This is a genomic window from Bradyrhizobium yuanmingense (genome assembly GCF_025200905.1).
Taxonomy (GTDB): Bacteria; Pseudomonadota; Alphaproteobacteria; order Rhizobiales; family Xanthobacteraceae; genus Bradyrhizobium; species Bradyrhizobium yuanmingense.
The window spans coordinates 1-57,671 of sequence record NZ_CP104173.1 but is presented as its reverse complement, the minus strand read 5'-3'; the positions used below and the strand labels follow the sequence as shown (position 1 = coordinate 57,671).

General features: G+C 60.6%; 43 protein-coding genes, 1 tRNA gene and 2 pseudogenes (1 of these 46 running past the window's edge). 20 read left to right on the top strand and 26 right to left on the bottom strand.

Annotation, left to right across the window (positions count from 1 at the left end; translation table 11 throughout):
- The 4 genes from N2605_RS00230 to N2605_RS00215 form a co-directional block, all read left to right on the top strand.
- A protein-coding gene (locus N2605_RS00230; protein ID WP_260345514.1) for a hypothetical protein crosses the window boundary here: on the top strand, window positions 1-727 show its 3' portion. 302 nt of this gene lie to the left of the window's left edge; only the last 727 of its 1,029 coding nucleotides appear in the window; its start codon lies off the left edge, out of view; it ends in the stop codon at window positions 725-727.
- A complete protein-coding gene (locus N2605_RS00225; protein ID WP_260345513.1) occupies window positions 724-2,799 on the top strand; it encodes a DNA cytosine methyltransferase in 2,076 nt (691 codons plus the stop codon). Before N2605_RS00230 ends, N2605_RS00225 begins: the two co-directional genes overlap by 4 nt.
- Window positions 2,796-3,488 (top strand): methyltransferase domain-containing protein, encoded by a 693-nt coding sequence (locus N2605_RS00220; RefSeq protein WP_260345512.1) that lies wholly within the window; start codon window positions 2,796-2,798, stop codon window positions 3,486-3,488. The genes N2605_RS00225 and N2605_RS00220 overlap by 4 nt, the downstream gene beginning before the upstream one ends.
- Window positions 3,489-3,611: 123 nt before the next feature.
- Complete coding sequence (locus N2605_RS00215; protein WP_260345511.1) at window positions 3,612-4,016, top strand: hypothetical protein; 405 nt, start codon at window positions 3,612-3,614, stop codon at window positions 4,014-4,016.
- Window positions 4,017-4,142: 126 nt separating this feature from the next.
- Here N2605_RS00215 and N2605_RS00210 read toward each other — a convergent pair whose 3' ends face one another.
- Window positions 4,143-4,841, bottom strand: coding sequence for a hypothetical protein (locus N2605_RS00210; RefSeq protein WP_260345510.1), 699 nt, complete (start codon window positions 4,839-4,841; stop codon window positions 4,143-4,145).
- Between the two features lie 652 nt (window positions 4,842-5,493).
- Between N2605_RS00210 and N2605_RS00205 the strand changes: the two genes are divergently transcribed.
- Entirely contained in the window at window positions 5,494-6,957 is a 1,464-nt protein-coding gene (locus N2605_RS00205; protein WP_260345509.1) for a hypothetical protein, read from the top strand.
- A gap of 47 nt (window positions 6,958-7,004) precedes the next feature.
- Here the strand turns inward: N2605_RS00205 and N2605_RS00200 are convergent, their stop codons facing one another.
- Window positions 7,005-7,589 (bottom strand): tyrosine-type recombinase/integrase, encoded by a 585-nt coding sequence (locus tag N2605_RS00200; protein ID WP_260345508.1) that lies wholly within the window; start codon window positions 7,587-7,589, stop codon window positions 7,005-7,007.
- Between the two features lie 296 nt (window positions 7,590-7,885).
- Between N2605_RS00200 and N2605_RS00195 the strand changes: the two genes are divergently transcribed.
- The 5 genes from N2605_RS00195 to N2605_RS00175 all read left to right on the top strand — a co-directional run bounded on the left by N2605_RS00195 (window position 7,886) and on the right by N2605_RS00175 (window position 13,056).
- Complete coding sequence (locus N2605_RS00195; RefSeq protein WP_260345507.1) at window positions 7,886-8,791, top strand: hypothetical protein; 906 nt, start codon at window positions 7,886-7,888, stop codon at window positions 8,789-8,791.
- Window positions 8,792-8,859: 68 nt separating this feature from the next.
- A complete protein-coding gene (locus N2605_RS00190) occupies window positions 8,860-9,870 on the top strand; it encodes a CHAT domain-containing protein (protein WP_260345506.1) in 1,011 nt (336 codons plus the stop codon).
- Between the two features lie 1,392 nt (window positions 9,871-11,262).
- Window positions 11,263-11,529, top strand: coding sequence for a hypothetical protein (locus N2605_RS00185; protein ID WP_260345505.1), 267 nt, complete (start codon window positions 11,263-11,265; stop codon window positions 11,527-11,529).
- A 35-nt stretch (window positions 11,530-11,564) separates the two neighbouring features.
- Window positions 11,565-11,891: a hypothetical protein gene (locus N2605_RS00180; protein WP_260345504.1), complete on the top strand. Its 327-nt coding sequence runs from the start codon at window positions 11,565-11,567 to the stop codon at window positions 11,889-11,891.
- A 241-nt stretch (window positions 11,892-12,132) separates the two neighbouring features.
- Window positions 12,133-13,056: a hypothetical protein gene (locus N2605_RS00175; RefSeq protein ID WP_260345503.1), complete on the top strand. Its 924-nt coding sequence runs from the start codon at window positions 12,133-12,135 to the stop codon at window positions 13,054-13,056.
- Between the two features lie 390 nt (window positions 13,057-13,446).
- Here N2605_RS00175 and N2605_RS00170 read toward each other — a convergent pair.
- The 11 genes and pseudogenes from N2605_RS00170 to N2605_RS00120 form a co-directional block, all read right to left on the bottom strand.
- Window positions 13,447-13,635: pseudogene (locus N2605_RS00170) on the bottom strand (transposase domain-containing protein); the annotation flags it as partial.
- Window positions 13,636-13,650: 15 nt separating this feature from the next.
- A complete protein-coding gene (gene tnpC, locus N2605_RS00165; protein ID WP_260347495.1) occupies window positions 13,651-15,129 on the bottom strand; it encodes an IS66 family transposase in 1,479 nt (492 codons plus the stop codon).
- 122 nt (window positions 15,130-15,251) lie between these two features.
- Window positions 15,252-15,607 (bottom strand): annotated as a pseudogene (gene tnpB / locus N2605_RS00160) (IS66 family insertion sequence element accessory protein TnpB).
- Window positions 15,604-16,056 (bottom strand): IS66-like element accessory protein TnpA, encoded by a 453-nt coding sequence (gene tnpA, locus N2605_RS00155; protein WP_260343607.1) that lies wholly within the window; start codon window positions 16,054-16,056, stop codon window positions 15,604-15,606. The pseudogene tnpB and the gene tnpA overlap by 4 nt, the downstream one beginning before the upstream one ends.
- Before the next feature lie 1,677 nt (window positions 16,057-17,733).
- Window positions 17,734-19,491 carry a hypothetical protein gene (locus N2605_RS00150; protein ID WP_260345502.1) on the bottom strand — a complete coding sequence of 586 codons (1,758 nt, stop codon included), beginning with the start codon at window positions 19,489-19,491 and terminating at the stop codon, window positions 17,734-17,736.
- 530 nt (window positions 19,492-20,021) lie between these two features.
- Window positions 20,022-21,170 carry a hypothetical protein gene (locus tag N2605_RS00145; protein WP_260345500.1) on the bottom strand — a complete coding sequence of 383 codons (1,149 nt, stop codon included), beginning with the start codon at window positions 21,168-21,170 and terminating at the stop codon, window positions 20,022-20,024.
- 20 nt (window positions 21,171-21,190) lie between these two features.
- The gene (locus N2605_RS00140) at window positions 21,191-23,986 is read right to left on the bottom strand and encodes a DEAD/DEAH box helicase (RefSeq protein WP_260345499.1); all 2,796 of its coding nucleotides are present in this window, start codon (window positions 23,984-23,986) and stop codon (window positions 21,191-21,193) included.
- 9 nt (window positions 23,987-23,995) lie between these two features.
- Window positions 23,996-24,463: a hypothetical protein gene (locus N2605_RS00135; RefSeq protein WP_260345498.1), complete on the bottom strand. Its 468-nt coding sequence runs from the start codon at window positions 24,461-24,463 to the stop codon at window positions 23,996-23,998.
- Window positions 24,464-24,507: 44 nt separating this feature from the next.
- Window positions 24,508-27,729, bottom strand: coding sequence for a DUF1156 domain-containing protein (locus tag N2605_RS00130; protein WP_260345497.1), 3,222 nt, complete (start codon window positions 27,727-27,729; stop codon window positions 24,508-24,510).
- Window positions 27,730-27,741: 12 nt separating this feature from the next.
- Window positions 27,742-28,731 carry a hypothetical protein gene (locus N2605_RS00125; protein WP_260345496.1) on the bottom strand — a complete coding sequence of 330 codons (990 nt, stop codon included), beginning with the start codon at window positions 28,729-28,731 and terminating at the stop codon, window positions 27,742-27,744.
- On the bottom strand, window positions 28,731-31,463 hold the full coding sequence (locus N2605_RS00120) for a nucleoporin FG repeat-containing protein (RefSeq protein WP_260345495.1): 2,733 nt from the start codon (window positions 31,461-31,463) through the stop codon (window positions 28,731-28,733). The genes N2605_RS00125 and N2605_RS00120 overlap by 1 nt, the downstream gene beginning before the upstream one ends.
- A gap of 440 nt (window positions 31,464-31,903) precedes the next feature.
- On the opposite strand from N2605_RS00120, the gene N2605_RS00115 reads away from it, so the two are divergent.
- Window positions 31,904-32,332 (top strand): DUF6641 family protein, encoded by a 429-nt coding sequence (locus N2605_RS00115; RefSeq protein ID WP_260345494.1) that lies wholly within the window; start codon window positions 31,904-31,906, stop codon window positions 32,330-32,332.
- 503 nt (window positions 32,333-32,835) lie between these two features.
- Here the strand turns inward: N2605_RS00115 and N2605_RS00110 are convergent.
- Complete coding sequence (locus tag N2605_RS00110) at window positions 32,836-33,075, bottom strand: helix-turn-helix domain-containing protein (RefSeq protein ID WP_260345492.1); 240 nt, start codon at window positions 33,073-33,075, stop codon at window positions 32,836-32,838.
- A 99-nt stretch (window positions 33,076-33,174) separates the two neighbouring features.
- On the opposite strand from N2605_RS00110, the gene N2605_RS00105 reads away from it, so the two are divergent.
- Window positions 33,175-33,633 (top strand): hypothetical protein, encoded by a 459-nt coding sequence (locus N2605_RS00105; protein ID WP_260345491.1) that lies wholly within the window; start codon window positions 33,175-33,177, stop codon window positions 33,631-33,633.
- A 134-nt stretch (window positions 33,634-33,767) separates the two neighbouring features.
- Here N2605_RS00105 and N2605_RS00100 read toward each other — a convergent pair.
- A tRNA-Ser gene (locus N2605_RS00100) sits at window positions 33,768-33,857 on the bottom strand.
- A 194-nt stretch (window positions 33,858-34,051) separates the two neighbouring features.
- Between N2605_RS00100 and N2605_RS00095 the strand changes: the two genes are divergently transcribed.
- Window positions 34,052-34,393, top strand: coding sequence for a hypothetical protein (locus N2605_RS00095; protein ID WP_036016053.1), 342 nt, complete (start codon window positions 34,052-34,054; stop codon window positions 34,391-34,393).
- Window positions 34,394-34,630: 237 nt separating this feature from the next.
- Here the strand turns inward: N2605_RS00095 and N2605_RS00090 are convergent, their stop codons facing one another.
- The 3 genes from N2605_RS00090 to N2605_RS00080 form a co-directional block, all read right to left on the bottom strand.
- On the bottom strand, window positions 34,631-36,094 hold the full coding sequence (locus N2605_RS00090; RefSeq protein ID WP_036016051.1) for a trehalose-6-phosphate synthase: 1,464 nt from the start codon (window positions 36,092-36,094) through the stop codon (window positions 34,631-34,633).
- 242 nt (window positions 36,095-36,336) lie between these two features.
- The gene (gene otsB / locus N2605_RS00085) at window positions 36,337-37,158 is read right to left on the bottom strand and encodes a trehalose-phosphatase (RefSeq protein ID WP_036016048.1); all 822 of its coding nucleotides are present in this window, start codon (window positions 37,156-37,158) and stop codon (window positions 36,337-36,339) included.
- A 4-nt stretch (window positions 37,159-37,162) separates the two neighbouring features.
- The gene (locus N2605_RS00080; RefSeq protein ID WP_260345490.1) at window positions 37,163-38,650 is read right to left on the bottom strand and encodes an MFS transporter; all 1,488 of its coding nucleotides are present in this window, start codon (window positions 38,648-38,650) and stop codon (window positions 37,163-37,165) included.
- 182 nt (window positions 38,651-38,832) lie between these two features.
- Between N2605_RS00080 and N2605_RS00075 the strand changes: the two genes are divergently transcribed.
- Entirely contained in the window at window positions 38,833-39,213 is a 381-nt protein-coding gene (locus N2605_RS00075) for a DUF3175 domain-containing protein (protein ID WP_128265462.1), read from the top strand.
- An 83-nt stretch (window positions 39,214-39,296) separates the two neighbouring features.
- Here the strand turns inward: N2605_RS00075 and N2605_RS00070 are convergent, their stop codons facing one another.
- Both N2605_RS00070 and N2605_RS00065 read right to left on the bottom strand, forming a co-directional pair.
- Entirely contained in the window at window positions 39,297-41,345 is a 2,049-nt protein-coding gene (locus N2605_RS00070) for a methyl-accepting chemotaxis protein (protein WP_260345489.1), read from the bottom strand.
- 158 nt (window positions 41,346-41,503) lie between these two features.
- The gene (locus tag N2605_RS00065; RefSeq protein ID WP_260345488.1) at window positions 41,504-43,543 is read right to left on the bottom strand and encodes a methyl-accepting chemotaxis protein; all 2,040 of its coding nucleotides are present in this window, start codon (window positions 43,541-43,543) and stop codon (window positions 41,504-41,506) included.
- Between the two features lie 205 nt (window positions 43,544-43,748).
- On the opposite strand from N2605_RS00065, the gene N2605_RS00060 reads away from it, so the two are divergent.
- Both N2605_RS00060 and N2605_RS00055 read left to right on the top strand, forming a co-directional pair.
- Window positions 43,749-44,915 carry an FIST N-terminal domain-containing protein gene (locus N2605_RS00060; RefSeq protein WP_260345487.1) on the top strand — a complete coding sequence of 389 codons (1,167 nt, stop codon included), beginning with the start codon at window positions 43,749-43,751 and terminating at the stop codon, window positions 44,913-44,915.
- Window positions 44,916-44,920: 5 nt separating this feature from the next.
- Window positions 44,921-46,276: a hybrid sensor histidine kinase/response regulator gene (locus N2605_RS00055; protein WP_260347541.1), complete on the top strand. Its 1,356-nt coding sequence runs from the start codon at window positions 44,921-44,923 to the stop codon at window positions 46,274-46,276.
- 102 nt (window positions 46,277-46,378) lie between these two features.
- On the opposite strand, the gene N2605_RS00050 is transcribed toward N2605_RS00055, so the two are convergent.
- Window positions 46,379-46,894 (bottom strand): MarR family winged helix-turn-helix transcriptional regulator, encoded by a 516-nt coding sequence (locus N2605_RS00050; protein WP_260345486.1) that lies wholly within the window; start codon window positions 46,892-46,894, stop codon window positions 46,379-46,381.
- Between the two features lie 148 nt (window positions 46,895-47,042).
- Here N2605_RS00050 and N2605_RS00045 point away from each other — a divergent pair, with 148 nt between their 5' ends.
- Window positions 47,043-47,720, top strand: a complete 678-nt coding sequence (locus N2605_RS00045) for a VOC family protein (protein ID WP_260345485.1) — start codon at window positions 47,043-47,045, stop codon at window positions 47,718-47,720.
- Between the two features lie 36 nt (window positions 47,721-47,756).
- Here N2605_RS00045 and N2605_RS00040 read toward each other — a convergent pair whose 3' ends face one another.
- From N2605_RS00040 to N2605_RS00020, 5 genes are all read right to left on the bottom strand, one after another.
- On the bottom strand, window positions 47,757-48,458 hold the full coding sequence (locus N2605_RS00040) for a response regulator (protein WP_050996263.1): 702 nt from the start codon (window positions 48,456-48,458) through the stop codon (window positions 47,757-47,759).
- 115 nt (window positions 48,459-48,573) lie between these two features.
- Window positions 48,574-49,266: a response regulator gene (locus tag N2605_RS00035; RefSeq protein ID WP_036016149.1), complete on the bottom strand. Its 693-nt coding sequence runs from the start codon at window positions 49,264-49,266 to the stop codon at window positions 48,574-48,576.
- A 153-nt stretch (window positions 49,267-49,419) separates the two neighbouring features.
- Window positions 49,420-50,616 (bottom strand): c-type cytochrome, encoded by a 1,197-nt coding sequence (locus tag N2605_RS00030; RefSeq protein WP_260345484.1) that lies wholly within the window; start codon window positions 50,614-50,616, stop codon window positions 49,420-49,422.
- A gap of 143 nt (window positions 50,617-50,759) precedes the next feature.
- Window positions 50,760-52,475, bottom strand: coding sequence for a PQQ-dependent methanol/ethanol family dehydrogenase (locus tag N2605_RS00025; protein ID WP_260345483.1), 1,716 nt, complete (start codon window positions 52,473-52,475; stop codon window positions 50,760-50,762).
- A 249-nt stretch (window positions 52,476-52,724) separates the two neighbouring features.
- Window positions 52,725-53,174 (bottom strand): SRPBCC family protein, encoded by a 450-nt coding sequence (locus N2605_RS00020; protein WP_036031382.1) that lies wholly within the window; start codon window positions 53,172-53,174, stop codon window positions 52,725-52,727.
- A 562-nt stretch (window positions 53,175-53,736) separates the two neighbouring features.
- On the opposite strand from N2605_RS00020, the gene N2605_RS00015 reads away from it, so the two are divergent.
- The 3 genes from N2605_RS00015 to N2605_RS00005 all read left to right on the top strand — a co-directional run bounded on the left by N2605_RS00015 (window position 53,737) and on the right by N2605_RS00005 (window position 57,463).
- Window positions 53,737-54,222, top strand: coding sequence for a (2Fe-2S)-binding protein (locus N2605_RS00015; protein WP_036016131.1), 486 nt, complete (start codon window positions 53,737-53,739; stop codon window positions 54,220-54,222).
- Between the two features lie 84 nt (window positions 54,223-54,306).
- The gene (locus N2605_RS00010) at window positions 54,307-56,649 is read left to right on the top strand and encodes a xanthine dehydrogenase family protein molybdopterin-binding subunit (protein WP_036016129.1); all 2,343 of its coding nucleotides are present in this window, start codon (window positions 54,307-54,309) and stop codon (window positions 56,647-56,649) included.
- Between the two features lie 13 nt (window positions 56,650-56,662).
- Entirely contained in the window at window positions 56,663-57,463 is an 801-nt protein-coding gene (locus N2605_RS00005; RefSeq protein ID WP_036031377.1) for an FAD binding domain-containing protein, read from the top strand.
- Window positions 57,464-57,671: the final 208 nt, after the last annotated feature.

Here is a 57,671-nt window from a genome sequence, read left to right as displayed (position 1 = left end):
TAAGGCCAACGGAAAGCTGGCGATGTTGGCGAAGATCGGACGTCTTGCGCAGACGCTCCTGCAGGAGTCGCTCCTGCCTCTTCTGCCGGCTCACTACTCTATCATCTATCAGATTTGTCTCTTGATCGAAGAGGTAGGCTTCGACCGAGCGGTAGAAGAGCTGTCGAAGCACTCCGAAGCGACCCGCGACGACGTAATTAAAGCGCGCGCGGCCTTGAAGCCGCCGCAAGATACTGCACACGGGTCCCAGCCACCCGCGCAGAACGACGGCTCGGCTCAGCTGTTCGCGCTACGCCTGACGTCACAGGACGCGCGTTTCTTCGCCAATGAGTATGGCCGCGTGGACGCATTGGACGAGTGCCTGCGGCGTCCGCCTCCGGCCGACGACGCCGGTTTCGTTGCGATCGTCCCCATCCTCTTGATGGGGACCATCGAACTAACGCTGATGCCTCTGCTGGGGTTCGGCGCCCCTCAGGGGCTCTTCTTTGAGAGCCCGGTACATCAGCCCGAAATCACGGACCGCGAAGTCATCGTGGTCGCCAAGCGTGGGAAATTCCGGCCCCGCCACCTTTCGGCCTTTCCGTCGGCCAAGAACGTTCTGGTCCTCGCCGAATCCTTTTTCCCGAGCTGTGTGGTGAAGGTTCAGTTGTTCGCCGAAGCGAGGGCTGACGGCTGGTTAAGCCTCATCGGTGACGAGAACTGGGCGGAAAGGCCGACCGTCCGATGAGTGACGATCTTCGAACTATTCTCCGCCAACAAGTTCTCGCGCGGAGTTCCTGCAGTCGTGTCGCCCTACTGCTTTCTGGTGGGGCGGATAGCGTTGTTGTCGGTTATGTTTGTCAGGAGGTTGGCAAGGAAGTAGTCGCCTACACCTATGAACTCGACGGTATCCCGTCGGTTGAGCGGCCAGCGGCAGAAGCGATAGCCCGCCACATGGGCTGGCCGCTTCGGGTCGTTCGCGTGCCGACCGCGGGATTGAGAGCGGCCTTCCTGCGGCTAGCGATCCAACACGGTTGCTCGAAGAAGACCCAGTTCGAGGTCACATACCCGATCGCTCACGTCATCCCCGAAGTGGCAGAATGCGATATCTTCACGGGCTGGAACTTTGACGATCACTTGGGCAACACGCGGGAAGACAATATGGAGATGGCCCGGCTCAAGCGAGTCGGGCTCTCCCGCGCCGAACTGCAGGTGCATTTCGACGCCTTGCGTGAGGCAAAGTATGCGAAGTCGGACGCCCTGCACTCGCCCGACACGTTCTGGTTCGCTACTCGGATTGCTTCGGCACTCGGGAAACGGCTGATCGACCCGTCCATCGCCGAACCGGTGCGCCGGTTCTTTCGCCAGTTCTCCCACGGCGAGCTGTCGCCGCTCGACAAGCCTGTCATCAGAAAGATCTTTGCCGACGCTTTTCGCCGTCTTCCTCAGGGTTTGGTAGCCAAGGGCGTCAAGCTGCAGAAGGGGGGCGGCGTCCACGAGCTCTTTGAGACGTTGGTGGACGATCCGATTATCAATCGGTTTGAGACGAAGTACGCGACCGTGAGCGCGCTCTGCAAGCGCTGGGCGTCGGAGGTGCGCGCAAATCCGGACCAGTATCTCAATGAACTGGCCACGGCTCCCCCGCTTCGCAAGGCGACCGTGATCCGGGCTCGCGGCGCCAACGTCCGCCGTCCGACGATGGCTGAGGTTCATGCGGCGTCGTTGCGGAAGCGCTTCACTGTCGTTTCGCTGTTCGCGGGCGGCGGCGGATCCTCAATGGGATACAGGCTGGCCGGCGGAGACGTCCGGGCGATCAATGAATTCGTCGCGGAAGCCGCTCGCACCTACTCACGTAATTTCCCAGGAACTCTCATCGACACTAGGGAGATCCGCGACCTTCTTCGAGATCCGGCGGACATAATCGCCTTCCTGATGACGGTCGGCCTAATGGTGGGTGAGCTGGACCTGCTCGACGGGTCTCCGCCGTGCTCCGAGTTCAGCACGGCCGGAAACGGACCAACGGAGCCGGGCGTGCTGAAAGCGTACTCGGACCGGACCCAAAAGGACATCTCGATGCTGCCCTTCGAGTTCGCGAGGTTCGCCCTGATCGCGCGCCCGAAGGTCGTCGTGATGGAGAATGTGCCTGCGCTCGCCTCCCGCGGGGAAGCGATATTCAATGCCTTGCTCAAGATGCTGAGCGCAGAATTCGTCGTGACATGGCGCGTCTTGTCCGCGAACGACTTCGGCGTTCCGCAGACCCGACGCCGGCTGTTCGTCCTGGCCGTTCGCAAGGACGTCGCCGAAGCCGTCGGCATCACGAGCGAGTTCGCGACGTCGTTGCTGTTTCCCAACCCGACGCATACGGGCACAACGATCCGTGATGCGTTTGCTGGGCTAAACCAGTCGCACGATGACGTGCGGCCATGGATCGCCTCGGCGCGGACGACCACGATCGCGACGGCCGCCTCTAGGTTGCCGAAGAACCCGCCCCGGCTGTTGCGGCCCAACCACGTGGGCCTTCAGGTCACCGGCAACTATACGCTCACGCGGTGCTCGTACGATCTGCCCGCGCCGACGCTGACGGTCACGGGGCAGCAACCGAGCGGATTGGCTGGCGCCATCCATCCCGAGCACGACCGCAAGTTCACTATCCCCGAACTGAAGCGCCTGACCGGCCTTCCCGACGATTACGCGCTCACCGGCACGCTCGGGCAAGCGGCGGAAAGGATATGCCGCATGGTCACTCCCTTCGTGACCGAAGCGATTGCCGAGAGCATCTACCGAAAAATGTTGAAACCTTACAGAGAGTCGCTGAAATGACGACGTACCGTACAAAGAAAGACTTCTCCTTCGGGGACTACGCCGGATCTTTCGACGCACATATCCGCGCGTCAATACCCGGCTTCCAGCAGCTGGTCGATTACACCGTCGACCGGTCCGTCACGTACGTCCAGCGGGGGACTACCGTCATTGACGTGGGATGTTCGACCGGCCGGACCCTCGCAGCTATCCGGCGAGTGAACCAAGCGGCACGCCCCAATGTGGACTACCTCGGCATCGACACCGAGCCGCGGTTCCGTCGCTGCTGGGAGAAGCATTCCTTCATGAACTTCCGCTGCGAAGTCGGTGATGCGCTGACGCACCCATTCGACAACGTCTCGCTGGCATGCTGCATCATGACGCTTTTGTTTCTGCGGCCGGCTGACAAGCTGCCTTTGCTTAAGCGCATCCGGAGCTCGATGGTTGAAGGGGGCGCGCTCCTCATCGCGGAGAAGACGCTGGCCGAGACCTCGCGTCAGGAAAGCGACGCGCAAGCCGCTTACGTGGATTTCAAGCGCAGGCGGGGCTTCACCGCGGACGAAATCCTGGAAAAGCAGAGCAGCCTCCGCGGTCACATGACCAAGTTGACGGAGCGCGAGCTGCGAACGGCTCTTGTCGCAGCAGGCTTCCGCGACATCGAGCCGTACTGGAGAGGCCATATGTTCGTGGCGCTCGTCGCCCTGACTTAGCAACACGCCGACCGAGTTTTTACCGAGTAAAACCGTTTCATCGCGAATCAATCAACGGTTTGCGATACGGGGCAGCCGAGTTTTTGTTACGCTATGGAGCGTAAGAGAGGAAACAGCAGAGCAATGACACGGACAGCAGCATTCGCCCGGTACCGCATTCGTCTGCGCAACGTCATGAACCGGTGGTCCGGGGTTTCCGCTGACGGGTCGACGGTCGCCGTCACCCTCTGGAGGCACGAGTTCGGCGGACCGGCGGGAGCGATGGTCTATGACAAGGCCGACAGCAGCAATTGGAAAAACAGCGTAGCCAAGCGTGAATTCTTCGCGCACCTGCAGCTGGCCGTCGATCACTGCGATGGGATCGTCCGGGTCGTAGTGGTTGTTTGCGACCCGGCCGCCCCTTCCCGCACGATCGACTGCTACCCGGCGCCGAACGTCGTCATGCGAGTGGTTGCCCTGGACACCATTCGGTCCACCTTTCGGCTGGAGCAGGTCCTGCCTTCAGCGGAACTGGTGCCGGCTGCGTGACACGAGCTGACGGCGGCGTGGGATTTGAATACCAGCTCCTACGTCAGCATCGGCGGGTCTCGCCGGCAATAGTTCGCAGGGACCCCAATTCATCCAGCCAGCTGGAGGTCATCGAAGCGAGTTGGCTCAATGGACCTCGCCGCTGGCCCGGGGGAGTACAAGTAGGGCATCGTCATAGGAAATTCGCTCGCGGAGGACGGTCTTGAAAACGTAATCGACCACGCATTCCGGCGTGCTGGTTATCGGGCGGACGTGAATGCGAGCCACCAACTTCCTAGGCCCGGCATACAAGCCCGCCTGGCTCTCGAAGTGCTCGGTTACGGGCTCCTTCAGCCGGGTGTTCGGTGGCACCAACAGGACCGCATGGAAATGCAGGCCTCGATTGCACGAGGTCGGTTCATTTGAGGGGGCGGACTTAGCAACGGGCAAATCAGCAACCGAGATCAAGAGGGGAAGCTGGTGGGTGGGGACGGTCTTCGGCTTGCGGTGCGTTCTGGTCACGAAGGTCGAGTAAATTCGTTGAACCTCATCCCGCATCTGGCCGACGACGGATGCACGTGGACCGCGGAGATGATCAAATACGAATGTCACGAGATATGCCGACCACCCGTCTTCCATTCGATCGGATACTAGCCGCGAGTACCCGCCGATCATCAATTGCAGGGATCGGCTAGCCGGGAAACGTTGCCTGAAGGGGACGGTAAACGGATGAACGGGTTGGATGAGATCAATGTCTCGTTCCTGCTCCGTTTGATGGATTGGATACTCGAACTCGGTCTGTGATTTGGGAATAGAAGACCATATGCCGTCCGTACTCGGTGGCATTCTGTAAACTCCGGATCGCAGGGATGCTCAGGTGGCCATCCAACAAGACGCAAATGCCTGCGAGGTATTTATCTTCCTGAGGCCCCGAAAACGTGGGCGCGCGCTATCTTTTTTTACTGACTCAATTAGCAACAGAGCTACTCATCTACGCGGATCAACGCTTCAAACTCGTCGCTTAGGAGAATGGTTGTGAAAGGATTGTCCAGGAGGCGTCTCGGTGTACGCTGAAATCTTATTGCCCCATTCAAGATGGACAGCCTCGGATCGCGCGCAAATGCGATAGAAGCTCAACGAGCGTATGAGTTATACGCCGGAAACAATGCTTAGCAGAGATACTTTGCCGTGGTCTAACGTAGGGCTCTGCGCTAATTGAGGATCCGGTGATCGCGATGGTACGCTCCGAATCACTTTCTAGCACCCGTGGCTCACTGATATGTCTACTCCGGATGACCTGCTGTTTAGGTTCGAAACGACGGCTGACGCGCAAGCCAGTCAACTGCGGCTATGGAAGCAGCCTTTGCGTTCGATACTCTCCGCGATATTTCTCGCAGCAGATCGAGACTTCAGCGGGGGCCGATTTAGCGGACACGGTCAGCCAAACATAGAGCGTGGGGCTACGATTCTCAGCCGCCTGTCGTACTTGATGCCGTTCATGCGGTCGAGCAGCTCGGAAATTGGCGAGAGTTTGGCAGACGCTTTGGGCGCGCTAGACGAGCAGAGCATCAGCGAAATTCAATCCGCGCTCGGCTATGCTCATTTCTGTGAGATTATGCCTATGGTGCGCAACGGATATCTAAGAGTCGAACACGCGGAACGAGGGTTTGAACTTGTTCATCCGAGCCCCCAATTCTCTCACCACGAACAATGCGATGTGATCGCGTCTGAAATGGCTCTTCCGTTTCTCGAGAGACCATTTCCATTTCGCGTTTCCACACTTCTAAAGATGTCGAGCGATTGGCCGCGGCTCGTCGCGGAGGACTTTCTCCTACTACTCATGGATAGCTATCGCCATCACTTCGCAAGCATTTACGAACGGGAGCTGCTTTCTTCGGCCGATTACCTCAAAGCCTTTGACTTTGAACGTGATGATTACCTAAGGGTTCGCGCAGCACTTATGTCGCTCGCTTCTTGGTGCATTGGTATGGCTGCAGCGGCGGAGTCCAAGGCGATTGGCGCAGCGAATGACGCCGAGCATTGGCAAAAGGAATGTATGGAGTGGGCGTCGCCATTGTTGAAAGTGAGTTTTGTACGGTCCTTGATTGGCGAATTGGCTGGGGTGAGCGATAGCAGGGTAGACCGCATTCTAAGTGTCTTCACAGACACCCCCTTTGGAACCGGCCAATGCATCTCCGGCGACGGATATCTCGCTCCTATCGTCCAAATAGGAGATTCATTTCTTTTTAGTCCCCGCGGCCTGCTTATAATGTTAGGCGAGCGCAACATCGTCTATGTCGCGAACAAGACGAACAAGCGACACTTCGATGAGTATGTATCATCGTCGCTTGAAGTAGCGCTGCTTGATCGCGCTGGGAAGGCACTCTCGTGCATAGGAGGATTAGTAGTCCGGAAAAATGTGGTGTGGAAACACGGCGAGATTGATTTGCTCGCTTATAGCCCTAAGACCAATACCGCCCTTCACGTTCAGGCCAAAGCGCCTATACCACCTCAGGGCGCACGGATGACACGACAGGTTGAGACGAATTCGCTTCACGCGATAAGGCAGCTAGCAGCTTTCGACAGTCAACCAACCTCAGATAAAGATGCCATACTTTGCAACACATTTGGTTTGGACATCGCGAACGCGAAGTGGGCGTCCGCCGTTTTAGCTAGCTCTTCATTTGGAACGTCCTCGGCATGGTCAGCTCTTCAAGGTATCGCAGCACTCAACCCTCCACTGCTGACTCATGTGTCGAGGCGAATGATCCAAGAGAGCAACGCGAACTTGTTGGATGTGCCTTCGCTCGCGGCCAAGAGTTTGGACGAGATCGTGGCTCGCACGTCTCGCGGTTGGACTCGGCAGACCATCTCGGTTTTCGGGACAGACGTATCATTTCCCGGTCTGCTTCTCGACTACGAAGCTATCGGAAAGGTTCAGCTTGAATGCTCGGAGCGTTGATCCGCCGATCGAGCGTGCAACTGTATCGCCTGTCCATGACCGCCGCTTCACAACTGCTGGATTACCTTCCTCTGGGCATCGACATCCTGCTCAATATATTGCTGGGTGGTTCGCAGATTGGAGTGTCCAGCTAGAGCCTGGACGTCCCTGAGAGATCCGCCCACAGTGGAAATCTTTCGCGCCGCTCCGGTGATGAAGGTCCTTCGGCCGCTGTGGCTGGAGCAGCCGACGAAGCCCAGATGCTGATACCATCGCTGGAACATGTTCACGACGACCTGCGGCGACGTAGAGGACATTCGCTCCGTGCTGATCACATAGTCGCCGGTCACCTTGGTCAGAGTCTGTCGATACGCGATGAGCGCGGCCCTCGCTTCGGCATGCATCGGGATTACCCGGCCAGACCTACCCTTGCTTGCATCATTGGTTAGGTGGATGGCATGGCCAACTTGGCCAGTCGCGTCACAGACCATCCGCCATGTCAGGTGAGCTATCTCCTTTGCCCTAAGCCCGGACTTCGCCGAGAGCAGGAAGATCAACCTATTTCGCTCTGGATATCTGGTGGTCGAGAGATAGGCGAGGGTGGCTTCTACTTGCCCCCTGCTCAACGTCTTCGCCTGCTTTCCCAAACCCATTCTCGCCCTCCCCCACGTCAAATCGACGGCTAACAGGACGCTGGACTGTAACCAGTCCGGATCGTTCGTACATGCTGGTGCAGCGGGGTTGGGCCTGGAAAGTCTGCTCTCGGAGCGCTGTTTCGCGCGCTGTGCTACCCTTTCCGGGGACCCAATTTCAGCTACCCCCGGGGGGCTTCCCATCCCGGAGCTTAGTCGCGAGCGATATTCCGCATAATAATTCCAACGATCAATGGACTCATGCATTCTACAATTTGTAGGCTTGTGCGCATTTTCTGGGTGCAGGGGTTTTCATCATGAGCATCGTTTTCGTACATGGAAGAGACCAGCAAGGGTTCGATCCAGATCCTTTACGCCAGACTTGGCTGGAAGCTCTTGCACGGGGAGCTGAGCGCGCGGGCCTAGGGCTGACCGAGAATCTCATCAGCGAGTCCAGTCTTCCCTACTACGCACGCATTTTAGTTCCTCTGGAGCCACAGAAGCGATCTTCACCATTGGAATCAACGCGAGACAAGAGTCCGGCGGGAAATCTGGAAAAGTCCATCGACGCTGAGCTAGCGCTTGAACTTGGATCTCCGGTCCTAAGAGATTCTGATATGAAGCAGAATCCCTTAGACGAATCTCGGGGACCGGTGGGGCGCATCCTCGCACGAGCCGGTGACAGAGCATCGGCAAGACTGTCGCTAAACGCCATACGTCTGGTGATGAAGGATGTCGTTCAATATCTGGTCGACGCCAAAGTCAGAAGCGACGTTGATAGATTAGTAATTGATGCGATTGAAAAAGCTCGTCCGCCGCGGATCGTTGTTGCGCATTCTCTGGGCTCAGTCGTCGCGTACCATTCATTAGCCGGCGCACTTGTGAATCTAGAGGTCGAGCGTCTGGTAACACTTGGCTCCCCTCTAGGGGTGCTTGCCATCGTGACTGAACTCGAGAAGCTATTAAAACTACCATTGTGTCGCCCCCCTCTCGTGAAGGCGTGGATCAACGCTGCCGATAGGCGCGACATCGTCGCTCTGAACCCGAACATCGATCGAACTAATCTCTTTCGAAGCTGCCTATCCCAGCTGCCGAGATCTTATCAAGACGTACTGATCACCAACTTTGCAGACGTTCGTAATGATACCGATAACCATCACGGGATCATCCATTATCTCGATGATCCGATCGTCGCGGCTTCCATACTCCATGGGTTATCATGAAAGTCTTATACGTCGCATCGAACCCGCCAAGTCAGGATACCCTCGCTCTCGACCGGGAGCAGTCTAAATTGGATCAGCTCCTCGGGCGTATAGACAGCGCCGGGGCTATTCAGTTTGTATGGCGGCCCCACACGATAGTCGAAGATCTTTCGGAACTGATAACAAGCGAGGCGCCAGACGTTCTTCACGTCGCCGCTCACTTGAGCCAGGGGGAGCTCATCCTAGCCAATGAACACGACAAGGATGTTCCGCTGAGCGGCACAAAGCTCAACGAGATCTTGGAGGCCAATGGGCATCATTTCAAACTTATTGTTCTAAATGGGTGCGCATCAGCGGATGCCGCCGTTCATCTGAAGAAGGTTTCTGATTTTGTTATTGCAACTACGGAGATTATCAAAAACCGAGCGTCCATTGTAGCCACAGCAACGTTGTATTCGCACCTTGCTCGCGGACACACCGTTGCACGCGCTTATGAATCGGCGAGGGCAATGTCCAGGGCGATTCAGCTGGAGAAGCTTGATTTCGTTTTGCTTGCAGCGGAAGGTCAAAACCCGGCAACGACTAGACTAGCGGAACCATTCCGGATCGTCGCCTGCATTCCAAAGATTGACAAGCGAATCCGGAAGGGCGCACGTCCCTATTCGGAAAAGGAAATAGCTGATGTCGGGTCATTCAACGTCGACTTTGGAGTCGCAGGCGCACCTGCCACGACACGGCAACTCGTTTTCTTTACCGATGACGAAGACATTGCACAATGTGCAGAGGCTGAAGCTAAGGGAGAGTATCCAGACTATGAAGAATGGCTAAGTTGGATTGTAAGGACAAGCCCAACGCACGGCGAGATTTGGATCGATTATCCGTTGCCATACAAGGGCGACTTACGTTGGTTTGCTACGATTACCACTGTAGATGGTCGAGCTTTTGTCACCAATTCACTGTTGGGCGACGCTCTGCATCGTTACTACATTGATGAGGAGTGGGAAGGGCCGCTCTCGCCTGAATGGAAAACAGCAGTCATTTCATGCATCAATCTCTTGCGGTCTACAATTGGTGCTAAGCGAGTAAAAAAATTGAAATAGCAATCGGCCCAGAGCTGTTGAAAGATTTGTTTGAGAGCAAGAAGCTCCAGGCGCTCATGTTCCTTGATGCTTATGCGCTGCGATGTACCTTTTGGTCTGGCTTACTTGCAACTGGATCCGACAAGAGAGGAATTGCGCCTCGTTCTCCTCGCAGCTCTGGAAGCGCCAGTCCCCCGGCGCTGCTCGACCGATTGGCCCATCACGGCGACGTTGTCGAAACCGGCACCGGCGGTTCAAGCCGAGACGACGATCTATCACACAACATTTCCTCGTCCTTCGTTAGTTGAACCACAGGCAATGTCGGCTAACCATGCCAGAGCAGACCAAGGAGGGGGATCGCTCCAACCGCTGCTTGTGACCCGAAGCGGACTTGTGCGATTAGGTATCATTGCCGACAGTGCTCGCGAATTATGGGACACAGCGTGCGAAAGCTAGGTTTAATTATTCGAGCGATATCGGCGATATTGTTGACCGGCATAGTCTCCGGCTTCGTCGTCATAGCTTTATCGTCGGTATATTTCTGGTCGAATTCCCGCGGCGGGGGCGCGAGCAGCCTTCCGGAGATGACCTCATTCCTCTGGTTTTTGGCGAGCCTTGTTGGAATTGGGGCGGCAGCCATGCTTGGAGCTACGACAGAGTGGCCCAAAGCGCTCTGGCTTGCGAAGCAGAGCACTCCTTCCCGAACATCGAGCATCTTCATAAGCATTCTTGCAGCTGAAGCACTAATCCTTGTTCCTACAATTGTCGATCTCTGGCTCAATCCTCCTCCGACTCGCGACCTGGACGCGCTAGTATTCAACGGCTTTGCGGCTGCCGTAGGAGGGTTATGCTCGGCCCTGTTGTGGTGGAAACTGGTATTAGTGCCGTTACAACGTGGTCGATAGCTGCCATCTTGGCCCACGGGTTATCTTCCGCCTCAAATGTCCGCTTGTGGCCCTTCGGCGACATGGCGGACAACGGCATCGCGGCCCGCTACTCGATCGAAAGCGGACGTTCGTCTCAAGCTGGACAGCTCGGCAACGGCTTGAAGGGTCTCGCAACGAAGGATCTTCAGTTGCTGTGCTACCCTTTCCGGGGACCCAATTTCAGCTACCCCCCTCCCCCACGAGCTATTGGTCGAAGCCGCCGGTTGAGGGACGAGTTAGCGTTCTCCCGCTCCACCAGAATGTGCATGCGGACTTCCACTACGACCTGGCGGGCATCTTCTTCGCCGACGTGTCCTCGGCCGCCACCTTCTCGGCATGAGCATTTTCGTTTGGCTGGCGGCCGCTTCTCCGGCTCCGGGGCGGCTTGGAGTCACAAAATCGTGAACAGAATGGGTAACTTTGCCGTTGAGTATCACTGAATTCAGTAGTACATATCTCCTACTGACTTAGACAGGATGCATTACCTATGAAAGCCCTGACACCCGCCCAGATCGAGAAAGTCGTCGAACATCTGCAAGCCGCCCTCGCGATCCTTCAACCTGAGGAGAATGGTCAAGACGAGCGTAATCCTCACTGGTTTCGGGATACGGGTCATCTGACCGACGCCGGCATCGCGCACCTTTTCTCCTTGTTCGAGCGTGGCGTTTCGATCTACGCCGCCGCTAAGGAGATGAAAATTTCTTACCGGGCAACCGCGCTTAGACACGCCGACTGGAAGAAAAAGAACGCCTAAACGTCTCAATGATATCGCCAATCGAAGAGGTAGACATGTCCAAGAAGTATTCCAAGACCGTAGCCGAATTCCAGGAAACCAAACTTGGAAAGTTGATGCAGCCGATCTTGCAGAACCCCAGAATCCTTGAAGAATGCCAGCAGCTTTCTCGTACCGGCACCCCGGCCTTGCAAGCCGTTGGTCGCGAAGTTGTCCGCCATGGATTGAATGGCCTGCTCGACCATCAAGCGCTCCGCATCATCGGGCGCTGGCTGAAACAAGAGCTGTTGTCGTTGGGCATGGTTCACATTGGTACGGGGGGGCGGGTGGCACCAAACCACTGCTGGAAGACGGGCGCCACGTATGGCTGGCGCACGACCTGACCCTCCCGACAGCGCTTCAACACTCCGAAGAAGCCCCGACGTCACGGACGTCGGGGCTTTTTCATGGATGCAGCGAGGGGCGTTGCCGACATGAACATCGACCATGACATTAGCAAATCAAGCTCGCGCTCACCTAACGCCTGCGCAAACGTCCGCCCTGACCTTTCTGTGTCAAAACCCAATTGGCGAATGATCAAGCATCATGCCATTTTGTCAGGGTCCATCTTCGGCGGAAATACCCATGGTTGACCAAGATAGAGCGTCTGGAGCGGTTGAGGCGACCAATCATCTTGCCATACTGGTTCACGGAATTAACACCCGTGCCCTATGGATGAGCGAGGTAAAGCCTGCCCTCGAAAGCGCGGGATTCTTTGTTGCCTCCACCAGCTTCGGCAAGTTTAGTGTGCTGCGTTTTCTGATGCCATTTGACTGGATGAGGGAGGAGCCAATAAGGCGGGTAGCTATTGACATTCAAGACGCACGCCGGTGCTACAGGCATGAGAGGGGCGTTGATCCCGAGCTGATGTCCGTGATTTCTCACAGCTTTGGCACTTACGTGATGAGCAGAATACTCACGGACTATTCTGAGCTTAATTGGCACCGGGTCATTTTTTGCGGAAGTGTAGTCCGCGAGGATTTTCGATTTGACCACGTTCTGGAACGGTTTGATCCACCGCTCTTAAACGAGGTGGGCACTAGAGATTTTTGGCCAGCCGTGGCTGAGAGCGCTGGTTGGGGATACGGATCTGTTGGCTCGACTGGTTTCAATCGCCCCGCCGTCGAGACGCGATGGCACTCGCGCTATGGGCATAGCGACTTCTTGACCGACCGTTTTTGCAAAACATTCTGGATACCATTTCTCAGGGGTGAAAAGCCGAAGCGGGGCGACAAGGCCACTGCTATGCCTTTTTGGATCAGAGCGATCACTTGGACGCCGCTTCGATTGATCCCCTTTACGCTTCTATTCGCCCTCTTTGTAATCTCCGCTTCACGCGGGCTTCAGCTACCCAATTGGAGCTATACCGACCTTTTTCACATGAGCCCACGTGACTGCACAAAGCTTGAAACAGCCAAGGAGAGAATCGAATGCGAGCAAAGCCACTTGTTTCAAGATATCGATATCAAGATGACGCAGGTCGGAACGAGTGAATTAATCGCTCGGTAAGGGGCTTCGGGTGATTGGCTGAAAGCACCTCGTGGTGAGGTCCGCTAACCGGTGCACCTTCGTCCGCTGCTTGCCCGAAAGCAGACGTTGAACCTCGCACTTGAAGCCTCGGAGTAAGGGGGTGATCGATGACTTGGGGGATCCGCGACGAAGGATCCTTGATTGCTGTGCTACCCTTTCCGGGGACCCATTTTCGGGTACCCCGGCCCTCAGACTTAACCCGCCATACATCGTCATTGGTTCGCGCCGCTCGCGGCAAGGCTCTGACAGCGCCTGACTCCAAGTTCGTTTTTCGTTCCATCTGGCAAAACTAGATTGGACCATGCCCACTCTCGAATTCCTCCGCTCGGAGATCGAGCATATGCGCTCGCAGATCGGTAAGCGTCGTGCTCAGGCCACGGCTTTGAGGGCTTGAGCGCGGTAGGACCAGGGCAATAGCTGGTCGATGTCGCGGTTGGGATGCCCTTTGACGATCCTGGTCAGGACGTTGGTGAGATAAGCGAGCGGATCGACGTCGTTGAGCTTGCAAGTCTCGACCAGGGACGCGACGACAGCCCAGTGTTCGGCACCGCCGTCGGATCGTAAGCGTCGTGCTCAGGCCACGGCTTTGAGGGCTTGAGCGCGGTAGGACCAGGGCAATAGCTGGTCGATGTCGCGGTTGGGATGCCCTTTGACGATCCTGGTCAGGACGTTGGTGAGATAAGCGAGCGGATCGACGTCGTTGAGCTTGCAAGTCTCGACCAGGGACGCGACGACAGCCCAGTGTTCGGCACCGCCGTCGGATCCGGCAAACAGCGCGTTCTTGCGACTGAGCTTGATGCCACGGATTGATCGTTCGACGGTATTGTTGTCGAGTTCGATGCGGCCGTCATTGATGAAGCGCGTCAGTCCCTGCCAGCGCGAGAGGGCGTAGCGGATGGCGTCGGCGAGCTTGGTCTTCTGGCTGATGAGAGCCAGTTTGGCGCGCAGCCATACCTCGAAGGCATCGGCCAGTGGTCGGCTCTTCTGCTGCCGCACGAGGCGGCGCTCCTCCGCGCTGCAGCCGCGGATCTCCTTCTCGATCGCATAGAATGCGGCAATGTGCTTGAGCGCCTCGCTTGCGATCGGCGCCGGGCCGGCTGTCGCGAGTTCGTAGAAGTTGCGCCGCATGTGCACCCAGCAGAAGGCAAGCTCGACCTCGCCACGCTCGGCAAGCTTTGGATAGGCGTTGTAACCATCGACCTGCAGGACGCCCTTGAAGCCGGCAAGATGGCTGAACAGCCGCTCGGCCTTGCGGTCGGGTGCATAGACATAGGTGATGCCGGGCGGATCGAGGCCGCCCCAGGGCCTGTCGTCGGCGGCATAGGCCCAGAGCTGGCCGGTCTTGGTGCGCCCTCGACCAGGATCGAGCACCGGCACCGTCGTCTCGTCGGCGAACAGTTTGGATCTCGCGCGAAGCACCGTGAGAAGGCGCTCATGCAGCGGGCGCAGATGGAAGGCGGCATGCCCTACCCAGTCCGCCAGCGTCGATCTATCGAGAGCGATGCCCTGGCGGGCATAGATCTGGGCCTGCCGGTAAAGCGGCAGATGATCGGCATATTTGGACACCAGAACCTGGGCGACGGTTGCCTCCGTCGGCAGTCCGCCCTCGATCAGCCGGGCCGGAGCCTCGGCCTGCAGGACGCCGTCCTCGCAGGCGCGACAGGCGTATTTGGGGCGCCGGGTGACGACAACGCGGAACTGCGCCGGCACCATGTCCAGCCGTTCGCTCCTGTCCTCGCCGATCCGATGCAGTTCGCCCTGGCAGCAGGGGCAGATCTTGTCGTCGATGTCGACGACGACCTCGATCCGCGGCAGGTGCGCCGGCAGTGCTCCGCGATTGTTGCGGCGCTTGCGCGCCGGTTCGGCCCGGCCTTCCGGAGCTGTCTCGTCTTGGCTGGCTTCTGTACAGGCCGCAACCTGTTCGACGTCCTCGAGGCCTAGCAGCATCTGCTCCTCGGGAAGCGACTCTGCCTTGCGGCCAAAGCGATGACGCTGCAATTCCTTGATGATCTGGCGCAGCCGCTCGCTCTCATGCCGCTCGGCCAGCAGCATCGCCTTCAGCGTCTCGGGATCATCAGGAAGGTTATCGCTCACAGGCAAATCAGAGCATATTCGCGCCCGCCTGACGACGTGCTCGATGCCCCTGATTCACTTCGCCGCAGCGCGGCCCACAATTATCCGGCTTGCGTCGGGACGACCGTCTCCCGTGCCGCGTGAACACGCCGCCAATCGAGCCCTTCGAGCAACGCCGACAATTCCGCCGCCGACAAACGCATCACGCCGTCCTCGATCTTCGGCCAGCGGAAGACGCCTTCCTCGAGCCGCTTGGCGAACAGGCACAAACCCGTACCATCCCAAAAATCAGCTTGATCCGGTCCGCCCGCTTGGCACGGAACACATAAACAGCACCCGAGAACGGATCGGCCTTCATGTGCTCGCGCACCAACATAGCCAGGCCCTCCATTCCCTTGCGGAAGTCGACCGGCTTGGTTGCCACCATCACCCGGACAGTTCCGGACGGGCCGATCACCGGCTTGCCTTCAGCGCATGGAGGATGGCCGCAATCATCGCCACGTCCGCGCCTCGGCCGACCCGGATCGTGACGCCTTCGGCTTCGATCTCGATGCACCCGGCATCGCAACGGCGAGCCCCGACATCCGGCTTGGCCTTACGTCGCGCTGTCTTGCGCTCATGGCCAGCAACCGCGACTGGTGCCATGGCGTCTACCACCGCCGGTACAAACTGCGGATCGTCCGCCATCGGCGCCGGCTGCCGGCGTGCTTGCCGGCGCCAGGTGAACACTTGTTGTGGGGTCAGCCCGTGTCGCCGGGCAATCTCGGAAACGACCGCGCCTGCGACCAGCGTCTCCTCGACAATCCGGGCCTTGTCGTCCTTGGAGAACCAACGACGGCGTCCCGTCTCCGTGATCACTTCCAGCCGGCGCGCCGTCACGTCCGAATTAAGCGTATGGTCAAGCATAGACACAAGCCGATCCCTTCAAAGAGATCGTGAAACTCGCCTATCCCATGTGCCGTGAGAAGGTGGGAGCGGAACGGCGCTTACGCAGATCGGCCGGCAGCGGAAGGAGATCCTTCAGCTACAGCGCGCCGGCATCTCGACCGCCTCGGCCGAAGCACTCCTCTCCCGAATGCAAGCGAAGGTGGAAGGACTTTGCGCTGAACGGGATCGGCTCGCGAGCGAGGAGAAGGCCAAGAAGCCGACCTACGTCTCTGGCAAACCTCTGAAAGGGACTCCAGCGCGCCGCAGGGCCTGATGGGACAATCTCCGGCGCTTCCCGGCTCCTTGGGTGACGAAGGAGGACAGGGACGGCTTCCGCGTGTTCGACGCTAGCGGCTCTTCATCTGCGCCGTCCCTCGTCGTGAGGACCTGCATCAACGGAGCTACCAATACGCCAACGACTTCCTTTCAAGGGAGGAGGCGAGGCGGATTGCCAAGGCAATCTCCCGGTTGCCCGAGCTGCTGAAGCGTCCGCAATACTAAGCGGCTCGTGCCGTATTGATCGGTTTTGATTGTGGCGAAATTTCTTTACGTGCCCCAATTCCAGAGGGGCGGAGGGTGGCGACGCTTCGGGTCGCAGCCGGCGTAAATGGCGTCGCGCGGACGCTTCATAGTCATATGGGGAATGGCACCTTGCATTCGTTGCACTGCACCGTGGTTTCTCGGCGCCACCGCGATTCCCGAACTGCTGAGAACCCCTCTGGCAAACGATGGATCATGAACTCATCGCTTTTCATGTACGGGTGGTCACCCGTCGAGGTCTCGGCCACGCCCGATTTTCCGCAGTTGGGGCACTTCAAGTGCCTATCGTCGTAGTCTCTTGCAGCCATGCCTCCAATATGCGGTTGAGGCAGCGTTTGCACCACCCTCACACTTCGAGATAATCGAGCTCAATGCCGTTCGCCTCGATGACTGCTGCATCACAAGCGTTCTCTTGCCGTTCGGCTAGCGTTCTCGTTGAGGTTGAAAAATCAACCGGGTTAAGGCTGTATGTTAGAACGCGCTCGGGAAACGCTCCCCGGGCTCCGCGGTTGGAGAGTCGTGAGTAGGTAGGTAGACTGCCAACCGTTGGCGTCCACCTGACGGCGGGCTTTTTGTGAGTTGCGTTATTGCCAAGCCTATCGCGCACGGGAGAACGAGCGGCGCGCGTCAATTCCAGGGCTATTGCTCACCAACCGGCGATCCTGAAGACGAAAGCACTCTGGATCTCATTGGTTCATGTAGTGATTGCGATCCTATTACATTTAGCTCCGCGTCTTAGTGATGATTGTTGAGGTTAGTCCAACTCGCCCCAGAAGAATTGCACGTCCTTTTCATTTCCGCCGTTCTGACAACAAACTCCCTCTCCCATCTTCGGTGCGTCGCGTTTTCTCCAGCACGCCAAAGAAAGATCCACAGACTTGCCTGCCTGCAAGCCAACTTCTTGCCGCCAGCTAATAAGGCCAGACTGAGCGGAAAGTTGATTCAGCATCTTTGACTTACACGCTGATACTGCTGCAATGCAGCTACAGCGTATCAATCCGGCTCCGGTTCGGTCGGGTACGATGACGTTGCTATTCGCAAAACAGGTGCTTCCGATGACGCTCGAGAGAGAGAGGCCAATGATACCTGATGCGAGCTTCAACATCTGAGAATGTCTCACTCGAACGCAACGCATGTGATGTTGTACCAGGCGTAACCGCAGCAACCACCAGATGTCACTCGAAGCTGCGTCGGAAAGTAAGAAGCGCCTTTAGGACATACCGCGGGGCCTATCCGTGTCATTGGCCAATCCCTGGGATCAAACCGCCGATATGGACTGCATGGACCGTCGTATTCACCTGTGCAGATCTGCTGGGTAGAAACCTTCATGCCTGACTTCAGCCTAGTGAGGCTATCTTCCATCGCCTTCGCCTGCTGTGCCAACAGCGGCTTTACTCTGTCCTGAAACCCCTCATCCATCAGTTGCTTGAGATCAGCTGGTAGAATGTGCTGCTTAACGACGGGCTGCAGCTCAGTCTGTAGTATTCCGCTCTCCGCAGCCAAGGAGTCAACGATTTGAAAGTCTACAGAGTCCGATATACGCTCTGCGGACACAGCATAGAGCACGACTGAGGTAGGGATCCACGTCTCGCCTTGCTTGTCCCACGTGATCTGGTTGTCATCTACAAACTTTGTATTCTTGTCGACGCTTACGCAATACGGGCTTCCGCCGGCCGCTCCGCTCTTCTTTGGATCTTCATCCGTCTTATCGCCCGAGCAGCCGATCGACGTTTTCTGTCCAAAGTCAATGTTGTACTTATCGGAACTCGTAACTACCTGCTTCATCTGATCATTGGTTACTGTGCGCGTGATCTCAGGACTCACCAGCTGCCACGTGTTGGTGTCGATGCGCTCGATGCGTGCAGAAGTCGCGCGGCTATTCTTAATGACGAAGTTTCTAAGTTCGTCTGCAAGAGCGGCAAGATCATAACCTTTGGACTCGAACTCACGTCGCGAGACTATGTTCAAAGTTTTCGCGAACGTTTTGGCGGCATCAGTCACCAGATTCGAGGTTACAAATCGTTTTCGGGTGTCTGCTACCCGCGTCTCAGCGTCACTTTTCTTTGCTCCCCCGCCAAGACTGCTGAAGTTAAAGCCAAACCCTCCAGCCGAGGCGGTGCTGCGCACTGACTGGTCACCCGAGGCCGATTCGTCTCTCACCAGCGAACGGAAGGACTCCGATCCTTCAAAATCGCGATAAGTCACGGAAAATATATTCTTCTTCATTTCCGTGTACGGTGCGTAGAATTTCCCAGAAATGTCCTTTGTTTCGTACATGCGCCTAAGTTCATCACAGCTGGCTGTAAATGTCGCCACGACCGGTTCGGGAGGCGTAATGCGGAGCGCTCGCTCTTTAACAGCGAAGTCTTTAGCAGTGGTCGGATATTGAGCAATAATGCGGCGCGGATAGGCTTTGTCTGCCGCACTCACCTCCACATACATCCAGGCATACGGGTACATCCAAATTTGTTCACGCTGAATCTGAGTGCCTGAAATGCGTGAGGCGGCCTTCGCGACTTCGTCCCTGACGGTCTCACGGAAGAACTCCAGCGGCAGAGCGACTGCTACCGGCGTATCTTCTGCGTTTGGACAGTTCGACGTGATTGCATGATTGAGCGCGTTCCAGTCAGGCAAAAGGAACGGCATGATGAAAAATCGCTTCTTCGCGGTGTCGGGGTCTTCATAGAGCCCCACTTGCGCACCCGCCAAGCTTTCCACCGATATGCTGTATTTTGGAGTATCCGGTAAGCGCGCATCCATCAATTTGTATATGCCAGGATTGCCCGCCGAACTAGCGTTGGTGGTCTGCGCCTGTCCTAGGGCTGTCGAGTAACTTGCAAGGGAAATAGCTAAGACAACGGCACCTTTTCGCATGGCGGCCTCCCAGCAAGAAAATGGGCAACGTAAAGTTGCTAATGCGCCATCAAACGATATTCTCCCTCAAATTGCAAAGGGGATTCCAATAAAGCTGAGGAGCTCCAACTGATGCCTCCCCTTTACGGGTCAGAAGTCTGCACCACATGGCAAAAGTTGAAGGAAAGGTCTAGGGCCGGCGCAAATGGCTTGAAGGATCCCACAGACAAGGATCTTTAGCCGCTGTGCTACCCTTGCCAAGGACCTACCTTCGGCTCCCCCCGGCCCGTTCGTCCAAGCTAACGTGGGCGAGCCAGCTCTTGCATATGGCCAGCTCTTTCGACCCGTTAGGAAACGTCACAGCAATGCTGGATTGTAATCGGTCAGATGAGAGGTCGCTCACCGTGGTTCTTGAAACGCCCACCGGTCAGGGGCTTGCGAGGACTGATGATAGAAGGGTTATACTATAATCAGTTTCGAGTTGCAGAGCCCAAGCCTTCTCATATCCCAGCAAATTGGCACATCAAAGAGCGATGGCAATGGATTTGTGCTCAGTTTCTCCGCCTGACCGTCACTTTCCCTAGCGTTGATAGGCGCTTCGCGATCTCGCCTTTGTCGTCCATCGCGACCGGCGGAAGCTTCCTTTCGGAGCCATGCTGATTCGGCAGAGATTGCGACTTGGTTTGCAGCCTGTTCGACCTACTGCTTTTGGATTCGTTAAACATCAGCGCAAGCAGGAAGCGCACCAGGCGTGGTGTCCACCGAGCGTCGTTCGCCGTCCGGTGGCCCTCGGCGTTCAGGCGACGTGCGACGTCCCAGGGCTTGCGCGTGTGCTCGCGGGCGTAGGCCCGAACGATCGGCTCCAACTTTCCGAACAGCTTTCCCAGGTCGACTTTGTCCGAATTGAAGTGGATCATCTCGGCTTCGGTCATCGGGCCTCGCGCGTCCTCGATTAGCCCTTTGCCTCCCGCCGGGATGAGACGAGGTCGTCCAAGCTGCAACGCGCCCGGCGGCGGCGGCGCCCCCCTCGCCTCTTCCGCCGGCGAGGCAGGGATCGTCACCGTTCCACCGATCCGGAAGAAGACCGGCCTCAGCGCTTCCTTGTGTATGAAAGAGATCTCGTCCCCTCTCATGTTGATGAAGTCGCCCGCATCAAAGATCGGGAGTTCGGAGCGGCAAGCGAACGTCGTAGTTTCTCCGTCCCTTGAGTCGAGATACTCCGCGGTGATGGCGTTCTCATCGCCGATGCGGTCCACCAAGAGTACGATGAGCACCGTCCATTCGTCGGGGGCTCGACGGCCGAACACCTTGTTGTCAAACAGGCCGACGACGTTGGCAGCCGAAATCAACTCCTGCACTGCCCCGCGGGCGCGCCGTTGCGGTGACCGATCCTTGGGTACGTAATTCTTCGGGATGTCTGTGCAGGGGTGTTTGGGCCAGGGCGGACCCAGGTGGTCGAAAAACACGCGGCTGCCGTGTTCGTTTGCGTAAAAATACACGCTGGCATTACATTCGGGACAACGCGCGTTCGGATTGACGTAACACGCCGCTATCGACCTAGCCGACTCCCGTTTCAAGAGATTTTTGGCGTCGCGCCGGTGCATGTCGGACACCAGCCGCGCGCGGTCGGAATACGATAGGCGACCGTAGTTTACGCACCATCCGCAGGTGCAGTCCGCATAGTGGTTGTATCCGGCCACAGCCTGTCTCCGGCCGGTCTCTAATCGAGCCGATCGCGTTGAACAACTTTATCGATGATCTCGACGTACCCTATCAGCTCGGCCGAATAGCTACCGTTGCCGTTTGCTGAACCCTTGTGCTTCAACTCTCGCTGTAGAGTCGGCTCGACGGCGCGTGTAAACAGGTCGAACCGCTGCTCCGGCCGCAAGATAGGGACAGCCGATTGGGCTTGAAAGTACTTCTCGCACAACCGTTCGACCGCCGGGACACGCCCTCCATCCTGCTTGACCGCGATTGGTTGTACCACGACACGGCGTTCGCCATTACCAGCGGATATCTCAACCATCCAGAGCGACAGCAGCACCTGCCCGTCAACCTCACCCGACACCGCGATACCGAGATTCTCTGGTGGCAAGTTGCGCCAACGCCCCAGCTCCTCCTGCACCAACGGGTGGTCCAAGCCCATCAGTTGCAGCTCGTCCCGATTCGTCGCAGCTTCGCGGCTCAAAGTGAAGCGCGCACGGCGAGTGCCTTCCTCGGTGACTAGGTCATAAGTCGCGTCGTCCACCTTAACCAACTTCTGCTGGCGATCTGCAGCCGCAGCCGACAGGAAACGCACCAAGCGATCCAGACCGGACGATACGTCCGAGAAAGGCTTGTAGTCGTCCAGGCTGAAACCATCGAGGTCCTGGAATAGATCGAACACCACTTGCCGCGCCTCGCGGGAATTCGACAGTGCCGCTTCCAATTCTACCTGCGTGCGCTTCAGCTCGGGATCGGAAAGCGCCTCCTGATACAGGCGGTCATAGTTCAACCGCTCGGACAACTGCCCGAGAATCTGTGCTCGCAGGTCTTCCGCCACGTTGCCTTGTTCATCCACCTTGCCGACCGTGCGTGCGATCTCGGTCAGCTTCTCGTCCAGCAGGAGGAAGATGCGTCCTTCGATGGTATCCGAGAGAACGAGATTATAAACCTGTGCGGTGTCGCGTTGGCCGTAGCGATGGATGCGCCCGATTCGCTGCTCCATATCCATCGGATTCCATGGCAAATCGAAGTTGAACAGGATTCGCGCAAACTGCAGGTTGATGCCTTCGCGTCCTGCCGCTGTGCAAACTAGCACACGCGGACCATCCTTCTGCCGGAAGCGTCGCTCGGCCGCCACCTTGGCTCCGTGGTCGCCACCGCGCAACACCACCACGCCCTGACCGGGGAAGGTCTGCTCGATCTCGCGGGCGATCATGTCGACCGTGCCTAGGTACGTGGCGAAGATCACGATCTTCTCGCTCGGATTCTGTCTCCACAGCGTACCCAATCCATCGAGTAGCTTCTGCATCTTGGTTTCCCGCTGTAGCGGGAACACGCTCAGTAGGTCACCGATACGCAAGCGTTCTTCAGGCAGATGGAGGTTCACCGCTGCCGAGGCGGCTTCTTCCGCGTGGGTGGCCGAATATTCGCTGCCGTAAGGATCGGAGGCCATCTCCAGTGTCTCTTCGTCCAGCTTCTTGACGAGCCGGTACTTCAGATCAGCCAACGCGCGATCCACCTCGATGCGACCGACGTTGTCACGTGGCAGACCAAATTCCTCGTGGATCAGCTCACGCGCTTCCTCGGTCAATCGCTCGCGGTCTTCGATGTTCAGTTCCTTATCGCGTAATAGCGCCTCGTGCAGCGTGAGCATCAGCAAGCGACGTTTCAGCGTGCGGCGCACGGCGGCGAAGCTCGACGCTGCGATCTTTTGGAAGATCGCCATCAAGAAGCCCAACGCACGTCCTTGGCTTCCCTGGCGGCGCGCAAGATCGAAGCCATCCTCCAGGTACTCTCGCAGCTTCTCGTAGAATAGGCGTTCCCCTTGCGCCATGAGGAAGGATTCGGTGTGAACCCAACGACGTGCGAATAGCGGCGAACCATCAGGCTGGCATGCGTCGGCCTTGGTCCGGCGGAACATGACCGTGTTGAGCCGGTGGCGGTTCTCCACCATCTCCTCAGGGCCACGAAACAGCGTCGGGTTTAGCAACTGCACCAGCATCCAGAACTGGAAGTGATTGCCCTGGTGCGGCGTGGCGGAAAGTAGCACTAGGTCACGTGAGTGATCCTTCAACGCTTCCGCCAACTTGTAGTTCTCGGTCTTGCGTACTTTGCCGCCGGTGCGGTAGGCGGTCAGGTGATGCGCTTCGTCGAATACCACGAGATCCCAACGCGGCGCGTCCAGCAGGCGCTTGATGCGTGCCGGGCGTTTCAGGGTGTCGATGCTGGCGATCAATCGGTCGTGCTTAGCGAAAGCATTGGTCTTGCGATCCGTGATGTCGCCTTCAGAGCCGAATATCTCGAAATCTAAGGTGAAGACCTCGTTCAGTTCGCGATGCCAATTATTTACGAGGCCCGCAGGCACCACCATCAGTGCTCGATTCAGCTCGCCCCGGCTGGCGAGTTCGCGCAGGATGAGCGCGGTTTCGATGGTCTTTCCTAAGCCCACCTCGTCGGCGATCAGGTACCGTCGGGGCGACGCGGTAGCTACCCGGTGGGTTAGCACCACCTGATGGGGTAACAAGTCGATTTTGGCCGAGGTCAGGGCCGAAGCGCTTTCCATCAACGGCAGCGCGTGCGCCTCATAGGACAACCACGCCTTACGTCCCCGATCCGCGCCACCCTCAACAGCGCGAAGGATGCGTTCGGTGCGCGTGAGTTCGCGCCGCACCGAAGCCACAGGCACCCGACGCTCGCCGACGCCAAAGAAAGCACGCAGGTAGCCATCACCTACCGGGTCGAGGACGACACCCTGGCCGTATTCGGGATGGGTGATGCGCTCGCCGGGATGAAAACGAATGTCTGCCGTCACGCGCCGCCTTTACGTAATCCGGAGATGGAACAAACCGGCTGGCTTGCCGCCCAGCTGCATCAAGATTTCTTGCGGGTACTCGTTGGCCTCGCCCCACAAGATGCGGCCGAAGTCGAGCTGATAGCCGTGTGGCGCATGGCAAAGCCAGCTTACCGCGTCGGTGGATGCTTGCACTTTGATGCGGTTGTGGCCCGTAGGCAGCCAAAAGACTAGAGCCGCATCGCCTTCGTACTCATCCTGAAAGGATAGAATGGCTGGCTTGATCGCATCGTTCAGCCACAACTCGGCATCTGCATGTGTGAGAAGGTCCAGGCTTCCGTCTAATCCGGCCACCACGAGAGTCCTGCGTCCATTGCTCGGCAGCTCATCCGGCCAGCTTCGCGGCACCCCGGGCGCGCCGGCCGTGCGTAGAAACTGGCGCAAGCTCCAGACTTCGCTCGCCGCACATACCCGATTGCGCGCTTCCTCGTCCCACACCCAACTAGTTCCCCGCCGTTGCCACACGGTGTCCAAGAGTTGCCTCATAGCTCGTACTCCTCGAACAAGGAGCCCTGCGTGGGTCTGACCTGACTGCCCTGCCAAGCGTTGTAGATAGACACAGCGCGGGAGGCGGCGTTCCGGGTTGGTTGATCCGGTCCGTTGCGAATGAACCATTCAAGCAACGGCTTGAGAGCAATATGAGGTTTGAAGTTCTCGTTCTTCAGAGTGTCGGAAGCATTGATGCCGCTGCCTTCGAAGCAGGCGCCTAAGAGCACGAGCGCCTGATCGAGATCAAATATCAAGCGGCGGCGATGCTTGCCCGACCACTCGCGCGCGAAGTCTAGCGGGTTCGTGCGAGTGTAGACCTTATTCTTCTCCGCGCACCAGCCACGCTGCACGAACTCGTCAGGCGTAGTGATGGAGCCCTTGAGAAACTTCTGCAACTGATCTCGCTTCAGTTCACTGACGTTGCCGAAAGTTCGCAGGAACTGGCGCGTGATCGGCTCGACATCGACCGGCGGCGGCTCCTTACCCTTCTCCCCGTCCTCGTCGATGAGTTGGTTGATGCCGATGAGGGCATCCTTAACTGAAATGAGCCGACCTTCATCCACGTACACCTTGCCGTAATGGCGCGAGAAGTACTCCAGTGCCTTGCCCCGCCGAATGACCTGAAGATCGGCAGCTGGCAGGCCCTCCTTCGCGTGGTTTTGTAGTAGACCCTGCAACTGCTGTACGTCGGCCATCACCTCGCGGCGCATTCGGCCCCAACTCACCGGCTTGGGCTCTTCAGTGCGTTTGCGGCAGACGTGGATGATATCGTACTCAATCTTTTGCGATCCGAATTGCGCCTTATCGCCCTTACTTTCATCCGATCTGACGGGGTAAGTAGCCTCAAGATAAAAGCCGGCGTCAAATAAGGACTCTAATACGGCAACCCACGGCTCGTCTTCGCTGTGATGAAATGTAAATGCAAGTACACCGCCGGGCTTGAGAATCCGTCGGGCCTCCCGCCAACACTGAGTTAGCAATCTCTGATAATAGGTGTCTGCGTCTGCAGGTTCTCTTGAGACATTGGTCACCGCCTCAAGGGACTTATTCGTCAATGCGCTCGTAAACTTGTCAGGATATTTCTTTGCGAGGAGGCACCTTATCCAAACATAGAAAAAGTCCGATAACTCCGCGTACTGAATATTGTCGCCAAAGGGCGGGTCGGTTATCACCAAGTCGAATAGATTGTCTTTTATTCCGCCTAAGTCGGTGGACGAGCCGTTGCTGATCTCAACGTCCTGACTAACCAGATCACTCAATGACACCTTGATTGATTTTCCCGCTCCCGATGGAGCCACGATTCCATATTTGTCTTGCAGTTGCTGAATGCTTGCGAGCTCCCAAGGGCGCTGCTTCCATTGAAGCGCGTCAATTAGCCCACCAATCGCTGAGCGCCAACTTCCGTCACCAACAGGGCCAAACACACTCGGCTCGGCGGATGTGTTCTTGGTGTTGAAGTTTGAATTGCTTAGGGCCGCCGAAATTTGGTTGTTCTGAGCATGCCAGATGCTCAGCATAGTATTGCATCTTAGAAATTGCTGGAACGCGCCAAGTACAAACTCTCTAGAGGCCGAGCTGTACGTCCCAACAGATTCGATAGCTCTTAGGAGTGATGACAACACCAAAAGCTGCCTAGCATTGAAAAGCGTCCACCAATGAGTGTACCCATGTCCGTTAGGAAGGACATCTTTTACAGTGGTGGTCACGCCCTCAGGTATCTCAGTCGTAGGCCAATAGCCGGATAAATCCGTTGCCTTTCGCTCTTCCCATTCAGCAGCAGCCGCAGCCAATTGCTCGGCTCGATCTGAGTCGAACTGAGCGAAGAATCTCTGTCCAGACGAATCGCTGTTGCCAAATGGTGATGGCCTGACGGCTTGGATTGCATAGGGGGCGACTGGAGCAGCGTTTCTCGACGCCCGGACCGATTCCAAGAGATCCTGAAGGGTCCCGCATTTTCTGCACGCGAAGGTCGATCTTCTCGGGACCGTGCCGCCAGCCTGCCCAGTTAAGAAAGTAACTCCTGTCTCCGGGCAGGTCACTTCTTCTGGCAAGACCCCACGGACCTCAAGGAGCCGATTTCTGGATGCTCGCTCCATGAACCAAAGTTCAGTCGATGCCGCGCTATCCTGTGGCGAGCCTCCAAGTACCTTACCATCGGCATTCTGTCTCGCACTCCCATCCAACCATTGCGGATGCACGAGCACGCTCAGTTGAACTTTTTTGTTCTGACTCTTGCCGAGGTTTACTAGAGCCATATGGCCACAGTGCGGACAGACTACCCCCTTCTTGCGGTCGAGTACCGAGAATGCGTGTTCCGAGGGGCCGACATAGAGCGGCACACCCGGAGCGATCCGAGCTGGCTCTTCCTCAACGTGAAATTCTTGGCCACACTTGCTGCAGCTGTGCTCCCAATATTTGACCGTGAGCGTCTTCACCGCCATTACCGGGCTTGTCATTACCGGTGTCCGGTGACCGCAGCCCGTCACCTGACACGGACCGTGCTTGGCCCAAAAAGTGAAGATAATCTCTGGACCCTCATAGCTGTACTCGCGCCGTTGTTCTTTGGTGAGGCTCAGTGGATCGAAGTCGGCGGGCATCACACGCTTGGTTGGCACGTGCGTCCATTTGCCCTTCTCGCCGTTCGGGCCGTCGCAGTAGTAGTACGGCATGATCTGCGGCTTGACCTCCGCTTCGATGTCGTCGAGCAGCCGCTTCACTTCTTCTAGGTCGACGTCGGCGAGTTCCTGCTTCACCACAAACCATGCAACTGGGTTCAGGTCGTTGCCAAACATCTGCATTCCTAGGCGAGCACCTTCGACTAGGGTCGTACCGCCGCCCATGAAGATGTCCGCCACCTTCAGGTGCTTGAACGCACCTCGCTTTTGATGATTGGCATAGTAATTGTCCCACACCAGTTTCGCCGCGTAGGATTGATCTTCTGGGGCCTTAGTGCCCGCAGCAATCAACATCGATCGAAAGACACTCGATTGGCGCCGCGCCCACCATTTCGACATCTGATAGATTGGCTTCTTTAATGCCCCCGACGACGCTTCTAGGCCAGCAATTGTGTTTATCTGAGAGAGTGGGAAATCAACTTCCAGACAAGTTTTCGGACGGTTCGGGTCGTTGAAATCGACCGTAGCGAGTGCTGCGGCCTTACTTGTACCGACGGCCTTGGCGACCTCTTGTGCGAGCAGTTCTTTCTTGGTGGCCATCGGCCGCGATCCTTACTTAGTCAATTCGAGGAAAGGAGACAGCACTTCAAGCAGCGAAAGACCGCCGTGCGTGAGCGTTGGATAGCCCCCCTGGTTACGCCACTTTCTGCGACCCACAGCCAACAAACACGCGCCGTGCGGGCTGCTAATCGGCAACGCGACAGGAGGCACGAAGGGGCCAGCGTCTCCGGTGCCCGGCTTGCTGCGTCCGCTGGAAAAAGTCTGCTTGAGGAACTGGCCGACCTCGCCATCAGCATCAGGGAAGTAGCCGGTGGCTGCGTAGCCGTGGTCCGACGTGATGACCAGCCGCCGCCCGGTGGCCAGACGTTCCACAAAGGACCAGAAATCGTCACTGGAAAGTTGCTCAGCTACGTCCTTCGTTAGCGTTTCCAGCCCTTGACCTGCGCCAGAGCCGTCGTGCAGCTTGGCATCTGGCCAATGGTGCCAGAAGATTTGGTTCGGCGTGCTGCCGATCAGGGGTTCGCAGTCCTTCCATGGCAAATCCACTGATTCGGTCCAGCTTGGTTGCAGCTTGTGTGTGAGGCCGCCGCCGTTGTTCTGCAGCTTGCTGCGGCTCCCAAAGCCGAGCGCGCGGGCGAATTCACTGGTTTCACCGGGCACTTCGGAAGCGTTGGCGCTGACCTCATGCAGGTTAAGACCGCGCGCCTTTGCGCCCTGCAACAGCCACGGCAGTTCGCGCAAAGAAAGTCCATCGAGGATCAGGACCGCCTTAGCGCTGAAAGGCTCGGCCCACCAGCGCACCAAACGATTCGACGTACGCTCGACGCTGTCGCCGAAAGCTTGCCACAAATCCCATCCGCAGGAGGAGAGGAACAGGTCCAGCTCGCCGATCTCTCGGTCGCGCTTGACGACTTCGCTGGGCGCGTTGCCTACAGCCAACGGTTTCGAAGCGATCTCGACTGTATGGTTGATAATGACGCGCCAAGCATCGTCGCTTGAGCCTTGCGTCAGGGCGTGCAGCGCGCTGGCGGTCAGCGACATCAATCGTCCTCCTTCTCAAGATTCAGCTCGAAGGTCATGCCTTCGGGCAACTTCTTGAGGAGGTCCTTGAGCTGCGCTCCGGTGGCGGCTGGCACTTTGATCAATACCTCGGCAACCTTGGTGGCCGGGCCGATACCCCAGCCTTCGATCTTGCCGATCAAGTTGAGCGGCGAAGTAGGCGGATTGGACAGAGCGACGCGCGGCTTGGCAGTTGGGGTCCCGCCGCCGAAGATGCCGCCCGGAGTAGGGGTTGGCGAAGCACCAGAGGTCGTATCGCCTCCGGGGGCGGGCGGCGTAGGCGGCGCGGCACCATCGCCATCGAACAGCCCACCACCAGTTGGCGATGGCGCAGGCGGCGTGGAGCCGCCGGTGGCCGGCACCGCGGAGGGCTGCATCACAAACACGTCGTCGAGGTGGCGGCCCGTGAGGGAAAGCTTGGGCCGCAGACGCCGCCACGCGGTTTCCTCATCCTCACCGGGATGGGTTTGCAGATACTCCATGCCGCGCACATTGATTGCAATCTTGCCCTTCGCGCACAAGCGCAGCAGGCGTTCCTTCATCGCCGTTTCGCCTAGCCACGGAATGCAGTCCTGTCCGGTGGGGCGAGGCTCTTGCAACTCACGCAGCAGCTTGCCGACCGATTCATTGTTGTTGGCAAATTCCAGCACGAGTTCTTCGAAGTCCTCTGGCACGAACAGATCGCTGGTCAGCGCCTCTTCGACAGCCTCGGGAATCTGCGAACCCTGCTTGTCCAGACGCTCGACGCTGAATTTGCATTGCACTGGGTCGGTAAAATTCCAACGATAGAGCACAGCGAAGCGATCAAACCGCTTCTTCAGATTGTCTCGCAGAGCGTTCTCGAATTCCTTGTGGAGCTTCTTGTATTCAGGGCTCTGTCCGCTCCATTCTAGAGCCTTCATCTCGGCACGTGCGAGGATGAGCAGGTCACGATCCAGAAAGGCGTTTGTCGAACCATCGCGCGGCAGCAAGAAGCGCACGGTGTTGCGTCGCTTCTGCAACTTATCCTTAAGCCAACGGCCTAGCGTTAGCTCGAGCTTATCCGGCTCTTCTGGTAGTACGAGAATGGGCAGACGGTCGTCCCACTTCTCGGGCTGCTCGGATTCATCAAGGGAAGTCCACGGATCGCTGGCCCAAGACTTTGGCAATGCGATCACGCGGAATGTCTTGGCGACCTCATCGGCGCCGCCGATAACGTAGCGCACTTGCTTGGCGAGCTGAGCTTGATCAGAGCCATCAGCGAACAGCTTGTCATTGCGTGCATACGCCATCAGCTTGGCACGCGGGTTCTCTTCTTCACGGAAGAGCAGCTTGGTGTCATCTGGATGAATATTGAAGCTGTTGTCGACGATCGTTGCCAGCTCCACTTGGAAGGCATTATCATCCACAGGCTTGTCGCGGGTAATGTCCAGTTGCAACGTGGCCGGTTCGGCTCCGGCGAGATTGCCGATGGCAATCGAGCGCAGCCACAACGCGCTGACGATCTCTTGCAGATGCGGCACAATGCTGGCGTAGTCGGGTCGCGCCTCTCGCACCGAAATGATGTTCTGCTGCGCCTTTTCGCGTAATGTGCGGTGGTGCTGGTTGGCCACGGCTTCCAGCAACGCACCGATACCTGAGGCGTCGTCATCCAGTCGAAAATCGGCTGCGGTGAGCACCGGAACGGCTTCGCCACGGCTCTTGTAGAGATTGGCAAGGATGCGGATCAAGTCGCGTGTTTCTTGCGCGTCTGTGGCAATCAAAACCTGCTCTTCGAGGAGGCGCAGCAGATGCGGCGTGTAGGGCCACGATTCGATGAATTCTCGGCGCCTGCGATCCTGCTCGGCGGGCGGCACATGGAGCAGACGAAAAGATTCAGCAACGTGCTGTTCAACCAGTGACTCAATCGTACCGTTGGCGATGTGCAGACGATTGTCGAACAGTCGATGCAACAGCATCCGGCGGCGATCCTGTTGGATACGCTCGGCACTGCCACCTGCCTTGAAATCAACCGCGACTGGGTTGACCCGATGCACCTGCTGGTAGGCGTCACTGCCACCATTGCGCACTGAGATCACCAGCACCAGCAAGTCGGGGCGATCCTTGGCGATCTCCGAAAGAATCTGGATGAAATTGAAAGCCCAGTTTTTCCAGGGATACTGCTTCGTATTGGTGAGGCCATCGTACCACGTCTGGAACTCGTCCAGCAGCAGCATCGTGGGCTTGTTCTGCAACAACTCGACGATCAGCTTGTCGGAAGGAATTTCTGTCTTGGAATCGGCCTGGCCATCCCACTTGCCTTTGATGAAGTTGCCGTGCGGATGGTTCTCGAACAACACATCCCACAGGAATTTGTAGCGATGGCGATGCAGGCTTTCGCCGATGACGTGCATCCCCTCGCGTAGCGCGATCTTGGCGATCTTCGGTTCGGCCAGTGTAGTCGCCCAAGCATTGAGCCATGCCCGGGTCGACGCCGGGTCTGTCACCGCGTGGTAGAGCGCAGCCATCAAGTGTGATTTGCCGAGCCCGCGTTCGCCGATAACCACCACCGGACGCCCCTGGTTGGGGCCAACGGCTTCAATGCCTTTCAGCAGATCGTGGGTGGGGTAGGTGATCTCCAAGAATTGCTTGGCCGCGATCTGCGTCGCGCCAGTGTGCTGGTCGTTGGAGAGTTCAATAGCCGTGCCCTTGAGACGCCTACCCCGAAATTCTTCTCGTAGAGTCAGTCCAAGCATTAGATACGCTTCCCCCATTCCCAGTCTTGCACGTTGACGTAGCAAGGCTTCCTCAGCCTATAGCAGGCCTGATCGGTACCGGAGGATCGAATGCCCGCCGGCCCAGACGCGCTGCAAATTCAAACGCCTGACAAATTCAAACGCCTGACTGGTTCAAATCCTAAAAGTTGCACCTAAGGACCGGCTAGATCTAATTAAACCATTGTTTATTATCAGTTATTGCCTGCGCCGCGCAAGCAGCAACCGCCTCGTGTTCATAACACTCGCATAGGTAGCCCCCAGGTTGTTTAGGTTTGCGCGTCGCCAATTTAAGAGTTGGGTGCCTTAGCGGCAAAGATACCGGTATAATTCCGGCGTATGTTGTTGAACCGCCATCTGCATGTACATGTACTCTCCGGCAGTTAGGATCGGGCGGGTTTATCCAACAATGGAGAACCCGCATGCCGATCCTCAAGTCTCTATCGTTCACCGCTCTGCCCAAGGCTGCCAACGAACCGGTCCAGATGCGCCGGACCAAATTCATCGCCAAGCTGGAGGAGCAGAAGCTCCTCTTGTCCGATCCGAACTACATCCGAACCGTCCAGCGCTGGACCAAGGTCAATGGCGAGCGTCAGGCCACCACTAAGCAACAGGCAGTTCGGCCCTGGTGGAAGACCGACGCGAGCGGACAGGTGATCATGTCGGTCAAGTTCGGTTCGAAGCCGATTGAGTTTGAGAAGGGCGAGGCCGGCATCGTCGTCGGCGCCAAGGACAAGCTGCCGGCCGTCATCGATGCCCTGATCGGAGCCGTCCGGGCTGGGGAGCTGGATGATCACTTTAGCCAGGCGGCCAAGACCGGTGCCATTGGTAAGTCCCGCAAGGCTGCCTGACCATGCAGGCGGGCTGGTTAGCAGTAGCGCTCCCCGGCCCGTCTCGCCTTTGTTGCACCGGATATTCGCCCGCCCGGCCACGCCGGAGCTCTCCACTCTGGACGGACTTTCCACCGGACACACATTGCTCCCGCGGCGGTTCGATCTCCCAAGCTCAGGAGCGCACACGTCCAGCCACCTGCGGCATTGAAATAAGCCGGAAATGCTGGACGCGACTTGCTGCCGCAAATGAGCTCCTGCACGTCTTGTCATATACCGGTCGCCGCCTCGGCTGAAGTTGCTCGTCCGCGCCCAACACCCGGATAGCTTGCGACGCGACGAACCCGTCCGACCGATTTTGGCAACGATCCGCTTGGACGTGCAACTCAAATTCAGCCTTGAGGGCTTCGACAGCCTGGATGTCATCCCCAGCTCGGAGGAAGGGCCAGGGTAAGCCGGGACGGGGCGGGATTGGTCCGATCTCAACCCAAGGCCTGGTGAGCTGGAAGGGGGCCGGAAAGTGCTCAGCGGGCTTTCCGGCGGACACCGGGACCGGGCGGCTTCCGAAAGAACTCGGCCGGGTCCACGTCCAGGATCTTGGCCAGCTTCTCGACGATCTCCAGGCCCACGTAGGTCACGGCCCTCTCGACCCGGCTCAGGTAAGCCCGGTCCACCCCAGCATCGTTAGCCAGCCGCTCCTGGGACAGCTTCCGGTCATGCCGGATGCGCCTGAGGTTGGTGGCGAAAACTTGGCGAAGGTCCATGTACGGACCAGACCAACCTGTGGTTTATTCGCCCACGGCTTTAAAGCCTCAAAAGTACTACTGCTGGCCAATCCGCATTCGAGGACGAGGGGGTTTTCAATGAAGAAGATCAGTGCGACGATAACCCTGCTTCTGCTGCTGGGCATTCCGCTCGCGATTGCCAATATCCAAACTCTGTACGCTTGGTTTCCGGCGCTAAAGCCCGCGCTCGCAAATGCTATCGATGTAGCTACCGGCTACGTTCCGCCAACGGGGCCTTCACTTAGGGTTTCGCATGAGTGCAGGTACTTGGACCGAAAGGCGACGCAGTGTTGGAGTCACTTGAAAATCATATCCATGAACGAACAGCCAATTACTATCGAGCAGGTTGTCGTCAATGGCAGGCCAGGGTGCGTGTTGGACAACGGCCTCGTAATGCTGATGGCAGCGCAATTCATCAATGTAACTGAGAAGACGATCAAAACCGGTGACGCCTATGGCGTCGGGCTGAACTGTGAGCCGGTGACTCTAAAAATTGTGACCGATAAAGGCACGTGGACCGGAGGGGCCGCAGGTTGATGACTGAGCTTTGGGTCGTGCCCGGCCCGCTTACCAAGGGGAATCAAGCCAAAAATTATGTGGGGCACAATGTGGGGCCGAGCCACCCTTAATTTGAAAAAATCAAATATCATCAAAAAGATGTCTGGTATTCGTGGCGGAGAGAGTGGGATTCGAACCCACGGTACGGTTTCCCGCACACACGCTTTCCAAGCGTGCGCCTTAAGCCACTCGGCCATCTCTCCGGAGCGCCCTCTCTTGAACGGGCGCCGACGATTTTGCAAGGGATCGCGGAGATATCGGGCGATTTTTCCGCAACTTACTGTATTTGCAGCAGAATATCCGGCTCCGCGGGCACCCGAAGCGGCCGCGAGGCTGAACCGCGGGCGGCCCTGGCGCGACGATTCACGGCAAGCCGCCACACACGACCGGGGACGCCATGACCATCCGCAAGACCATCGCCGCCCTAAGCCTGATTTCGACCCTCGGCTCCGCCCTTGCCGCGCCGGCCCTGGCCCAGGTCTGCACCCGGCAGGGGGTCGACGTCAGCTGCGACGACGGACGGCGCGGGGTGCTTTCAGGCGATGCCATCCTCTGGCCGGACGGCACGCGCTCCAGCTCGGCGCCGCATCAGAGCGTGATCATCGGCAACAAGAGCTCGGTGCATGTCGGGCCCGGCGTGTTCGTCGGCCAGGGCAAGGGCGTGGTGCCGCTGGATAATCCGAACGCGCCGAACAAGCGGCAATGCGCGATCCTGGACGGCGTGTCGTATTGCTATTGAGGGGCGCTCTTGCCTTCTCCCCTTGCGGGAGAAGGTGGCGCGAAGCGCCGGATGAGGGGTTGCATCCACGAATCTTGCTGCGAGACGTTCACGCGTGGAGAGACACCCCTCACCCGTCTCGCCGCTGTCGCCATAGCCGATGCAAAGCATCGGCGTTCTTAAGAACGGCGGCCAGAGGCCCCCTATGCCACCCTCTCCCACAACAAGGGGAGAGGGTGAGATCGAGCCAAGCTGAGATTAGATCAACCGCACGCCTGAGATCGCGGACTTCAACCAGCGCAGCGCCTGCGGCGGCTGGGCCGCGAGCGGCGCCACGGCGGCCTTCTCGGTGCGGCACTTCTCGAGCTCGGCGACGAAATCGGCGGACCATTGCTGGATGGTGTGGCCGCGCAGCTTCTTCATCATCGCATCCCAGCGCATCTTGCGCTCGGTGAGCGGCATGGATGCCGCGACCGCGACCGCGCGGGCCATGCCGTCGATATCGTGCGGATTGACCAGCAGCGCAGCGTCGAGCTCGTTGGCGGCGCCGGCGAACTTCGACAGCACCAGCACGCCTGGATCGGCGGGATTTTGCGCGGCGACGTATTCCTTGGCGACGAGGTTCATGCCGTCGTGCAGCGGCGTCACCACGCCGACCTGCGCGGTGCGGTAGAGACCGGCGAGCACGGCCTGGCTGAAGCCTTTGTTCAAATAGCGGATCGGCGTCCAGTCGACCTCGCCGTGGCGGCCGTTGACGTCGGTGACGAGGCGCGCGACCTCGTTCTGGAGATTGCCATAGGCCTCGATGCCGCCGCGCGAGGGATTGGCGATCTGGAGCAGCGAGATGCTGCGCGCAAACTGCGGCTGCTCGGTCCAGAGCCGGTCGAATGCGCTGATGCGGTTGACGAGACCCTTGGAATAGTCGAGCCGGTCGACGCCGATCGCGAGGCGCTCGCCGTTGAGGCTGCGGCGCAGGCGCGACACATCCGGATGCGCGGCCGACTTCGCGGCATAGGCGGCGAACTTCTCCGCATCGATGCCGATCGGGAAAACTTCACAGCGCGTGCGCCCATGCTGCGAGACCACGACCCCGTCCTCGATGGTGAGGCCGAGCTCGGCGCCGACATAGCCGAGGAAGTTCTGCCGATCTTCCTCGGTCTGGAAGCCGAGCAGATCATAGGCCAGCATCGCGGTGATCAGCTCGCGATGGTTGGGTACGCCCTGCATCACAGCAGTGACGGGCCACGGCGTATGCAGGAAGAAGCCGATGGGATCATCGACGCCGAGCTCGCGCAGCTCGGCACCAAGCGCGAGGAAGTGATAGTCCTGAACCCAGAACGCAGTCCGGGCTTTGCGGAAACGCATCAAGGCGCGCGCCATGAAGGCGTTGACCTCGCGATAGCTGACATAGTCCTCGCGCGAGACGCGGATCAGGTCGCTGCGCGAATGCAGCGCCGGCCACAGCGCCGAATTGGCAAAGCCTTCGTAGTATCCGCCGTAATGGGCCGCCGGCAGATCCAACGTCGCAATCGCGCCTGTCCCGAGCGCCTCGATCTCGGCGAACGGCTCCTTCTGGTGGCCATCACGCACCCGGCCGGAGGAACCGACCCAGATCGCACCAGAATGTTCCACAACGGGAAGCAATGCCGCCGCAAGGCCGCCCGTCATGGGCTCGTTGGGTTTGCCGCGGGCGACGCGATTTGAAACGACGATCAAGTTCACAGGTCGTCCCCTCCTGTTCATTCCGCCCCATTTAACTGCCGTTCATCAATATGGTTCCTGATCATCGTTTCAACCAATTGAAACCAAAATCGGGCGTGCGCGTTGGAACTGGTTTCGCTCGTGGAACCCAGTCATTTCGCTGCAAAGACAGCGTTTCCGGTCCTGTTGCGCAGCATGCATTGCAGCGCGCAATGGCGCTGCGATGGAAGCCTTTGTGTCTGCGAGATGACGCTGCCTTGGTTTCACCTGGGATCGAGCAGATGTGCAAGGAAGGCACGCACATCCGCCGGCGCATCGAAGTGGCCATTCACGCCCATGGCGCGGCGGCCGACCGAGAACGCCAGCCCGTCCATGTCGGGCATGATCGCGAACACGGTCTCATCGGTGACGTCGTCACCGATGAACAGCGGACGACGTCCTTTGAACGGCGCGCGCTTCATCAACTCGCGCACGCCGCTCGCCTTGGTGAATCCGGAATGCTTGATCTCGCAGACGAACTTGCCCGGCAGCACCTCGATCGGCGCATTGGGCAGATCGGCGCGGATCAGTGAGACGGATTCGTAGATCGCCTTCTCCGCATGCGGCGCCAGGCGGTAATGCAGCGCGAGCGAATAGCCCTTGTCCTCGAGCAGGATTCCAGGGCTGAGCTTGGCGATGGCGGCGAGGCGCCGCTTCAGCTCCTTGTCGAGCGGCGGCGCGTGCAGGGCATCCGCTTCACTGTCCACCGCCAGCCGCATCTCCGCGCCATGACCGGCGACGGCGCGGAACACGTCGGGCGCGAAGATCAGGTCGATGTCGTTGAGCGAGCGGCCGCTGACTAGCGCCAGCGCCCCCGAGGTGCGCTCGGTCAAAGCTTTCAGCGTTTCCGACAGGCCCGGCGGCACCCACACCTCGCGCGGCGTCGGCATCAGCTCAAGCAGCGTGCCATCGATGTCGAGCAGAATGGCGATTTCATCGAGATGCGGCACCAACGCATGCGGCACCGGCACCGTTTCCGGCGTCTCGTCGTCATCAGGTATGGTGAGCTTCTGGTCCAACGCCATTTCCGCAAGTTCCGATTTCATCAGTCTACTCCATAAAGGCGAGCGGCCGCGCGATGTGTTCGAGCGATTTGCGCTCGGCGGCGACGGCATAGCGCCACGCCACGATCGCAGCCGCGATCATCAGGACGGCCCCCAGCAGATAGCCGGCGAATACGCTGGTGCGCGATCCCGTGTCGATCAGCGCGCCGAACAACGCCGGCCCGATCACGCCGCCGATGCCGGTGCCGACCGCATAGAACACCGCGATCGCCAGCGCGCGAACCTCGAGGGGAAAGGTCTCGCTGACGGTGAGATAGGCCGCGCTCGCGGCGGGCGAGGCGAAGAAGAAGATCACCATCCAGGCGATGGTCTGCCCCTGCGCGCTCAGGACACCGATCGAGAACAGATAGCCTGATAGCGCCAGCAACAGGCCCGATGCGCCATAGGTGAACGTGATCATGGTGCGGCGTCCCAGCGTATCGAACAGGCGGCCGAGCAGCAGCGGCCCGAGGAAATTGCCGGCCGCGAACGGCAGCAAGTACCAGCCGACGTGGTCGGCCTTGATGCCGTAGAAATCGGTCAGCACCAGCGCGAAGGTGAAGAAGATGGCGTTGTAGAAGAATGCCTGCGCGCTCATCAGAACGAGGCCGACCAATGCGCGCCGGCCATAGACCGAAAACAAGGTGTGGACCACCTCGGCGATCGGCGTGTGATCGCGCATCTTCAGGCGGATCTTGGTGAAGCGTCCGTCGCTCGTATCCTGGTCGTGCCCGATCACCGACCGCTCGATCCCGTCGACGATGGCATGGGCCTCGTCGGGACGACCATGAATCATCAGCCAGCGCGGACTTTCCGGGATCCACATCCGCATCAAGAGCACGACGAGGCCGAGGGCGGCGCCGATCAGATAGGCCAGGCGCCAGCCGAGATCGGGAGCGAATACTGCGGGATCGAGCAGCACGATGGCCGCCACTGCGCCCATCGCAGCCCCGATCCAGAAGCTGCCGTTGATCACGAGATCGGTCCAGCCGCGATAGCGTGCGGGCACCAACTCCTGGATCGTCGAGTTGATCGCTGTGTACTCGCCGCCGATGCCGGCGCCGGTGAGAAAGCGGAACAGCGCATAGCTCGCGACATCCCATGACAGCGCGGTTGCGGCCGTTGCCGAGAGGTAGAGCGCCAGCGTGATGAAGAACAGCTTCTTGCGGCCGATACGGTCGGTCAGCCAGCCGAAGCCGAGCGCACCGAGCACGGCGCCCGCGAGATAGGCGGAGTTGGCGATGCCGAGATCGAGATTGGAGAACTGCATCGATGGGCTTTGCTTCAGCGCACCGGAGAGCGCACCCGCAAGCGTCACCTCGAGGCCGTCGAGAATCCAGGTGATGCCCAGCGCGAGCACGACGCGGGTGTGAAAACCGCTCCACGGCAGCGCATCGAGCCGCGAGGGAATGCTGGTCTCGACGATGCGGTCGGTCACGGCCGCCGCCGAGACTACGGGTGCATAGTTCAGCGCTGGGCTCTGCTGCAGTTCCATCGGATTGTTGCGTCTGATCAATGGAAGCGGCCCCGGCTCACATGACGTGGACGGGGTCGATCCGATCATCGGGGTGCGGCATTCTGCCTGCCACCTGTGACAACGTTTGCGAGGGGGCCGGGTTCCCGCGGGAACGCCAGCGAGCACCGCTCGTTTCCGCTGGACCCGCAAGGAGTTGGCGCATGGCTCAGGTCAGAAAGACGACACATTCTCGAAACAGCAGCCCGCGCAAGACGGCACGCAAGGCAAACACCCGTCGGAGCGGGACCGCGCACAAGAGCACCAAACGCGCCACAAGGCGCTGGTCGCAGCGCGTGACGGAGGAGAGCGATGCGCTCGACCTCAAGCAAGGGGTGTTCAAGCTGACCAGCGCGAAGAGGATTGCGGCCTCGCTGAAGCGCTCGGCCGAGCACAGCTCGCGACGCAAGACCGGCGCCTATCGGTCGGCGCTGTCGATGCTGACCTTCTACATCAACCGCGCCGGCAAGACGCTGCCCAAGACGCAGCGCACGCGACTGGAGCGCGCGAAGGTCGAGCTGAAGCGGGCGTTCGGAAGGGAATGAACTCACTCCGCTGTCGTTCCGGACAGCGGAGTGTAAGGCGATAGCGCGGCCCTTCGGGACCGCGAGCTACAGGAGCAGCGAACCTACGCCGCGCGGATATTCTCCATGAAGCGGTCGAGCTCGGCGCGAAGGCGGGTGCTTTCGCTCGATAGTGTCTTGGCCGAGTTCAGCACCTCTTCGGAGGCCGAGCCGGTCTCGGCGGCGCCGCGGTTGACCTCGCCGATATCGGTGGCCGCGGTCTGGGTGCCCTGCGCCACGGTCTGGACGCTGCGGGCGATCTCCTGGGTGGCGGCGCCCTGCTGCTCCACCGCGCTCGCGATCGAGGTCGAGATCGACGAGATCTGGCCGATCGTCGCGCCGATCTCCTTGATCGCGGCAACCGATTCGGCGGTGGCGCCCTGCATGCCCGTGATGTGCGAGGAGATCTCGTCGGTCGCCTTCGCGGTCTGGCTTGCCAGCGATTTCACCTCGCTCGCAACCACCGCGAAGCCGCGGCCGGCTTCACCCGCGCGGGCGGCCTCGATGGTGGCGTTCAGCGCCAGCAGATTGGTCTGCTCGGCGATCGCGGTGATCAGCTTGACCACCTCGCCGATCTGCTGTGCCGCGTGCGACAGCTTGCCGATGCGGCCGTCGGTCTCCTTGGCCTGCATCACGGCAGCCTCTGCGATGCGGCTGGAATCGCGCACCTGGCGGCCGATCTCCTCGACCGAGGCCGAGAGCTCTTCGGTCGCGGTCGCGACCGACTGCATGTTGGAGGAGGCCTGCTCGGAGACGCCGGCGACCTGGCTCGACAGGCTCTGCGTGGTCTCGGCGGTGCGGGTCAGCGTCGAGGCGGCCGATTCCAGCTGCACGGCGGAGGCCGAGACGTTGGAGACGATGGCGCCGACCGCGCTCTCGAAATCGTCGGCAAAGCGGATCAGTTCGGCGCGGCGGCTTGCGGCCTGCTCGCGGTTCTGCACTTCGCTGGCGGCGGCATCGCGCTCGGCCTTTGCAACGGCCTGGATCTTGAACTCCTCGACCGCGCTGGCCATCTCGCCGATCTCGTCCTTGCGCCCCAGGCCCGGCAGCACGACGTCGAAATTGCCCGAGGCCAGCTCGCGCATCGCCTTGCACATCGCGATCATCGGCCGCGAAATGCCGTTGCCGAGCCACAAGGCCAGCACGACGCCGATGGCCAGCCCGCCGAGCGCCATCATCAGCATCAGCTGCTGGGTCTCTACGATCGTCGCATTGGCGCTCGCCTCGATGCGTTGCTGGTCCGCGGTAAGATCCGAACGCAGCTCGGCCGAGAGCTTGAGGATGGTCGCCGCTGTCTTGGTCATCTCGCCGTTCAGCTTGACGATGACCTTCACGTTCTCGGTCAGCTTTGCGAACGAGGTGCGGTACTGCTTCAAGAGATCGCCGATCTCCTTGACGCGATCGGTGATCTTCTGGTCGTTCGCGTAGACAGAGACCAGCAGCGTCTCGAGGAACTTGATGCGGGCGATCACGCCGTCGGCGGTCTTCGGCTCCGGCTTGGCGACGAAAGCGCTGACCGAGGTCGAGACTGCCAGATATTGCGAGGTGATGTCCTTGGCCGTGGTCTGCACCGAGGAGAGACCCGCCAGCGCCGCGGTGTCGGCGAGATCGTCGAATTTGAAGCGGATCTTGTTGCCGACACTGTTGAGCTCGTCGGCCGCGATCTTGTTGTTCTCGCGCGTCAGCGTGATGATCTCGCTGAAGACTTTCGTAAAGCTCTGGAACTCGGCCTCGAGCTTGCCGACCTGCTCGCGGCGAGCCGCGCCCGTGGTGGCGGCCATCGATTTGGCGATCGCGCTCTTCAGATTTCCTTCAGCGGCCTTGGCCGCGGTCTCGTCATCAGCCGCGCCGGTCAGGGTATAGGCCCGTGCCAGCCCCTGATAGGCGATCAGCTCGCGATCGACCGTCCGCGCCAGATCGGCTTCCGCTACGCTGGTGCGGTAGGAGGCCACAGCGCCTGCGATCCGCTCGAAGCCGAAATAGGCGAACGCCATGCTGACGGCGAGGATGGCGAGCACCGCCACGAAGCCGAGGATGATTTTTGCGCGAAAACGCAGCGTTGGCAGCTTCGATTGGCGCGACTTCGATTGGCTCGATTTGGACGTGACCGACATTCCCCCACCCCATTCCATTCGCGGAAAACCAGGCGCAGCCGGGAAGCAGCCCGCTTCCGACTCGTGTGCACGGTAACCGGCAAAGGATAAGCTGCGGTAAACTTGTGGCGCCGCAACTGGCGGTTAGGTGACGTAGGGATTTGTTAAGGTGCGCTTTACTACGCCGCGCGGATATTCTCCATGAAGCGGTCGAGCTCGGCGCGAAGGCGGGTGCTTTCGCTCGATAGTGTCTTGGCCGAGTTCAGCACCTCTTCGGAGGCCGAGCCGGTCTCGGCGGCGCCGCGGTTGACCTCGCCGATATCGGTGGCCGCGGTCTGGGTGCCCTGCGCCACGGTCTGGACGCTGCGGGCGATCTCCTGGGTGGCGGCGCCCTGCTGCTCCACCGCGCTCGCGATCGAGGTCGAGATCGACGAGATCTGGCCGATCGTCGCGCCGATCTCCTTGATCGCGGCAACCGATTCGGCGGTGGCGCCCTGCATGCCCGTGATGTGCGAGGAGATCTCGTCGGTCGCCTTCGCGGTCTGGCTTGCCAGCGATTTCACCTCGCTCGCAACCACCGCGAAGCCGCGGCCGGCTTCACCCGCGCGGGCGGCCTCGATGGTGGCGTTCAGCGCCAGCAGATTGGTCTGCTCGGCGATCGCGGTGATCAGCTTGACCACCTCGCCGATCTGCTGTGCCGCGTGCGACAGCTTGCCGATGCGGCCGTCGGTCTCCTTGGCCTGCATCACGGCAGCCTCTGCGATGCGGCTGGAATCGCGCACCTGGCGGCCGATCTCCTCGACCGAGGCCGAGAGCTCTTCGGTCGCGGTCGCGACCGACTGCATGTTGGAGGAGGCCTGCTCGGAGACGCCGGCGACCTGGCTCGACAGGCTCTGCGTGGTCTCGGCGGTGCGGGTCAGCGTCGAGGCGGCCGATTCCAGCTGCACGGCCGAGGCCGAGACGTTGGAGACGATGGCGCCGACCGCGCTCTCGAAATCGTCGGCAAAGCGGATCAGTTCGGCGCGGCGGCTTGCGGCCTGCTCGCGGTTCTGCACTTCGCTGGCGGCGGCATCGCGCTCGGCCTTTGCAACGGCCTGGATCTTGAACTCCTCGACCGCGCCGGCCATCTCGCCGATCTCGTCCTTGCGCCCCAGGCCCGGCAACACGACATCGAAATTGCCCGAGGCCAGCTCGCGCATCGCCTTGCACATCGCAATCATCGGCCGCGAGATGCCGGTGCCGAGCAGGAAGGCGAGGACCGCGCCTAACAGCGTGCCGCCGACGGCCAGCATCAGCACCAGCTGCTCGGTCTGCCCGATGGTCGCCGCCGACTCCGAATCCAGCCGCTGCTGCTCGGCGACGAGGTCCGCCTTCATGGCGGTGGCGCCTTGCTGGATCGCGCCGGCCGAGCCGCTCATCTCCGTGACGAGGCCATCGACCAGCTTGGCGTTGGCGATCAACTTCTCCAGCGCCTCGCGATAGGCGCCGAGGATGGACTTGGCCTCCTTGAGGCCAGCGACAATCTTGTCGTCCATGGAATAGACCGCGCCCAGCGAGTTCTCGACGAATTTCAGCCGCGCCAAGGCGCTGTTCGCGATCGCCTGATCGGACGTCAGCACGAACTGGGTGGCTGCAGCGCTTGCGGTCTGGAATTGGGCGTTGACCTGCTTGGTGCCAAACTCGATCGCCTGCGCTTCGGCGTCGGAGGCGTTGTTGCCGATGTCGTCGAGCTTGTACTTCAGGAGATTGGCTTGGCGCTGGAGCTGGTTCTGCACCAGCAGCGCGCTGTCTCGCTTGGCCTGGAGCACCTTGGCGAAGGTGGCGGAGAAGTTGGAGAACTCCTTGGCGAGCTTGCCGAGGCTTTCCTGCCGCGGCGGCTGCTTGGCGCTCTTGACGGCCTGGTCGATGGCATTCTTCAGGCTGGCCTCGGCATCGAGCGCCGCCTTGGCGTCGTCTTCCTTGCCGGTGACGACGAAATATCTGACGGCCGAACGATAGGCGAGCAGCTCGCGATCGATGTTGCGCGCGAGATCGGCCTCCGACACGCTGCTGCGGTAGGATCCGACCCCGGCGGCGACCCGCTCGAAGCCGAAATAGGAAAACGCCATGCTGCCGGCGGAGATCACCAGCACGGCGGCGAAGCCGAGTATGATCTTTGCGCGGAACTTGGGAGTCGGAAATAGTGCACGCTTCGACGGCGACGCGGTACGCCCGGACATTCCCAACCCCCAGCTCATGTGATTCTGCGGCCCGGAAGCAGCCCTTTCCGAACGTTGCGGAAAATTAGGGCAGAATCCTCAAGGGGTGGTAAATCCGACCGGGCTTGCGGGGAGCGGCTGCCGTGTTGCGGCTCACCGGAAAACGCCCTACTCTCGATAATTATCAGGCACTTGGCATCAGACCGAGCCTTAAGGGAGAAACGGAGTGGGGCAAACCGATTTTCGGTTTGGCGGTGCGTCTGGCGTTGCCGTGGCCAAGTCGAAGGCCGCGAGCGTCGATGACGCCGTGGCCGAGCTGGCGGCCCAGCTCCCGTCCGACGGGCTGGCGCTGATCCTGGTGTTCGTCTCCCCCAGCTACGACCCCGATCGCTTCATCGCGGAGATCAGCCGCCAATTCGACGACACACAAGTCTGCGGCTGTACCACCGCGGGCGAGCTTGCTCCTGACGGCTGGGACGAGAACAGCGTCGTGGCGCTGGCGTTCAGCCGCGCGGACTTTTCCGCGGTGGTGCGGCCGATCTTCAATCTCGACAGCTTCCGCGTCGAGGACGGCCGCAGGATCGGCGGCGAGCTCCGGCACGAGCTGTTGCGGGCCACGCCGCAGGTCGAGCGCGGCAGTCCCTTCGGCCTAGTCCTGATCGACGGCCTGTGCCGCCGCGAAGAAGCGGTGATGTCCGCGATCTATGCATCGCTGGACGACATTCCGGTCGTCGGCGGGTCGGCAGGCGACGGGCTGCGCTTCGAGAAGACATTCGTGTTCTTCGACGGCGAGGCACACAGCAATGCCGCCCTCTTGATCCTGCTGAACACCTCGTTGCCGTTCCGCGTCTTCAAGTGCGACAATTTCGAGCCGCAGGCGCAGAAGATGGTGGTGACCGAGGCCGACATCGAAAACCGCATGGTCCGGGAGCTGAACGCAGAGCCTGCCGCGCAAGAATATTCGCGCGTGGTCGGCATCATGGATGCCAAGCTCGATCCGTTCTCCTTCGCCTCGCATCCGGTCCTGGTGCGCGTCGGCGGCGCCTATTACGCGCGCTCGATCCAGCGCGTCGAGCCGGACGGCTCCTTGCATTTCTTCTGCGCCATCGACGAGGGCATGGTGCTGACCGCCGCGACCTCGCGAAGCCTGGTCGGCGCGGCCCGCGAGACGTTCGCCGACATCCGCGACCAGATCGGAGACGTCTCGCTCTATATCGGCTTCGAATGCCTGCTCCGCCGGCTCGATGCCGAGCAGCATCAGCTCGCCCGCGACATGTCAGAACTGTACCGGCAGAACCGTGTGGTCGGCTTTCACACTTACGGCGAGCAGTTCGGCTCCATGCATGTGAACCAGACCTTCACGGGAGTTGCGATCGGAAGGCGCCCGTCGTGACGGACATGTGGCAGGGCCCCGATGCGGTCGACCAGCTCAGGCGCGAGGCCGCCAAGCTGAGGAAGATCAATGCCGCGCTGATGTCGCGCGTCGAGCGCTCGATGGACCAGCAGCTCAACGCCTTTTCATTGTTCGAAACCGCCATCGCGCTCGACCACAAGGTTCGCGACCGGACGCACCAATTGCGCGAGGCGCTGCATTCGGTCGAGCGTGCCAATGAGGGACTCTACCGCGCCAAGCAGCAGGCAGAGGCGGCAAGCTCGCTGAAATCCTCCGTGCTGATCTCGGTCACCCACGATCTGTTGCAGCCGCTCAACGCGGCGCGCCTGACCCTGTCCGCACTGACGGAGATGATGGAGTCGCAGGATGCGGGCGTGCTGATCGACCAGGCGAGCCGCTCGCTGGTGATGCTGGAGGACCTGCTGCGCTCGCTGCTGGAGATCGCCAAGCTCGATTCCGGCGCGCTCAAGCCCGACGTGCGCGCGATCGCGCTGGCCCCCCTGTTCGAGCAGCTCCGCAACGAGTTCGAGCCGATCGCCGCGCGGCAAGGCCTGTCCTTGCGCATCCGCCCCTCTCAGCTCGCGGTGATGTCGGATGCGATGATGCTGCGGCGGATCCTGCAGAACCTGCTCGCCAATGCCATTCGCTATACCCGCAGCGGCGGCGTCGTGATCGGATGCCGGCCGCGCAGCGGGCAGATCTGCGTCCAGGTCTCCGACACCGGACCCGGGATCGCGCAGGCGCAGCAGGAGGCGATCTTCCGCGAATTCCAGCGCGGCGATGCCAACGCGGCCGACCAAGCCGGCTTCGGGCTCGGCCTCTCCATCGTCCGCCGCTTCGCCAGCGAGCTCGGGCACGAGGTGCGGCTGTCGTCACAGCTCGGCAAGGGATCGACCTTCACCCTGGAGCTGGAGCCGGCCGACCTCGCCGAGGTCGCCGACGAGGTGCAGGAGGTCGCGCCCGCCGCGCGGCACTACGATTACAGCGGGCTCGAAGGCGCCAAGATCCTGCTGATCGAGAACGATCCGAACGGCTCGGAGGCGATGGCCGCGCTGCTGGAGGGATGGGGCTGCGACGTCGCGACCACGCGATCGGGTGCGGACGCGCTCGTGCGCCTCAGCGAGCTCGGCGGCGCGCCCGATGTCGTGATCGCCGACCTCCATCTCGACCACGGCGAAAGCGGCCTGTCGGCCATCACCGACGTGCGGGAGCATTTGAAGCTCGACACGCCCGCCATGATCATCACCGCCGACTATTCCGAACAGGCGGCGAAGCAGGCGAGCCTGCAGGGCCTCGAAGTGCTGAAGAAGCCGATCAGGCCGGCCGAGATGCGGGCGCTGCTGTCGTTCCTGCTGAGCTGAAGCGCGGATGATCTTCGCCTCGTCTTCCTTGCGGCGGGGTTATCGGACGTAGCCAAGACAAAAATGTCGAAAACAACCCCATGCAAAGTAGACAGGGGCCTGTCACTCCTCCTCCATCGCCTTGATTAGATTGTCGCGGAGCTTGACGACGCTTTTCTGCAGCAGCGCGAACTCATCGGGCTTTAGTCCGCTCGACTTCACGAGATTCATGTGCATGCCTTTCTCGCGGAGGCGTCGGCCGGCGTCGGTGAGACTGACGCGCACCTGCCGCTCGTCGGCGGGATCGCGCTGGCGGCGCAAATAGCCCGCCGCCTCGAGCTTTTTGAGGATCGGCGTCAGGGTGTTGGATTCCAGGAACATCTTGTCGCCGAGTTCGCTGACGGTTTGGTCGTCCTGCTCCCACAGCGCCACGATCGCGATCCACTGGGGGTAGGTTAGGCCGAGCTCATCGAGGCCCGGCTTGTAGGCTCGTCCGTAGGCGAGGTTGGCCGAATAGATCGCGAAGCACAGGAAATCGTCGAGGCGCCGGTCGCCCTCGGCCGGTTTCGGCTGATTGGTCGTTGAATCATCTCTGGAATCGTCTCTGAATTCGGCTCTGGGACCGTTCTGCAGGCTCATGGGGGTGCCCTTTCCAACACGGACATGTGAAACTCCGCGTGCATATATATCGTGTCCGATTAAATCGGAAGGTTGACATTGAGGCTCCAAGGTACTTTATATCGCGCACACGATTATATCGTAAACGCTATAATTCAGGAGAGAAGCAATGCTTGCCCCCGATGCAAATGAAACCACCCAAGCGCCAACGATCGACATGAAGCTCGAAGTCGTCGTCATCCCTGTTTCGGACGTCGATCGCGCCAAGAAGTTCTATGCGAACCTCGGATGGCGGCTCGATGCCGATTTCGCCGGGCCTGACGACTACCGCGTCATCCAGTTCACACCTCCCGGCTCCCCCTCCTCGGTCATTTTCGGCAAGAACGTGACCGCGGCGGCGCCCGGCTCCGCCCAGGGTCTGTACCTGATCGTCTCCGACATTGAAGGCGCGCGAGACGATCTGCGCGGTCGCGGCGTCGAGGTCAGCGAAGTCTTCCACGCTGAAGGCGACGACCACACCGGACCCGACGAGCCTTATCTGTTCGGGCGCCGTCGGATTGCTGGTCTGGATCCCGCACGCGCCAGCTATCGCTCGTACGTCTCGTTCAACGATCCCGATGGCAACGGCTGGCTGTTCCAGGAGATCACCACGCGATTGCCGGGACGCGTAGAGGCAGCAGGAACAACATTCACCTCCTCGTCCGAGCTCGCGAGCGCGCTCCGACGTGCGGCTAAGGCACACGGTGAGCACGAGAAGCGGAACGGCGGTCAGTACGATGCGAACTGGCCGGACTGGTACGCCGACTACATCGCTCGCGTGCAAGCCGGCCAGCCGCTACCGGCTTGAACCGCGGCTCGCCTCGTTCCGACGAATGACACCGGATTATCCTGAGGGCGGATCGGCCTGCGAACGCTCCCCCTTCAGGCCGGCGCCTTCGCCGGCCAGGGTCGCGAAATCGATCCGGGACATTTCGACGATGGCCTTGGTGCGGCTGAGCACGTTGAGCTTGCGCAGGATGTCGGAGACGTGGACCTTCACCGTGGTCTCGGAGATGTTCAGCTCGAAGGCGATCTGCTTGTTCTGCAGGCCGCGCTTGAGCATTTCGAGCACGCGCAATTGCTGCGGCGTCAGCTCGTGCAGGCGTTTCAGCAGATCCTGCGCCGGGCCGGCGGCGCGTTGCGGGCGGACGAGCCCGCGATAGGCGGCTGGGACACAGACCGCACCGCGCAGCACCTCGCCGATCGACTGCGCCAGCTCCTGCTTGGAGGACGATTTGAGGATGTAGCCGGAGACGCCGAGCGACAAGGCGCCGGCTATGATCTGCGGATCCTGATGCCCTGATACGATGACGACGGGAATCCTGGGAAAGGCCTTGCGGATGCGGATGATGCCGGAAAGGCCCGTGGTGCCCGGCATCGACAGATCGAGCAGGATGAGGTCGAGCTCGGCAGCCGCCGCGGCCTGCTCGAGCGCACCGTCGATCGACGTCGCCTGAAGGATCTCGGCCGCCGGCGCCGCCATCTGGAGCGCGCCTTCCAAGGCTTCTCGAAACAACGGATGGTCTTCGACGATCAGAAATCGCATCACGCGTGAGCCATTCCCGGTTGATTGGCCAGATGATCGACGGGTTCGACGCCGAAACGAGAATGTCGCAGCCGGACCAGACCGGCTTGATCCAGGTCAAGCGGGACATCGCGCGTCATTGCGGCCGCCCGCGGTCGGCCCGCGCATAAGGCCGGGCCTTGGGATCCGGCAGGTCCACCTTGCCGATCTCGATGATCGCCTTGTTGCGGCTGAACAGGCCGAGTTTGCGCAGAATTTCGGTAATATGCGCCTTCACCGTGGATTCGGCGAGCTGAAGCTCCTGGCCGATCTGCCGGTTCGGATAGCCGCGCCGCAGCAGATCGAGCACGCGAAGCTGCTGCGGCGTGAGCTCGCGCAGCTTGACCTCGAGCGCCTTGCTGGCCTCGGCCCGGCGCCGCTGCGACGTTGCCACGAAATCCTTCGGCACCGACACCGATCCGTTCAGCACGCCCTCGATCGACTGCGCCAGCTCGCGCTTCGACAGCGACTTCGGCAGAAAACCCGCGGCCCCGAGCTCCAGCGCCTCGCGAACGACGCGCTGGTCCTCCTCGCTCGACACGATGGCGACGGGCAGGCGCGGATGGGCCTCGCGCAAGCGCAGAAAGCCGGAGAAGCCGGTCGCATCGGGCAGCAGGAGGTCGAGCAGCGCGAGGTCGATGCCCTCGCCCTGCTCGGCCGTCAGGATGTGAAGGGCGTCCTCGATCGACATCGCTTCGACAATCCGCGCCTCCGGCAAGGCCAGCCGCACCGCATTACCGAGGGCCTCGCGAAACAGCGGATGATCGTCGATGATCAGGAAGCTGGTCATGGCGCCTTCACAGGACTGCACCGCCGAATGCTGCACCGTACGGGCATCCGCCGCCGCAGCGGAAGAGGCGGAACTATCCGGCATCAATCCGGCACCGGGATGGCGCCGGATGAACGCTACCACATCCTCCCGATCGGGTTCGGTCAAGACCGTTCAATCGTTCGATTCGACCTGGACCGTCAGCAGGAAGGAATAGATGCTGTTGACCTGGTCCTCGGTATAGACCTCCTTCCAGGCCGGCATGCCCTTGTTCGGCCGTCCCTCCTGCACGGTGGTCAAATATTTCTCGCGCATCTCGTCGCCGTAGCGGTGACGCAGCAGCCGCAGATCGATCTTGCGCTCGCTCTGGATCGCATCGGGACCGTGGCAGTGGGCGCAGGTTCCGTTGAAGATCTCCTTGCCCGCGCCGACGGCCTCAAGGCCCGGCGCGACCGCATCGCCCTTGGTCTCGGTCGCCACGACATTGGCGACCTGGGCGACGCCGGCTCCACTTCCCGTACCCGTCGTCACCGGCGCTGGCGTCGGCGCTGCGCCGAAGCGAACCGGCGCGCCGCCCGGCAAACCGTATTTCACGGCGAGCTCGCCGATCTTGCCCTGAAGCTGCGGCAACACGGCATTGACGCGGTCGCGCAACTCGGTCGAGGCCTTGGCAAAGCCGATGGCGGCGTCCCATGACAGGCCCTCGCCCTCGGTGAGCTCGATCTGGTAGCGGCCGCCGTAGCTGGTCTTGTTCAGCCAGCCGGCGACCGGGCCCCAGATGAAGGCGACGTCGGCCCGGCCCTGGTCGAGCGCCTGCATGCCCTCCTCAGGCGACAGCACCGTCACTTTCTGGATGTCGTCGCGGCTCGCGAGCAGGTTTTGCGGCGTGCTGGCGAACTGCACGGCGACGCGCTTGCCCTTGAGGCCCTCGATGCCGCCGATCGCCGCGCCCTTCGCAGATTCCTTGGTGGCGACGAGGGCATAGCCCTCTTTGGCGATGGCGTCGGAGAAGATCACGGCCGGGCCCATGAAATCTGCGGACCTGGGCAGCCCGATCATGGCGTCGCATTGCTTGCCGAGCAGCGTGACCCGCACGGTGCGCTTGCCGAAATAGGATTTGTACCAGTCATAGGCGATCGGCCGGCCGAGCGCCTGCGCCAGGGCCTGCCCGATCTCGACATAGAAGCCCGGCTTCGACGAACTGTCGCTGGAGAATGGAAGGTTGGTCGGATCGGCGCAGAGACGGAACGGTTGCGCCTCGTTGGCCTGCAGCGGCGAGGCCGGAACGATCAGCGCCGCGGCGGCACATGCGAGCAGGCCTGCGATGGCGCGATGTCGGCTCGCACCGGTGGCGGAATGATTCGGACGCATCCTCGTCTCCCTTGGTGTTGGCTTTGTTGCGCCGGAGCTCGTTGAGCCGGGCGCAGCGGCACCAGGCATCGGCCGATGCCGCAGCTAAAATCCGGAGAAAGCGCGCGCGTATCCCGTCACCTCGAGGATACGCGCGCGAGTTGTCACTGGACGGAGAACACGAAGAGCGAGCCGCCCTCGGGGGCTGCGGCCGTCATCTTCTTTCCTACCTCGCCCAGGAACGCAGGCAGCGCAGCGGTGCGGCCGACGACGATGGCGACATATTGCTTGCCGTCGACCTGATAGGTCACCGGACCCGCGCCGATGCCGGAGCCGAGATTCTTGCTCCACAGCACCTTGCCGGACTTCGCATCGATGGCACGGAAGTCGCCATGGATGTTGCCGGCAAACACGAGGCCGCCGCCGGTGGTCAGCGTGCCGCCGTTGAAGGGCAGGTCTTCCTTGATCGACCAGACCTTCTTCTGCGCGACCGGATCCCAGGCGACGAGCTCGCCGAGGAAGCCGCCGGGGCCTTCCTTGGTCGGGAATTCGGCGCCGAGATAGAACACGCCGCGCTTGTAGGTGACGTCGCTGACCGACCAGTCCATGCAGACGTTGTTGGACGGGATGTAGACGAGGCCGGTCTGCGGGTTGAACGACATCGGCTGCCAGTTCTTGCCGCCGATCAGGTTCGGGCAGATGTCCTTGGCGGGATGGCCTGGCCCGGGACGCTTGTCGGGATCCTCGACCGCGCGCATCGTGGCGACGTCCCACTTCTTGGCCCAGTTGGAGAACACGTATTTCTCCGCCGACAGCACCTTGCCGGTCTCACGGTTGGCGACGAAGAAGAAGCCGTTGCGATCGGCCTTCATCAGAGTCGGAACGGTGCTGCCGCCGATCTTGAGATCCGCGAGCACGGCTTCGTTGACGCCGTCATAGTCCCAGGCGTCGGCCGGCGTGGTCTGGATGTGCCACTTGATCTTGCCGGTGTTGGGATCGAGCGCGAGCGTCGAAGCCGTGTAGAGGTTGGTCAGCTTGCCGAAATTGCCGTCGCCGGTCGAACGCACCGCCGTGTTCCACGGGGCGGGATTGCTGGTGCCCCAATAGACCGTGTCGGTCTTTGGATCGTAGGAGCCGACCAGCCAGGCCGCGCCGCCGCCATGCTGGGCGGAGTCGCCCTTCCAGGAATCGCCGCCGGGCTCGTCGGGCGAAGGAACGGTGTAGGTCTGCCACACCTGCTTGCCGGTGTTGATGTCGAAGGCCAGCAGCGCGCCGCGCACGCCGTATTCGCCGCCGCCGAAACCGCTGATGACCTTGTCGCGCACGACGAGCGGCGGCGAGGTGATGACCGAGCCCTGCTTGTAGTCGACCACCTTCGCCGTCCACAGCGACTTGCCGGTCGCGGCATCGAGCGCGGTCAGCTTGCCGTCGAGGCGGCCGACGAAGATCTTGCCGTCGGCGTAGGAGACGCCGCGGCTGTTCACGTCGCAGCAGGCGTATTGCAGCACGTCCTCGGGAATATCGGGCTCCCAGGTCCATTTGCGCTGCCCCGTCGCCGCATCGAGCGCATAGACGTATTTCGGACCCCACGAGCTCGAAACGTACAGCGTGTTGCCGATGACGATCGGCGAGGATTCGTTCGAACGCAACGACGCCAGCGAGAAGGAGTAAGCGAGCGTCAGCTTCCCGGCGTTCTCGGTGTTGATCTGCTTGAGCGGGCTGAAGCGCGTGTTGCCGTAATCGTGGCCGGCAACGGCCCATTGATTCGAATCGGATTGCGCGTTGAGCACCGAGTCGTTGGCGCGAACGCCCGGTGTAACGGCGGCGAGCATCGCAATCATGGAGATGCCGGCCAAGAAGCCCTTCGTTCCAAAGGTCATGTATTCCCTCCGCGATGTTGTTGTGCACGCCTCGTTGGGCGCCTGAGCGCACTGCGCTCGTGATGCGCAGTTCGCCTGCGAGCCATCGTTCGAAATTACAGCATCGCCGTTTCGCGCTTAGTATAGGCGGAAGGTAGTAGTGCAAATCATCGGCGGCTTTCGCCGCTCATCTTGTTGTCGCGCCTTGCGTCCTGCCCTTGTTTTGCAGCTTGAAATGCGCGTTCGAATGAAGGCGGCATCGCGCATCAATCACGATGATGGCGCTACCACGCCGGCGAGATTTTCGAAGAAGCTCGCGGCGAGTTTTCGCGACGTCGAGTCGATCAATCGCGAGCCGAGCTGTGCGAGCTTGCCGCCGATCTGCGCATCGGCCTCGTAGTGCAGGATGGTGACATCAGGGGCTTCTTCTTCCAGCCTGACCTTCGCGCCGCCCTTGGCAAAGCCGGCGACGCCGCCGGCGCCCTCGCCGACGATGCGATAGCCGTTGGGCGCATCGATATCGGTCAGCCTCACCTTGCCGCTGAACGCCGCCTTCACCGGACCGACCTTCAGCACCACGGTCGCCGTCATCTCGGTCGGCGACGCCATCTCGAGCGATTGGCAGCCGGGAATGCAGCGCCTGAGAATTTCGGGATCGTTGAGCGCAGCCCACACCGTGTCCTTCGACGCCGGGATCCGCTGACTGTCGTTCATCTGCATCGCTTCCACCCTTGTTGCCGTTGCCTGTACGGCTCGACTAGGGGCACGGGCGGCTGCGTTCAATCGCCAGGAAGTACTAGGCGCGCATGGCCCGGCGATTGGCCCGCCGGCCTCGCCCCGGGGCATGATTTCGCTGCATTGCCGTAAGCAAAATCAATGGCTTAAGTCGTCTCGTCCTACTACCAAGATCGCGATTACAAAGGCGGGGGCGCATGCTCCTATTCGCGCAACGAGCACGGCATTAAAGGGAGGAACGACGCACGACCGGGCCTAGGTCCAAGGCAAGCGGCGAGATGACCACGGCACGCGCGACCGGCTCACGCGCCTATTGCGGCGGCAGCCGAGCACGCCATTGCAGATGCTAGCTGCGACTTTCCGTGTGTCTCCCACAATGTCGCAGCACGTGATGGCGGCGGCACGAGACGTTGTGGCCGAATCGCAGATCGGCGACCGTCATCACGATGACCCTTCCATGACCGCGGTCAGCAAAAACCCAGTTGCAAAGTTTCGTTTGCGCTGTCTCTAATTAGAACCAATCAAAATAACTTTGGGAGGACTTCAAGTGTCTACAGTCAAACTGACGGTCAACGGCAAGGCCGTTGCTGTCGATGTCGAGGACCGCACGCTGCTGGTCCAGCTCCTGCGCGATCACCTCAACCTGACCGGGACCCATGTCGGCTGCGACACCAGCCAGTGCGGCGCCTGCGTCGTGCACATGGACGGCCGCGCGGTGAAATCCTGCACCATGCTGGCGGGGCAGGCCGACGGCGCCAGCGTCACCACGATCGAGGGCATCGCCAAGGGCGACGAACTGCACCCGATGCAGGCCGCCTTCCGCGACAATCATGGCCTGCAGTGCGGCTATTGCACGCCGGGCATGATCATGTCGGCGATCGACATCGTGCACCGCCATGGTGGACAGCTCGACGAGGCGACCGTCCGCACCGAGCTCGAAGGCAATATCTGTCGCTGCACCGGCTATCACAACATCGTCAAGGCGGTGCTGGACGCCGCCGGCCGCATGAAGGTCTCGCAGGCGGCCGAGTAAGCGGCGCGCCTCGAAACAAGAACAACCGTCGCAGCCGTCGATGGACGGCGCGATCAAGGAAATTTCCGGTCGGGAGGACCAGACATGGGTGTTGAAGGCATCGGCGCACGCGTCGTGCGCAAGGAAGACAAGCGTTTCATTACCGGCAAGGGCCGTTACGTCGACGACATCAAATTGACGGGTATGACCCATGCCTATTTCATCCGCAGCCCGCACGCGCACGCCAAGGTCAAGAAGATCGACTCGTCCGCGGCGCTGAAGATGCCGGGCGTGGTCGCGGTGCTCACCGGACAGGAGCTGGTCGACGACAAGGTCGGCAACCTGATCTGCGGATGGGCCATCACCTCCAAGGACGGCAGCCCGATGAAGATGGGCGCATGGCCGGCGATGGCGCCGGAGACGGTGCGCTTCGTCGGACAGGCAATTGCCGTCGTGATCGCCGACAGCAAGAATCTCGCGCGCGACGCGGCGGAAGCCGTCGTGGTCGACTACGAGGAGCTCCCCGCGGTCGCCGACATGCACGCCGCCATCAAGCCCGGCGCGCCGCAGCTTCATCCTGAGGCGCCCGGCAACCAGGTCTATGATTGGGTGATCGGCGACGAGGGCGCGGTGAATGCCGCCTTCTCGAAAGCCGCCAATGTGGTGAAGCTCGACGTCACCAACAACCGCCTCGCGCCGAATGCGATGGAGCCGCGCGCGGCGATCGCCGATTACGACACCGCGGAGGAGCACTTCACCCTCTATACGACGTCGCAGAACCCGCACGTCGCCCGTCTCGTGCTCTCGGCGTTCTACAACATCGCCCCCGAGCACAAGCTGCGCGTGATCGCGCCCGACGTCGGCGGCGGCTTCGGCTCCAAGATCTTCATCTATCCCGAGGAGATGGTGGCGCTGTGGGCCTCGAAGAAAGTCGGCCGTCCCGTCAAGTGGACCGGCGACCGCACCGAAGCCTTCCTCACCGACGCGCATGGCCGCGATCACATCACCCATGCCGAGATGGCCTTCGACGCCAACAACAAGATCATCGGCCTCAAGGTGAAGACCTACGCCAATTTCGGCGCCTACATGTCGCTGTTCTCGTCCTCGGTGCCGACCTATCTCTACGCGACGCTGCTGTCGGGCCAGTACAACATCCCGGCGATCCATGCCGAGGTGATCGGGGTCTACACCAACACCACGCCGGTCGACGCCTATCGCGGCGCGGGCCGGCCGGAGGCGAGCTATCTGATCGAGCGGTTGATGGAAACGGCGGCGCGGCAGCTGAACGTCGATCCGGCCCAGTTGCGGCGGACCAACTTCATCACCCAGTTCCCGCACCAGACGCCTGTGATCATGGCCTACGACACCGGCGACTTCAACGCTTCCCTCGATGCGGCGATGAAAGCGATCGATTATGCCGGCTTCCCTGCCCGCAAGGCCAAGGCGAAGGCCGACGGCAAGCTGCGCGGCATCGGCGTGTCCTGCTACATCGAGGCCTGCGGCATCGCGCCGTCGAAGGCGGTCGGCAGCCTGGGCGCCGGCGTCGGCTTGTGGGAATCGGCCGAGGTGCGCGTCAACCCGGTTGGCACCATCGAGATCCTCACCGGCTCGCACAGCCACGGCCAGGGTCACGAGACCACCTTCTGCCAGCTCGTCGCTGAGCGCCTGGGCGTTCCGATCAGCCAGGTCTCGATCGTCCATGGCGATACCGACAAGGTGCAGTTCGGCATGGGTACCTACGGCTCGCGCTCGGCGGCCGTCGGCCTCACCGCGATCCTGAAGGCGATGGAGAAGATGGAATCCAAGGCCAAGAAGATCGCCGCGCATGCGCTGGAGGCATCGGAGGCCGACATCGTCATCGAGAACGGCGAGTTCAAGGTGACAGGCACCGACAAGGCGATCGCCCTGCCGATGGTCGCGCTCGCGGCCTATACGGCGCACAATCTGCCTGACGGGATGGAGCCGGGTTTGAAGGAGAGCGCCTTCTACGACCCGACCAACTTCACCTTCCCGGCCGGCGCCTATATCTGCGAGCTCGAGGTCGATCCCGGCACCGGCAAGACTTCCTTCGTCAATTTCGTCGCGGCCGACGATTTCGGTCGGCTGATCAACCCGATGATCGTCGAGGGCCAGGTCCATGGCGGCCTTGTACAGGGGATCGGGCAGGCGTTGCTCGAGCATGCGATCTATGATGCGAACGGCCAGCCGGTCACGGCCTCGTTCATGGATTACGCCATGCCGCGCGCCGACGACGTGCCGTCGTTCAACCTGTCCCACACCACGACGCTCTGCCCGGGCAATCCCTTGGGCATCAAGGGTTGCGGTGAGGCCGGCGCGATCGGCGCATCGGCGGCCGTGATCAACGCGATCACGGATGCGATCGGCAAGAACAACCTGGAAATGCCCGCAACCCCTGACAGGGTGTGGCGCACGATCCACGCGGCTTAAGGGAGGACCGAAGATGTACCAGACCACCTATCATCGCGCCTCCTCGGTCGACGAGGCCGCCAGCCTGTTCGCCAAAGGCAGCGAGTCGAAGTTCCTCGCCGGCGGCCAGACGCTGCTGCCGGTGATGAAGCAGCGCCTCGCAGGTCCCTCCGACGTCATCGACCTCGGCAGGATCAAGGAGCTGCAGGGCGTCGAGCTGTCGGGCGACACTCTGACCATCAAGGCCGCGACGACCTATTACGACATCATGACGAATGCCGATGTGAAGCAGGCGATCCCCGCGATCGCCTATCTCACCTCGGTGCTCGGCGACCCCGCCGTGCGTTATCGCGGCACGATCGGCGGCTCGATCGCCAACAACGATCCGGCTGCGGATTTCCCGGCGGCGCTGCTCGCGCTCGGCGCCACCGTGAAGACCAACAAGCGGTCGATTGCGGCGGATGATTTCTTCCAGGGCCTGTTCACGACGGCGCTCGAAGACGGCGAGATCATCACCGCCGTGTCATTCCCGGTGCCGGCAAAGGCGGGCTACGAGAAGATGCGGCATCCGGCCTCGCGCTTCGCGCTGACCGGCGTGTTCGTGGCGCAAGCCAAGTCGGGCGAGGTTCGGGTCGCCGCCACCGGCGCCTCGCAAACCGGCGTGATGCGGGTGGGCGCGATCGAGGCGGCGCTGAAGGCGAACTGGTCGCCATCGGCGATCGACAGCGTCAGCATCTCGGCGAACGGATTGCTGGCCGACATCCACGGCACGGCGGAATATCGCGCCAATCTGATCAAGGTGATGGCACAACGCGCGGTCGCTGCTGCGCGCTGACAGTTCGACTTAGCGTCTCCACGCAAATTTTCCGCGGCGCGCACTTCGGTGCGCGCCGTTTTATTTTGGCCGTGCGGCATGAAAACCGCTTGCCTCGCTGGCGTGAAGGCGAGAAAAGTTAATCGGCCGATTAACTCGCTCAACAGAAGAAACGTCAGAGGCGATTGCCGATCGCCGGCATCCGTCCGCGACCCGAGGAAACAACAAC

Excerpts from the sequence above, each read along its gene's own strand:
- N2605_RS00225 (WP_260345513.1), top strand. The coding sequence starts at position 724 with ATGAGTGACGATCTTCGAACTATTCTCCGCCAACAAGTTCTCGCGCGG.
- N2605_RS00220 (WP_260345512.1), top strand. The coding sequence starts at position 2,796 with ATGACGACGTACCGTACAAAGAAAGACTTCTCCTTCGGGGACTACGCC.
- N2605_RS00215 (WP_260345511.1), top strand. The coding sequence starts at position 3,612 with ATGACACGGACAGCAGCATTCGCCCGGTACCGCATTCGTCTGCGCAAC.
- N2605_RS00210 (WP_260345510.1), bottom strand. The coding sequence starts at position 4,841 with ATGCCACCGAGTACGGACGGCATATGGTCTTCTATTCCCAAATCACAG.
- N2605_RS00205 (WP_260345509.1), top strand. The coding sequence starts at position 5,494 with ATGCGGTCGAGCAGCTCGGAAATTGGCGAGAGTTTGGCAGACGCTTTG.
- N2605_RS00200 (WP_260345508.1), bottom strand. The coding sequence starts at position 7,589 with ATGGGTTTGGGAAAGCAGGCGAAGACGTTGAGCAGGGGGCAAGTAGAA.
- N2605_RS00195 (WP_260345507.1), top strand. The coding sequence starts at position 7,886 with ATGAGCATCGTTTTCGTACATGGAAGAGACCAGCAAGGGTTCGATCCA.
- N2605_RS00185 (WP_260345505.1), top strand. The coding sequence starts at position 11,263 with ATGAAAGCCCTGACACCCGCCCAGATCGAGAAAGTCGTCGAACATCTG.
- N2605_RS00180 (WP_260345504.1), top strand. The coding sequence starts at position 11,565 with ATGTCCAAGAAGTATTCCAAGACCGTAGCCGAATTCCAGGAAACCAAA.
- N2605_RS00175 (WP_260345503.1), top strand. The coding sequence starts at position 12,133 with ATGGTTGACCAAGATAGAGCGTCTGGAGCGGTTGAGGCGACCAATCAT.
- tnpC (WP_260347495.1), bottom strand. The coding sequence starts at position 15,129 with ATGCTGCTGGCCGAGCGGCATGAGAGCGAGCGGCTGCGCCAGATCATC.
- tnpA (WP_260343607.1), bottom strand. The coding sequence starts at position 16,056 with ATGCTTGACCATACGCTTAATTCGGACGTGACGGCGCGCCGGCTGGAA.
- N2605_RS00150 (WP_260345502.1), bottom strand. The coding sequence starts at position 19,491 with ATGCGAAAAGGTGCCGTTGTCTTAGCTATTTCCCTTGCAAGTTACTCG.
- N2605_RS00130 (WP_260345497.1), bottom strand. The coding sequence starts at position 27,729 with ATGGCCACCAAGAAAGAACTGCTCGCACAAGAGGTCGCCAAGGCCGTC.
- N2605_RS00125 (WP_260345496.1), bottom strand. The coding sequence starts at position 28,731 with ATGTCGCTGACCGCCAGCGCGCTGCACGCCCTGACGCAAGGCTCAAGC.
- N2605_RS00120 (WP_260345495.1), bottom strand. The coding sequence starts at position 31,463 with ATGCTTGGACTGACTCTACGAGAAGAATTTCGGGGTAGGCGTCTCAAG.
- N2605_RS00115 (WP_260345494.1), top strand. The coding sequence starts at position 31,904 with ATGCCGATCCTCAAGTCTCTATCGTTCACCGCTCTGCCCAAGGCTGCC.
- N2605_RS00110 (WP_260345492.1), bottom strand. The coding sequence starts at position 33,075 with ATGGACCTTCGCCAAGTTTTCGCCACCAACCTCAGGCGCATCCGGCAT.
- N2605_RS00105 (WP_260345491.1), top strand. The coding sequence starts at position 33,175 with ATGAAGAAGATCAGTGCGACGATAACCCTGCTTCTGCTGCTGGGCATT.
- N2605_RS00095 (WP_036016053.1), top strand. The coding sequence starts at position 34,052 with ATGACCATCCGCAAGACCATCGCCGCCCTAAGCCTGATTTCGACCCTC.
- otsB (WP_036016048.1), bottom strand. The coding sequence starts at position 37,158 with ATGAAATCGGAACTTGCGGAAATGGCGTTGGACCAGAAGCTCACCATA.
- N2605_RS00080 (WP_260345490.1), bottom strand. The coding sequence starts at position 38,650 with ATGGAACTGCAGCAGAGCCCAGCGCTGAACTATGCACCCGTAGTCTCG.
- N2605_RS00075 (WP_128265462.1), top strand. The coding sequence starts at position 38,833 with ATGGCTCAGGTCAGAAAGACGACACATTCTCGAAACAGCAGCCCGCGC.
- N2605_RS00070 (WP_260345489.1), bottom strand. The coding sequence starts at position 41,345 with ATGTCGGTCACGTCCAAATCGAGCCAATCGAAGTCGCGCCAATCGAAG.
- N2605_RS00065 (WP_260345488.1), bottom strand. The coding sequence starts at position 43,543 with ATGTCCGGGCGTACCGCGTCGCCGTCGAAGCGTGCACTATTTCCGACT.
- N2605_RS00055 (WP_260347541.1), top strand. The coding sequence starts at position 44,921 with ATGTGGCAGGGCCCCGATGCGGTCGACCAGCTCAGGCGCGAGGCCGCC.
- N2605_RS00050 (WP_260345486.1), bottom strand. The coding sequence starts at position 46,894 with ATGAGCCTGCAGAACGGTCCCAGAGCCGAATTCAGAGACGATTCCAGA.
- N2605_RS00045 (WP_260345485.1), top strand. The coding sequence starts at position 47,043 with ATGCTTGCCCCCGATGCAAATGAAACCACCCAAGCGCCAACGATCGAC.
- N2605_RS00040 (WP_050996263.1), bottom strand. The coding sequence starts at position 48,458 with ATGCGATTTCTGATCGTCGAAGACCATCCGTTGTTTCGAGAAGCCTTG.
- N2605_RS00035 (WP_036016149.1), bottom strand. The coding sequence starts at position 49,266 with ATGACCAGCTTCCTGATCATCGACGATCATCCGCTGTTTCGCGAGGCC.
- N2605_RS00030 (WP_260345484.1), bottom strand. The coding sequence starts at position 50,616 with ATGCGTCCGAATCATTCCGCCACCGGTGCGAGCCGACATCGCGCCATC.
- N2605_RS00025 (WP_260345483.1), bottom strand. The coding sequence starts at position 52,475 with ATGACCTTTGGAACGAAGGGCTTCTTGGCCGGCATCTCCATGATTGCG.
- N2605_RS00020 (WP_036031382.1), bottom strand. The coding sequence starts at position 53,174 with ATGCAGATGAACGACAGTCAGCGGATCCCGGCGTCGAAGGACACGGTG.
- N2605_RS00010 (WP_036016129.1), top strand. The coding sequence starts at position 54,307 with ATGGGTGTTGAAGGCATCGGCGCACGCGTCGTGCGCAAGGAAGACAAG.
- N2605_RS00005 (WP_036031377.1), top strand. The coding sequence starts at position 56,663 with ATGTACCAGACCACCTATCATCGCGCCTCCTCGGTCGACGAGGCCGCC.